Source organism: Pseudomonas sp. PI1 (genome assembly GCF_000812405.1).
GTDB lineage: Bacteria > Pseudomonadota > Gammaproteobacteria > Pseudomonadales > Pseudomonadaceae > Pseudomonas > Pseudomonas citronellolis.
This window is the reverse complement of record NZ_JWMC01000063.1, coordinates 1-55,766: the sequence shown is the minus strand read 5'-3', so window position 1 is coordinate 55,766 and position 55,766 is coordinate 1. Positions and strand designations below refer to the sequence as shown.

Genomic DNA, 55,766 nt, shown 5'->3' with positions numbered 1-55,766 from the left:
CCCATGGACAGGCGCATGCCCTTGAACCTGGCCCCGCGCGAGGTGCCCAGCGCGGCCAGGGTGGCGATGGCGGTGGCGATCATGCTGGCGCACACGGCGATCAGCAGGCTGTTGCCGGCGGCGCTGCGCAGCGCCTGGTTGGCGAAGGCGGCGCGGTACCAGTCGAGGCTGAAGCCGGTCCACACGGTGGCGGACTGGTTGGCGTTGAACGAGTAGACCACCAGCACCACGATGGGCGCGTACAGGTAGAGGTAGAACAGCAGGCTGAAGCCGCCGAAGCCGGGGAAGTCCTGCACGCCGAGACGGCGCTTGCGCAACAGACTCAGCATCACACACCTCCCCGGGCGACGCGCAGGCGCTCGGCGCGCATCGCGTAGAAGGTCAGGGCGAGCATCACCGCCGCCATCAGCACCAGCGACAGGGCGGCGCCGAAGGGCCAGTTACGGGCATCGGCGAACTGCCGGAAGATCAGGTTGCCGAGCATCATCTTGGTGCCGCCGCCGAGCAGTTCCGGGGCGATCATCGCGCCCAGGCAAGGCACGAAGGTGAGGATGGCGCCGGCCAGGATGCCCGGCCGGGCGATCGGCAGCACCACCTTGCGCAGGGTGCGCAGGCGCCCGGCGTAGAGGTCCTGGGCGGCTTCCAGCAGACGCATGTCCATCTTCTCCAGGGTCGAGTAGATCGGCAGCACCACGAAGGGCGCGTAGGTGTAGACCAGGCCCAGCAGCACCGCGCCGTCGTTGTACAGCAGCGGCAGCGGCTGGTGGATCAGGCCCAGGCCCATGAGGCCGTTGTTGATCGCCCCGGTGCCGCGCAGCAGCAGGATCCAGGCATAGGTGCGGATCAGCAGGTTGGCCCAGAACGGCACGGTGATCAGGAAGATCAGCAGGCCGCGGCGCCGCGCCGGCTGCATGGCCAGCCAGACCGCCACCGGGAAGCCCACCAGCAGGGTGATGACGGTGGTGGCGGCGGCGATGCCCAGCGAGCGCAGGGCGATGACCAGGTAGGAGTCGGCGAAGGCCAGGCTGTCGTCCAGCTGGCGCTCGAACAGCAGCGAGACGTAGGCGTCGCTGCTGAACACGTGATTGACGCCGCCATAGGGGTTGGCCTGCATCAGCGAGTAGGCGGCGACGATGAGGATCGGCACCACCAGGAACAGGCCGATCGCCAGCAGCGCCGGCGACACGCCGAGCAGGCCGGCCAGGGCCCGGCGCCGCTCCAGGGCGTTGCCGGGGCGTACGGTGAGAGTGGTCATGGCGGGTTCCTCGGCTCAGTCCAGCAGCACGCTGGCGCTGTCGCGGTCGAACTGCAGGCCCAGGCGCTCGCCGGCGGCGAAGCGCTGGCTCTGCCCGGCGCTGTTGGGCGTGCGCACGCGCAGGCGGGTGCCGTCGGCGAGCTGCACCTGGTACTGCAGGTCGGTGCCCAGGTAGACCTGTTCGGCCAGGGTGCAGGGCGTGGCATCCGGGGTGTCGGCGCCGACCAGGCGCAGGCGCTCGGGGCGGATCGACAGGGTCACCTCGGCACCTTCGCGCAGGCCTTCGCGGCCCGCCGCGCGCAGCGTCTGGCCGCCGGGGATGCGGAACAGCGCCTGCTCGCCGGCCAGCTCGGCGACCTGCGCCGGGAGGAAGTTGGTCTCGCCGATGAAGTCGGCGACGAAGCGGTTGCGCGGCTGTTCGTAGATGTCCGTCGGCCGGCCGACCTGCTGCACCTCGCCATTGGCCAGCACGGCGATGCGGTCGGACATGGTCAGGGCTTCTTCCTGGTCATGGGTGACGAAGATGAAGGTGATCCCGGTCTTGGCCTGGATCGTCTTGAGTTCTTCGCGCATGGCCTGGCGCAGCTTCAGGTCCAGGGCCGAGAGCGGCTCGTCGAGCAGCAGCACCTTGGGGTGCGGGGCCAACGCGCGGGCCAGGGCCACGCGTTGCTGCTGGCCGCCGGAGAGCTGCGTCGGGCGGCGCTCGGCGAAGCGCTCCATCTGCACCAGGGCGAGCATCTCGCGCACCCGCTCGGCGACGGCCACCTTGCCCAGGCGCTGGCCCATGGGGTGCGACTCCAGGCCGAAGGCCAGGTTCTGCGCGATAGTCATGTGCGGGAACAGCGCGTAGTGCTGGAACACGGTGTTGACCGGGCGATCGTAGGGCGCGCGGTCGGCGATGTTCTCGCCGTAGAGGAGGATTTCCCCAGCGGTGGGGAACTCGAAGCCGGCGATCATCCGCAGCAGGGTGGTCTTGCCGCAGCCGGAGGGGCCCAGCAGGGTGAAGAATTCGTTGTCGCGGATGTCCAGGTCGACGCTCTTCAGCGCTACCGGGCCGCTGTCGGGGTCGCCGTAGACCTTGCGCACCGAACGGATGGAGACGGCGGCCGTCTGCAGGCTGTGCAGGGCACTCATGGATGTACCTCCGGTTCCCTCCCCCGCTGGCGCGGTGCGCGCGGAGGCTTGTATTTGTTGTGGCAGGAATGGGGAAAGCGCTGCAGCGTGTGCCGGTGACCGGCTGGTTTTGTGGTGAGGCTGCTGGGGTCGAGTGTGGCCAGATTGCGGTTGAGCAAAAAGCTCAATTTTCTTACATTCGATATTAAATAATTTAACAACGCACGAGGCTCACCCTCATGTCACTCCCCCGCTTGCCGCCGCTCAACGCCGTGCGCGCCTTCGAAGCGGCCGCGCGCCTGGGCAGCTACGTCGCCGCCTCCAGGGCGCTGCACGTCACCCAGCCGGCCATCGGCCGCCACGTGCGCCTGCTGGAGGACTGGCTGGGCGTGCAGCTGCTGGAACGCACGCCGCGCGGGGTCAGCCTGACGCCGGCCGGGCAGCGCTACTACGCGAAGATATCCACAGCGCTGCAGCAGATCGCCGAGGCCAGCCGCGAACTGGTGCCCGGCGGCTCGGCGCGCTGGCTGAAGATCCTGGTGGTGCCGGCCTTCGCCAAGCGCTGGTTGATGCCGCATCTGGAAACCCTGCGCCAGCAGCGCCCGGGGCTGAAGGTAGCGATCGAACCGAACCCGACCTTCACCGAGGTGGACGGCAACAGCGCCGACCTGGGCATCGCCTACGGCATGCCCGGCCAGTACCCGCAGAGCCAGGCCACGCTGCTGCACCCGCAGGTATTCCCGGTGTGCTCGCCGGCCTACCTCGCCGCCCATGGTCCGCTGGACAGCGCCGAGGAGCTGGTGCGCCACGATCTGATCCACGTCCACGACGGCGAATGGTGGAACGCCTGGTTCGCCGCCAACCAGTTGGACATCCGCGTCAGCCCCGACGTGCTCTACGTCAGCAACGACCACGCGCTGTCCATGGCCGAGGCCGGCGCCGGCATCGCCCTGGCCAACGACGTGCTGGTGCGCAAGGAGCTGGAATCCGGCGCGCTGGTGCGGCCGCTGCCTAACCAGGTGCGCCTGGAGAGCTACCAACTGCTGATCCCGCCGGGGCCGAGCAGCGCCGATATCGAGTGGTTCGGCGATTGGCTGGCGCAAACCCTTGCCGCGGAGTTTCCTTCGGCGTTGCCGTAGGTTGGGTTGAGCGAAACGATACCGGAGCAACCGTCTTGCCGACTGCGCCGGGGCGCTCTTCGTAGGATGGGTTGAGCCTGCGAAACCCATGTTGCCGTGGCGATGGGTATCGCTTCGCTCAACGCCATCCTACGACGGTATTTCCCTGAAGGCCGCGCCGAGGTGTTTTTGTAGGAGCGGAGCTTCTCCGCGATAGCCGTAATCTCCGGCGCGATTCGCGGATGAGATCCTACGGGTTGCCCCAGCACCGTGCCCCCTGTAGGAGCGCGCCCTGCGCGCGAATCGCGGGCAGGGCCCGCTCCTACAGGGGTGTGTCTTAATCCCGTGGCGCGTAGGCGAAGACGTCGGCGCGCATCTGGTGGGCGTCCATGCCGGCGGCCACCAGGGCGTCGAGGGTGGCGTAGACCATCGCCGGCGAGCCGCTGGCGTAAACGGTCAGGCTGCCCAGGTCGGGGAAGTCCTCGCACACCGCCTCGTGCAGCAGGCCGCAGCGGCCCTGCCAGCCGCACAGGTCGCTGACCACCTTGTGCAGGTGCAGGTTGGCCAGGCCCTTCCATTCGTCCCAGTGCGGCAGCGCGTAGAAGTCCTCGGGCCGGCGCACGCCCCAGTACAGGTGCACCGGGTGGGCGAAGCCCTGGGCGCGGCAGTGCTCGATCAGGCTGTGCATCTGCGCCATGCCGGTGCCGGCGGCGATCAGCACCAGCGGGCCCTCGGGCAGCTCGGCCAGGTGGGCGTCGCCGAAGGGCAGCTGCACGCGGGCGATACGTTCGCGCTGCAGTTGCCCGAGCAGTTCGATGGCGCTGTTCTCCCGCGCCAGGATGTGCAGCTCCAGGTCGCGCCCCTCGTGGGGCGCCGAGGCCAGGGAGAAGGCCGAGTCGTTGCCGTCCTCGCGCTCGATCAGCAGGTATTGCCCGGCGTGGTAGCGCGGCGGCTTGCCGGCCGGGGCGCGCAGGCGCACGCGCCAGACGTCGCCGCCCACCGCTTCGCACAGCGTCAATTGGCAGGCCAGCTTGCGCAGCGGCAGCTCGCCCGGGGCGAGCACGCCGTCCCAGTGCAGCACGCAGTCTTCCAGGGGCTCGGCCAGGCAGGTGAAGAGTTCGCCATGGTCGCGCACCTCGCCGTCCTGGCGCACGCTGCCTTCCACCAGCAGCGCGGCGCAGACGTGGCAGTTGCCGTTGCGGCAGCTCTGCGGGCAGTCGTAGCCCAGGCGCCGCGCGCCGTCGAGAATGCGTTCGCCGGGGCGCAGTTCAAGCTGGGCGCCGGAGGGTTGCAAGGTCACTCTCAAATGATCGATCTCTTTTTTCTATAGCTTGGAGAGCTGGAAGCTGGAAGCTGGAAGCTGGAAGCTGGAAGTAAAAACCGCTTCCAGCTTCCAGCTTCCAGCTCAATCTATCCCCAGACTGGCCCACAGCTCATCGACGCGACGGCTCACCGCCTCGTCCTTGACGATGGCGCGGCCCCATTCGCGGCTGGTCTCGCCGGGCCACTTGTGGGTGGCGTCCAGGCCCATCTTCGAGCCCAGGCCGGAGATCGGCGAGGCGAAGTCGAGGTAGTCGATCGGCGTGTTGTCGATCATCACCGTGTCGCGCTTGGGGTCCATGCGCGTGGTTATCGCCCAGATCACGTCGTTCCAGTCCCGCGCGTTGATGTCATCGTCCGTGACTATGACGAACTTGGTGTACATGAACTGTCGCAGGAACGACCACACGCCCAGCATGACGCGCTTGGCGTGGCCGGGGTACTGCTTCTTCATGGTCACCACCGCCATGCGGTACGAGCAGCCCTCGGGCGGCAGGTAGAAGTCGGTGATCTCGGGGAACTGCTTCTGCAGGATGGGCACGAAGACTTCGTTCAGCGCCACCCCGAGGATCGCCGGCTCGTCCGGCGGGCGGCCGGTGTAGGTGCTGTGGTAGATCGGCTTCTGGCGGCGGGTGATGCGCTCGACGGTGAACACCGGGAAGCGGTCCACCTCGTTGTAGTAGCCGGTGTGGTCGCCGTAGGGGCCTTCGTCGGCCATCTCGCCGGGGTGGATCACCCCTTCCAGGACGATCTCGGCGCTGGCCGGCACCTGCAGGTCGCTGCCGATGCACTTCACCAGTTCGGTGCGGTGGCCGCGCAGCAGCCCGGCGAAGGCGTATTCGGAGAGGGTGTCGGGCACCGGCGTCACGGCGCCGAGGATGGTCGCCGGGTCCGCGCCCAGGGCCACCGCCACCGGGTAGGGCTGGTCCGGGTGCTTCTGGCACCACTCGCGGTAGTCCAGGGCGCCGCCGCGGTGGCTGAGCCAGCGCATGATGACCTTGTTGCGGCCGATCACCTGCTGGCGGTAGATGCCCAGGTTCTGCCGCTCCTTGTTCGGCCCGCGGGTGACGGTCAGGCCCCAGGTGATCAGCGGCGCGACGTCGCCGGGCCAGCAGGTCTGCACCGGCAGCCTGCCCAGGTCGACCGCCTCGCCCTCTTCGATGACTTCCTGGCAGGGCGCGTCCTTGAGCACCTTGGGCGCCATGCTGATGACCTTCCTGAAGATCGGCAGCTTGCTCCAGGCGTCCTTCAGGCCCTTGGGCGGCTCCGGCTCCTTGAGGAAGGCCAGCAGCTTGCCGATCTCGCGCAGTTCGGAGACGTCTTCGGCGCCCATGCCCAGGGCCACGCGCTCGGGGGTGCCGAACAGGTTGCCGAGCACGGGCACGTCGAAGCCGGTGGGTTTCTCGAACAGCAGGGCCGGGCCCTTGGCCCGCAGGGTGCGGTCGCACACCTCGGTCATTTCCAGCACCGGGGACACCGGCACCTGGATGCGCTTGAGCTGGCCGCGCGGCTCCAGGGCGGCGATGAACTCGCGCAGGTCGCGATACTGCATGGAAGTCTCGATGGCGTAGGCGAAGATGCGACAGTTTAGCCTTTAACACCACTTCGCAGAAACACGAAGGCCGGGTTTCCCCGGCCTCGTGGCTTGCAGCGATCAACCAGCGGCGCTTACTTGCTGCGCTTCATCGAGTCGAAGAACTCGTCGTTGGTCTTGGTCTGCTTGAGCTTGTCCAGCAGGAACTCGACGGCGGCGATCTCGTCCATCGGGTGCAGGATCTTGCGCAGGATCCACATGCGCTGCAGCTCTTCCTCGCCGGTCAGCAGCTCTTCGCGGCGGGTGCCCGAGCGGTTGATGTTGATCGCCGGGAACACGCGCTTCTCGGAGATGCGGCGGTCGAGGATGAGTTCCGAGTTGCCGGTACCCTTGAATTCCTCATAGATCACCTCGTCCATCTTCGAGCCGGTCTCGATCAGCGCGGTGGCGAGGATGGTCAGCGAACCGCCTTCCTCGATGTTGCGCGCGGCGCCGAAGAAGCGCTTGGGCTTCTCCAGGGCGTGGGCGTCGACACCACCGGTGAGCACCTTGCCGGAGCTGGGGATCACGGTATTGTAGGCACGCGCCAGGCGGGTGATGGAGTCGAGCAGGATGATCACGTCCTTCTTGTGCTCGACCAGGCGCTTGGCCTTCTCGATCACCATCTCGGCGACCTGCACGTGGCGGGTCGGCGGTTCGTCGAAGGTGGAGGCGACCACTTCGCCGCGCACGGTGCGCTGCATCTCGGTCACTTCTTCCGGGCGCTCGTCGATCAGCAGGACGATCAGGTGGCACTCGGGATTGTTGCGGGCGATGTTGGCCGCGATGTTCTGCAGCATGATGGTCTTGCCGGCTTTCGGCGGTGCGACGATCAGGCCGCGCTGGCCCTTGCCGATCGGCGAGCAGAGGTCGATCACCCGGCCGGTGAGGTCCTCGGTGGAGCCGTTGCCGGCTTCCATGGTCAGGCGCTTGGTCGGGAACAGCGGGGTCAGGTTCTCGAACAGGATCTTGTTCTTCGCGTTCTCCGGACGATCGAAGTTGATCGAGTCGACCTTGAGCAGGGCGAAGTAGCGCTCACCTTCCTTCGGCGGGCGAATCTTGCCGACGATGGTGTCCCCGGTGCGCAGGTTGAAGCGGCGGATCTGGCTGGGCGAGACGTAGATGTCGTCCGGGCCGGCCAGGTACGAGGAGTCGGCGGAGCGCAGGAAGCCGAAGCCGTCCTGGAGAATCTCCAGCACGCCGTCACCGGAGATTTCCTCGCCGCTCTTCGCGTGCTTCTTCAGCAGCGCGAAGATGATGTCCTGCTTGCGCGAACGGGCCATGTTTTCCAGGCCCATGGCATCGGACATTTCCAGCAATTCGGTAATCGGCTTTTGCTTGAGTTCGGTCAGATTCATAAGAAGGAGGTGTTAGATAGATATGAGGAAAGGGGAAACAAGCATGTGAGCTCGTTAATGCCGTGCCGCAGAGTGACGACAGGATCGCTTGGAAATTCGAATAGGAAGTGCGTCGGCGACGGCTTGCAGGGGACAACGTAAAACAACGTTGCAGGCCCGAATGTAACACCCGCGCCAAGGGGCGTCTAGGGGACGGAATGAAAAAAGCCCCGCGTCGCGCGGGGCTTTTCCGGGGGCTGTCTCGATTCAGATGTTGCTGTCGAGGAAGGCCGCCAGTTGCGACTTGGACAGGGCGCCGACCTTGGTGGCCTCGACGTTGCCGCCCTTGAACAGCATCAGCGTCGGGATACCGCGCACGCCGTACTTCGGCGGGGTTTCCTGGTTCTCGTCGATGTTCAGCTTGCAGACTTTCAGCTTGCCCTGATAGTCCTTGGCGATCTCGTCCAGTACCGGCGCGATCATCTTGCACGGACCGCACCACTCGGCCCAGTAGTCCACCAGCACAGGACCATCGGCCTTCAGCACGTCCTGCTCGAAGCTGGCATCGGTAACGCTGACGATATGTTCGCTCATGAAATCTCTCCGTGGGAATCGGATGCGAAAAAAAGTGGGCCCATCATAGCCCGCCTTGGCCGCCTTCCGAAAGGCGCAGGCGATTGAGTGTCGCTATCGCCGGCCCCGGCGAAACCGATCGAAGGCCCGGCGTTCGTTGGCACCGGAGGGCTATCGTGGCAGGATGGCGGGGTTAACAAACGGACCTTCGCACCATGCCCCATACCCCCGCCAAGACCTTCCCGCTGATCGCCGCCCTGGACCTGGGTTCCAACAGCTTCCACATGGTCTTGGCCAAGGCCGATCATGGCGAGATCCGCATCCTCGAGCGGCTCGGCGAGAAGGTCCAGCTGGCCGCCGGCATCGGCGAGGACCGCCTGCTCAACGAAGAGGCCATGCAGCGCGGCCTGGACTGCCTGCGGCGCTTCGCCCAGCTGATCAACGGCATGCCGCCGGGCTCGGTGCGGGTGGTCGGCACCAACGCCCTGCGCGAGGCGCGCAACCGCAACGAATTCACCCGCCGCGCCGAGGAAATCCTCGGCCACCCGGTGGAAGTCATCTCCGGCCGCGAGGAAGCGCGCCTGATCTACCTGGGCGTCTCGCACACCCTGCCGGACACCACCGGGCGCCGCCTGGTGGCCGACATCGGCGGCGGCAGCACCGAGTTCATCATCGGCCAGCGCTTCGAGTCGCAGCTGCGCGAGAGCCTGCAGATGGGCTGCGTCAGCTACACCCAGCGCTACTTCAAGGACGGCAAGATCACCCCGGCCCGCTACGCCCAGGCCTACACCTCGGCGCGCCTGGAGCTGATGGGCATCGAGAACAGCCTGCGCCGCCTGGGTTGGGACGAGGCCCTCGGCGCTTCCGGCACCATCCGCGCGGTGGGCCTGGCGATCCAGGCCGGCGGCCACGGCAACGGCGAGATCAACCCCGACGGCCTGGCCTGGCTCAAGCGCAAGGTGCTCAAGCTGGGCGACGTGGACAAGCTCGACCTGGACGGCATCAAGCCGGACCGCCGGCCGATCTTCCCGGCCGGCCTGGCCATCGTCGAAGCGCTGTTCGACGCGCTGGAACTCAAGCAGATGCAGCACTCCGAAGGCGCCCTGCGCGAAGGCGTGCTCTACGACCTGCTCGGCCGTCATCACCATGAAGACGTGCGCGAGCGCACCATCAGCGCGCTGATCGAGCGCTACCACGTCGACCTCGACCAGGCCGCCCGCGTCGAGGCCAAGGCCCTCCAGGCGCTGGAGCAGGTGGCCGAGCCCTGGAGCCTGCAGGACGACTGGCACCGCGAACTGCTCGGCTGGGCCGCGCGCACTCACGAGCTGGGCCTGGACATCGCCCACTACCACTACCACAAGCACGGCGCCTACCTGATCGAGCACTCGGACCTGGCCGGCTTCTCCCGCGAGGACCAGCAGGTGCTGGCGCTGCTGGTGCGCGGCCACCGCCGCAACATCCCGGCGGACAAGTTCGCCGAGCTGGGCGACGAGGGCGACAAGCTGATCCGCCTGTGCATCGTGCTGCGCTTCGCCATCCTCTTCCACCACATCCGCGGCACCCAGGAAATGCCGGACGTCACCCTCAAGGTGGGTTCGAAGAGCCTGGAAGTGCGCTTCCCCAAGGGCTGGCTGGAAGCCAACCCGCTGACCCTGGCCGACTTCGAGCAGGAAGCCGGCTGGCTGCAGCGCGTGGGGTACCAGCTGAGCGTGAGCTGAGGGAGCCAACTGCGCCGAGGCGCTCTTCGTAGGATGGGTTGAGCCTGCGAAACCCATGCGGTGCTTGGTGATGGGTATCGCTTCGCTCAACCCATCCTACGACAGCCACGGTCCCACCATTCCCCTGTAGGAGCGCGCCCTGCGCGCGAATCGCGGGCAGGGCCCGCTCCTACAAGAAGCTGTGCCAACCTCGACCGTAGGAGCGGAGCTTCTCCGCGATAGCCGGAACCCCCGGCGCGATTCGCGGATGAGATCCGCTCCTACGCGGCCCCACCCACGCCATTCCCCTGTAGGAGCGCGCCCTGCGCGCGAATCGCGGGCAGGGCCCGCTACAAGAAGCCGCACCAACCTCGACCGTAGGAGCGGAGCTTCTCCGCGATAGCCGCAACCCCCGGCGCGGTTCGCGGATGAGATCCGCTCCTACGCTGCCCCATCCACGCCATTCCCGTGTAGGAGCGCGCCCAGCGCGCGAATCGCGGGCAGGGCCCGCTCCTACAAGAAGCCGTGCCAACCTGGACCGTAGGAGCGGAGCTTCTCCGCGATAGCCGCAACCTCCGGCGCGGTTCGCGGATGAGATCCGCTCCTACGCTGCCCCACCCACGCCATTCCCCTGTAGGAGCGATGAGCCCATGAAAAAGCCCCGGCGCTTGCGCGGCGGGGCTTTCGGGACCAGGGCGGCTCAGCGTCCGTTGATCACCGGCGTGCACAGGCGCTCCAGCAGCATGGCCTGGGCGTTGCGCGGGTTCTGGTTGCCGGTGGGGTTCAGGCGCTGGTAGCTGCCGTCGGCCTGCAGCACCCAGGCCTGGGTGTTGTCGGCCAGGTACAGTTCCAGCTCCTTCTTCACCCGCTGCACCAGCTTCTTGCCTTCCACCGGGAAGCAGGTCTCCACGCGCATGTCGAGGTTGCGCTCCATCCAGTCGGCGCTGGAGAGGTAGAGCTTCTCGTCGCCGCCGTTGAGGAAGTAGTAGATGCGGCTGTGTTCGAGGAAGCGGCCGATGATCGAGCGCACCTGGATGTTGTGCGACACCCCCGGCACGCCCGGGCGCAGGCAGCACATGCCGCGCACCACCAGGTCGATCTTCACCCCCGCCTGGCTGGCCTTGTACAGCGCGCGGATGACCTTCGGGTCGGTCAGCGAGTTGACCTTGGCCATGATGTGCGCCGGCTTGCCTTCGGCGGCCTGGGCCGCCTCGCGGTTGATCATCTCCAGCAGGTTCTTCTTCAGCGTGAAGGGCGCGTGCAGCAGCTTCTTCATGCGCAGCGTCTTGCCCATGCCGATCAGCTGGTTGAACAGCTTGTGCAGGTCCTCGCACAGCGCCACGTCGGCGGTGAGCAGGCTGTAGTCGGTGTACAGGCGGGCGTTGCCGGCGTGGTAGTTGCCGGTGCCCAGGTGCGCGTAGCGGCGCAGCTCGCCATCCTCGCGGCGGAGGATGAGCATCATCTTGGCGTGGGTCTTGAAGCCGACCACGCCGTAGATCACCACCGCGCCGGCCTGCTGCAGGCGGCTGGCCAGCTGCAGGTTGGATTCCTCGTCGAAGCGCGCGCGCAGCTCGATCACCGCGGTGACCTCCTTGCCGTTGCGCGCCGCCTCCACCAGGGCGTCGACGATTTCCGAGTTGGCCCCGGAGCGGTACAGGGTCTGCTTGATGGCCAGCACGTTCGGGTCCTTGGCGGCCTGGCGCAGCAGGTCAACCACCGGGGTGAAGGATTCGAAGGGGTGCATCAGCAGCACGTCCAGCTTGGCCAGCACGCCGAACATGTTCTCCTTCTTCTGCAGCAGCTTCGGAATGGTCGGGGTGAACGGCGGGTACTGCAGCTCCGGATGGCTGGCCAGGCCGGTGACGCTGAACAGGCGGGTCAGGTTGACCGGGCCGCTGACCTTGTACAGCTCGCTCTCGGCCAGGCCGAACTGCTTGAGCAGGTAGTTGGACAGGTGCGCCGGGCAGGTGTCCACCACCTCCAGGCGCACGGCGTCGCCGTAGCGCCGCGAGAACAGCTCGCCGCGCAGCGCGCGGGCCAGGTCCTCGACGTCTTCGGCGTCCACCGAGAGGTCGGCGTTACGCGTCAGGCGGAACTGGTAGCAGCCCTTGACCTTCATGCCGGAGAACAGGTCGTCGGCGTGGGCGTGGATCATCGAGGAGAGGAACACGTAGTTGTCGCCCTCCCCGGCCACGTCCTCGGGCAGGCGGATGATCCGCGGCAGCGAGCGCGGCGCCGGGATGATCGCAAGGCCGGAGTCGCGGCCGAAGGCGTCCATCCCCTCCAGCTCGACCACGAAGTTCAGGCTCTTGTTCACCAGCAGCGGGAACGGGTGGGTCGGGTCGAGGCCGATGGGGGTGATGATCGGGGCGATCTCGTCGCGGAAGAAGCGCCGCACCCAAGCCTTGATCTTCGGCGTCCAGTAGCGCCGGCGGATGAAGCGCACGCCGTGCTTGGCCAGCTCCGGCAGCAGGATGTCGTTGAGGATGGCGTACTGGCGGCCGACCTGCTCGTGCACCTGCTCGCTGATCCGCGCCAGGGCCTGGTGCGGCAGCAGGCCGTCGGCGCCGGCCTGCTCGCGGGCGAAGGTGATCTGCTTCTTCAGGCCGGCGACGCGGATCTCGAAGAACTCGTCGAGGTTGCTGGAGAAGATCAGCAGGAACTTCAGGCGTTCGAGCAGCGGGTAGGACTCGTCCAGCGCCTGCTCCAGCACGCGGATGTTGAACTGCAGCTGCGACAGCTCGCGATGAATGTAGAGGGCGCTGTCGTCGACGTTCACCGCCACCGCCGGGGCGGCGGGCGCCTCCACGGGGGGTTCGGCGACCACGGGGACCTCGACGGTCTCCAGGGTCTCGCTGACAGTCACTTCGGTTTCGATCAGGTCGGTAGCGTTCTGGCCTTCGGTATTCATCGCAAGTCTCGTCGCGGGGGCGTCAGCGCCCCCTTTTCAGTTGTTCTGCCGCACGTTTGGCGAAGTAGGTCAGGATGCCATCGGCGCCGGCGCGCTTGAAGGCCAGCAGCGATTCGAGAATCACCGCCTCGCTGAGCCAGCCATTCTCGATGGCCGCCATGTGCATCGCGTATTCGCCGCTGACCTGGTAGACGAAGGTCGGCGCGCGGAATTCGTCCTTGGCCCGGCGGACGATGTCCAGGTAGGGCATGCCCGGCTTGACCATGATCATGTCGGCGCCTTCGGCGAGGTCGGCGGCGATCTCGTGCAGCGCCTCGTCGCTGTTGCCCGGGTCCATCTGGTAGGTGGCCTTGCTGCCCTTGCCGAGGTTGGCGGCGGAGCCGACCGCGTCGCGGAACGGGCCGTAGTAGGCGCTGGCGTACTTGGCCGAGTAGGCCATGATCCGGGTGTTGATGTGCCCGGTGGATTCCAGCGCCTCGCGGATGGCGCCGATGCGGCCGTCCATCATGTCCGAGGGAGCCACCACCTGGGCGCCGGCCTCGGCGTGGGACAGCGCCTGCTTGACCAGTACGTCCACCGACTCGTCGTTCATCACGTAGCCGTTCTCGTCGAGGATGCCGTCCTGGCCATGGATGGTGAACGGGTCCAGGGCCACGTCGGTGATGATGCCCAGCTCCGGGAAGCGCTCGCGCAGGGCGCGGGTGGCGCGCTGGGCGATGCCCTCGGGGTTGTAGGCCTCGGCGCCATCGAGGGACTTCTTCTCCAGCGGCGTGACCGGGAACAGCGCCAGCGCCGGGATGCCCAGCTCCACCAGTTGCTCGGCTTCCTCCAGCAGCAGGTCGATGGACAGGCGCTCGACGCCCGGCATCGAGGCGATGGCCTCGCGCTGGTTCTTGCCGTCGAGGACGAACACCGGAAGGATGAGGTCGTCGACGCTCAGCACGTTCTCGCGCACCAGGCGACGGGAGAACTCGTCGCGGCGGTTGCGGCGCAGGCGGGTGAAGGGGAAGGCGCGTTCGGCGGAAATGAAGCTCACGGCGTACTCCAGGGCCCTGACGACAGGCACAGTGTGACAGTTATAGTCGGGGATTATGACCGATTGGTAACAAGGGGTAACAGTGACCCGGGGTCGCGGCAACCGGTCGCAGGGAGCCGAAACCGCAGCATACGACCAAAGTAGGCGGTCCGGGCCATGCAAAGGCCAGCAAGCCGCCAGCAGGTGCCTTCCCCCCGGACGACAACCGCGTTAGGCTGCGCGTTCATTTTGCTGCGTTGCCTCGATAATGCTCCAACAATTCCTGCAGGATTTCGGCTATGTGGCCCTGTTCCTCGGCACCTTCTTCGAGGGCGAGACCATTCTGGTGCTGGCCGGCTTCCTTGCCTTCCGCGGCTACATGCAGCTCGAATACGTGATCGCCGTGGCCTTCCTCGGCAGCTACGCGGGCGACCAGCTCTGGTACTTCCTCGGCCGCCGCCACGGGCGCAAGCTGCTGGCGCGCAAGCCGCGCTGGCAGAAGCTCGGCGACCGCGCCCTGGAGCACGTGCGGCGGCGCCCGGACCTGTGGGTGCTGAGCTTCCGCTTCGTCTACGGCCTGCGCACCGTGATGCCGGTGGCCATCGGCCTGTCCGGCTACCCGCCGGGCCGCTACCTGCTGCTCAACGGCCTGGGCGCCATCGTCTGGGCCAGCGCGCTCGGCTCGGCGGCGTACTACTTCGGCAGCGTGCTCGAAGGCGTGCTGGGCAACATCAAGAAGTACGAACTCATGGTCCTCGGCGGCCTGCTCGCCATCGGCCTGCTGCTGTGGCTGCACCGGCGCATCAAGAACAGCCGCAACGGCAACTGATCAGGCCGGCTGCGCCTGCCGCCCCTCGTGGCGCAGGCCCCACAACGCAAGCAGGCTGAGGGCGGCATGGGCGCCCAGCAGCGCCAACGCCCATCCCGGCAGCGCCAGGCCGGCCGCTGCGGCGGTGATTGCCACCCAGGGCAGGTTCAGCAATAGGCGCAGCCCTTCCAGCCGCAGCGCCCAGGCGCGGTTCTCCAGCCAGGCGCCGATGACGAACAGGCCGCAGGCCATCCACGCCCAGCCCAGCAGCAGCGCCGGCAGCGGCCAGCCCTCCCCCAGCCCCAGCAGCAAAGTGCCGCCGATCACGTAGCCGGCGAACTGCACGGTGGCGTACCACTGCCGGCCGCGGGACAGCGGCACCTCGAACTTGCGGAAGGTGGCCAGGTCGGTCTTCTGCAGCGGGTAGCGCGCCGCCACGTCGGCCGGGCGCCAGCCGGTGCGCATGAACCAGATGCGCAGCTTGTCCCACCAACTGCCCGCCCGCCGCGCGTCGTTCCACAGCGCGGCGTAGACCTGCAGGTTGGCCCACAGCGGGTTCCAGCTGGCCAGCGGCACGGTCACGCCGAACACCACCGGTTCCTCGTCCAGCTCTTCCTGGAAGGTGCTGAACAGGCGGTCCCAGAGGATGAACACGCCACCATAGTTACGGTCCATGTAGACAGGGTTCTGCGCATGGTGCACCCGGTGGTTCGACGGGCTGACGAAGAACCATTCGAACCAGCCGAGCTTGGGAATGTGCCGGGTGTGCACCCAGAACTGGTAGAGCAGGTTCAGCGCCGCCACGCTGACGAACACCAGCGGCGGCACCCCGGCCACGGCCATCGGCAGGTAGAAGATCCAGCCGAAGAGGAAGCCCGTGCTGGTCTGCCGCAGCGCCGTGCTGAGGTTGTACTCCTCGCTCTGGTGGTGCACCGCGTGGGCCGCCCAGAGGATGCTGCGCTCGTGGCCCAGGCGGTGGTTCCAGTAGTAGCAGAAGTCGTAGAAGACGAAGGCGAACACCCAGACCCAGGCGCTTTGCGCGGACAGCTCGAAGAGCGCCAGGTGCTGCCAGGCGAACACGTAGGTGACCAGGCCGATGCCCTTGGTCAGCAGGCCGCTGGTGGTGGACAGCACCCCGGCGCTGAGGCTGTTCAGGGCGTCGCTCAGGCGATAGGTGGAGGTGCCGCGCCAGCGGTCGGCCAGCAGCTCCAGCGCGATCAGCAGGAAGAAGAACGGCACCGCGAAGAGGATGTAGTTCATGGCGCGACCGAATCGTTATGCTTATGGATACCGATCCTAGTCCTCTGGCGCCCGGCTACAACGGCCGCCGGTGACAACCCGGCCGGCATATGGCGACAGCCACGTCGCCACCTCCGGCCAACCCCGAACCAGGAGTACCTGCATGCACAAGAAAGTTGCCGTCATCCTCTCCGGCTGCGGCGTCTACGACGGCGCCGAGATCCACGAAAGCGTGATCACCCTGCTGCGCCTGTCCCAGCGCGGCGCGCAGGTGCAGTGCTTCGCCCCGGACATCGCCCAGCACCACGTGGTCAACCACCTCACCGGCGAGGAAATGCCGGAGAGCCGCAACGTGCTGGTGGAATCCGCGCGCATCGCCCGCGGCCAGATCAAGGACGTGCGCGAGGCGAAGGTCGAGGACTTCGACGCGCTCATCGTCCCCGGCGGCTTCGGCGCGGCGAAGAACCTGTGCAACTTCGCCTTCGAGGGCGACCAGTGCGAGGTCGAGTCGGACGTGCTGGCCCTGGCCAAGGCCTTCGCCGCCGCGCACAAGCCGGTGGGCCTGATCTGCATCGCCCCGGCCATGGCCGAGCGCATCTACGGCCCGGGCATCGAATGCACCATCGGCTGCGACGCCGACACCGCCGCCGCCCTCACCCGCATGGGCGCCAAGCACGTCGACTGCCCGGTGGACGAGATAGTCGAGGACAGCCGCCACAAGCTGGTGACCACCCCGGCCTACATGCTGGCGCAGAACATCGCCGAGGCGGCCAGCGGGATCAACAAGTTGGTGGATCGGGTGTTGGAGTTGGCGTAAGGCAGGGCTGGAGGCTGGAGGCTGGAGGCTGGAGGCTGGAGGTCGTGCGGCTTCTAGCTTTCAGCTTCAAGCTTCCAGCGTCTCTTTTAGCTTCTGCTCAACCGCGTCAATAACCGATCCAGCGCATTGGCGAAAGCCTGTCGATCCTTGTCGCCATAAGGCGCCTGGCCGCCGCCCATCTGCCCCTGGTCGCGCAGGTCGGTCATCAGGTTGCGCAGCGCCAGGCGCTCGCCCATGTTCTTCGCGTCGAACTCGCGGCCGCGCGGGTCCAGGGCGTCCACGCCCTTCTTCACCAGGCGGTCGGCCAGCGGCACGTCGCTGCAGATCACCAGATCGCCCGGCTCGGCCTGCTCCACCAGGTAGTCGTCGGCGGCGTCCATGCCGCTGGGCACCACCACCAGGCTGATGCAGGCGAACGGCGGCTTGGCCACCGGCTGGCCGGCGACCATCACCACTTCCAGCTTGCGCTTCAGGGCGAACTTCGCCACCAGTTCCTTCGCCGCGCGCGGGCAGGCGTCGGCATCGATCCAGATACGCATCGGACTCGTTTCCCGAAAATGACGACGGCCAGTATCGCACTGGCCGTCGGGGTTTGCCGCGTGCCGCCTCAGGGCAGCGCCGCAGCCTTGCGTTTCTCCGCCAGCAGGCTGCGCCCGTAGAGCACGGCCACCGCCAGCAGCGCCAGGGCCTGGGCCGATAGCGAGTAGGCGTCGGCCTTGATGCCCAGCCAGTCGAAGTCGAAGAAGGGCACCGGGCGGGTGCCGATCACCCCGGCTTCCTGCAGGGCCACCACGCCGTGCCCGGCGAACACCACCGAGAGCGCGCAGAGCAGCGCGGCGTTGACGGTGAAGAACAGCTTCAGCGGCAGTTTCGCCGAGCCGCGCAGGATCACCCAGGCCAGGCCGATCAGCAGCACCACCGCGCAGCCGGCGCCGGCGATGACCGCGCTGTGCCCGGCCGGGCCGGCCTGCAGCCAGAGGGTTTCGTAGAACAGGATGACCTCGAACAGCTCGCGGTACACCGAGAAGAACGCCAGCACGGCGAAGCCGAAGCGCCCGCCGCCGCCCACCAGGCTGCTGCGGATGTAGTCCTGCCAGGCCGCGGCGTGGCGGCGGTCGTGCATCCACACGCCGAGCCAGAGCACCATCACGCAGGCGAACAGCGAGGTGAAGCCCTCCATCAGCTCGCGCTGGGCGCCGCCGATGTCGATCACGTAGGCCGCCAGCGCCCAGGTGGCGAAGCCGGCGACGAAGGCCAGGCCCCAGCCGACGTGCACGCCGCGGGTGGCGGCTTCCTGCCCGGTATTGCGCAGGAAGGCGAGGATGGCGGCGAGCACCAGGATGGCTTCCACGCCCTCGCGCAGCAGGATCAGCAGGGCCGAGACGAAGCTGATGGTGCTGCTCAGGGAGTCGCCGCTGAGCGCCTTGGCGGCTTCGCCAAGCTTGCCCTTGGCGCGCTCCAGCTGCTGCGCCACCTGGGCTTCGGGCAGGCCGTCGCGCAGCGTCTGGCGGTAGGCCATGAGTTCTTTCTCGGTGGCCTTGCGCAGGGTGGCGTCGACGTTGTCCAGCGAGCTTTCCACCAGTTCGAAACCTTCCAGATAGGCGGCGACCGAGAGGTCGTAGGCCTGGTCGTGGTCGCCCTGGCGGTAGATGGCGAAGCTCTTGTCGAGGGTCGCGGCGGTGTAGTCGATCAGCTGCGCCGGGCCGCGGTGCTCCAGCGGCGGATGGGCGCGCAGGGCGCGGAAGCTCTGCGCGGCGGCGTCGCCGTCGCGGGCGGCCACTTCGGCCGGGGTCTGGGTGGCCAGGCTCGCCAGCGGGTAGGCGTGGGCGCCGTCGGGCTGGGCCTCGGCGGCGCTCAGGCCCGCCACGTAGGCGGCCAGGTCCCAGCGCTGGCGCTCGTCCAACTGGTCGGCGAAGGCCGGCATGTCGGTGCCGGCGACGCCCAGGCCGATCACCGTGCGCAGGTCGTAGAGGCTCAGTTGGTCCAGGCGCGCGCGGGCCGTGAGGTCGGCCGGCGACGGCTGCAGGCCGATGCCCGCCGGGCCGTCGCCCTTGCCGGCGTCGCCGTGGCAGATCGAGCACTGCTGGGCGTAGAGCGGTGCGCCGCGGGCCGGGTCGGGGGTGATGGCGGGGGTCTGCACCACCTGGTAGACATCCGCCAGGCGCGCTTCCAGGTGACGCGCCTGCTGCGCCACCAGGGCGCCGGGCTGGCGCTGCTCGATGGCGCGGCGCAGGCCGGCCACCTCGCGCTCCAGGTCGGCCCGCTCGGGGCGCGCCGGCAGGGCCAGCAGCAGCGCCTGCAGCTGGCCGGCGAACTCCAGTTGCTCCTTGTATTCGGTGGCGTCGAGCACCTGCCCGGCGCTCACCGTCGGCGGGTAGTCCGCGGCCAGGTAGCTCAGCAGGTGCAGGGCCTGGGAGGGGTCGACCGGAACGTCGGCCAGGGCCGTGAGGCTGGCGCCGCAAAGCAGCGGCAGCAGCCAGATGAGAAGCTTTGGAAGGCGCATGGCGGAAGGCGAATGAGAATGGAGGGCGCCAATACTACTCCGCCACCATTCGGGCGCCTAGGCGGCGCCCGTCGGCTTCACACCGGGGCGCGGCGAACGGTGGCCAGCAGCGCGGCGGCGCCGAGGAACAGGCTGGCGAAGGTGCGGTTCATCAGCCGCTGCTGGCGCGGCGAGCGCAGCGCGCGCAGCACCCGCGCGGCCAGCCCGGTGTAGCCGGCCATGACGATCAGGTCGACGCAGATCATGGTGGCGCCCATTATCACGTACTGCATCGCCATCGGCCGGTGCGGGTCGACGAACTGCGGCAGCACGGCGAGCATGAAGATCACCGCCTTGGGGTTGCTGGCGTTGACCAGGAAGCCGCGCAGCACCAGGCTCAGCGGGCGGCCGATGGGGCGCTCGGCGTCGGCCTGCATCACCTGCGGGGCGGCGCTCCACTGGCGCCAGGCGAGGTAGGCCAGGTAGACCACGCCGAACCACTTGATCACGCTGAAGGCCAGCGCCGAGGTGGCCAGCAGCGCGCCGACGCCGGCGGCGACCACGGCGATCTGCAGAGCCAGACCGATCTGCAGGCCCAGGGCGTTCCAGTAGCCGCGCCAAAAGCCGTACTGCAGGCCGCAGGACATCGAGGCGATGGCCCCGGCGCCGGGCGACAGGCTGATCACCCAGCAGGCGATGAGGAAGGCGAACCAGGTACTGGCGAGCATGGTGGACCTCGTGGCGAAAAATCTTGTTACGGGTAGCCAGTGTGCCCGAGTCGCGCGTTGCCGTGTAGGGGATGCCCCGTAGGATGGGTTGAGCGAAGCGATACCCATCGCCGTGACTCCGGCGCCCCCCTGTAGGAGCGCGCCCTGCGCGCGAATCGCGGGCAGGGCCCGCTCCTACAGGTGTGGAGGAAGCCCGGCGCGGGGCATGCCGATCAGCTCGGCAGGTCCTTGCGCAGCTTCACCGGCTCTTCGCCGCGCTTGCGCGCCAGGGCGCCGCGCAGGCGGATGTTCAGCGCTTCCACCGCCAGCGAGAAGGCCATGGCGAAGTAGACGTAGCCCTTGGGCACGTGGACCTCGAAGGCCTCGGCCACCAGCACGGTGCCGACCACGATGAGGAACGACAGCGCCAGCATCTTCAGCGACGGGTGCTTGTCGATGAAGTCGCTGATGGTGCCGGCGGCGAGCATCATCACGCCGACCGAGATGACGATGGCGGCGATCATCACCGGCACGTTCTGCACCAGGCCCACGGCGGTGATCACCGAGTCCAGGGAGAAGATGATGTCGATGATCGCGATCTGGATGATCACCGCCATGAAGCCGCGGCTCTTGGCGCTGCCCTGCCCGCCTTCCTCGGCGCCTTCCAGGCTGTGGTAGATCTCCATGGTGCTCTTGAACAGCAGGAACAGGCCGCCGAAGAACAGGATCAGGTCGCGCCCGGAAACGCCCTGGCCGAACACCTCGAAGAGGTCGGCGGTCAGGCGCATCACCCAGGTGATCGACAGCAGCAGGAGAATCCGCGTGCCCATCGCCAGCGCCAGGCCGAAGAACCGCGCCTTGGGCTGCTGTGCCGCCGGCAGGCGGCTGACCAGGATGGAGATGAAGATGATGTTGTCGATGCCCAGGACGATCTCCAGGGCGGTCAGGGTCAGAAAGGCGACCCAGATTTCAGGGCTAGCGAGCCATTCCATAGTGCGTGGGTATCCGTGTGGGAACAGGGGTTGTGGTTGTTATCTTCCGCTGCTCAGCCCGGGCCCTTTCCAGCGCCGGATGGCCTTCTGGAAGAACAGGCTGTTGGGCACCTGCAGCAGGGCGCTGGTGCCGTCCTCGAAGGTTTCCTCGAGGGTGGTGTAGAGCAGGTTGATGGCGCTGACGCGGCCCTTCACGCCGGGCTTGTCGGCCGACTCGATGACCTCCACCAGGTCGCCCAGGCGGAACGGCCCGACGGTGAAGATCAGCAGCGCGCAGAACAGGTTGGAAAGCACGCTCCAGATGGCGAAGAAGGCCACCGCGGCGACCGCGACGAAGCCGGTCAGCGCGGTCCACAGCACCTGGGCGGAAACCCCCAGGCGCTCCAGCACCATCATCAGCGCCGAGCCCATGATCAGCCAGCGCAGGCCGCCGCGCAGCGGCAGCAGCAGTTCGTGGGGGATCGGGTAGCGCTGCGCCAGGCGGTTCAGCCCGCGCGCCACCATGCGCTGCAGCACCCAGGCCAGCAGCAGGATGAGGACGATCTGCAGGCCGCGCAGCAATGGATCGCTCCAGGCGACGAGCAGCGGCAGGTCTTCCATCACTCGGCTCCTTCGAGCTGGGCCTGGAGGTTCTCCAGGGTTTCCAGGGCCACCAGCCAGGCTTCCTCGACCTCGGCCTCGCGGGCTTTCAGGCTCGCCTGCCGGGCCAGCAGGTCACGCAGTTCGTCCTTGCGCGCGTTCTCGTAGAGGGCGCTGTCGCCGAGCTTTTCCTCCAGCGCGGCGAGCTTGTCGTGGATGCCGCCCAGCTCCTTCTCCAGCTTGTCCGCCTCGCGCTTGTGCGGCGCCAGCTGCTGGCGCAACGCGGCGGCGGCCTGGCGCTGGGCGCGCTTGTCGGTCTTCTCGACAGACGCTGCGCCGGCATTGGCGACCGGCGCCTGGCGCGCGCGGAAGTCCACCAGCCAGCGGGCATAGTCGTCGAGGTCGCCGTCGAAGTCCTGCACGCGGCCGTCGGCCACCAGCAGGAACTGGTCGGTGGTGCTCTTGAGCAGGTGACGGTCGTGGGACACCACCACCACCGCCCCGGAGAACTCCTGCAGGGCCATGGTCAGGGCCAGGCGCATCTCCAGGTCGAGGTGGTTGGTCGGTTCGTCGAGCAGCAGCAGGTTGGGCTTCTGCCAGGCGATCAGCGCCAGCGCCAGGCGCGCTTTCTCGCCGCCGGAGAAATTCAGCACCGGCTCGTCGCAGCGCGCGCCGCGGAAGTCGAAGCCGCCGAGGAAGTCGCGCAGGGTCTGCTCGCGCTCGCCCGGGGCGATGCGCTGCAGGTGCAGCAGCGGGCTGGCCTTGGCGTCCAGCGAGTCGAGCTGGTGCTGGGCGAAGTAGCCGATGGCGAGGTTCTCGCCGCGCGCCAGGTGCCCGGCCAGCAGCGGCAAGTCGCCGGAAAGGGTCTTGATCAGGGTCGACTTGCCGGCGCCGTTGGGGCCCAGCAGGCCGATGCGCGCGCCGGGTACCAGTTGCAGCTTGACCTTCTCCAGCACCGTCTTCTCGCCGTAGCCCAGGCGCGCCTCGGACAGGTCCAGCAGCGGGCTGGAAATCTTGTCCGACTCGCGGAAGACGAAGTCGAACGGCGAGTCGACGTGGGCCGGGGCCAGCTCCTCCAGGCGTTCCAGGGCCTTGATGCGGCTCTGCGCCTGGCGCGCCTTGGTGGCCTGGGCGCGGAAGCGGGCGATGTACTTTTCCATGTGGGCGCGCTGCGCCTGCTGCTTCTCGTAGGCCTGCTGCTGTTGCGCCAGGCGCTCGGCGCGGGTGCGCTCGAAGGCCGAGTAGCCGCCGCGGTAGAGCGTCAGCTTGCGCTGCTCCAGATGCGCCACGTGGTCGACCACGGCGTCGAGGAAGTCGCGGTCGTGGGAGATCAGGATCAACGTGCCCGGGTAGCCCTTCAGCCACTCTTCCAGCCAGAGGATGGCGTCGAGGTCGAGGTGGTTGGTGGGTTCGTCGAGCAGCAGCAGTTCGGACGGGCACATCAGCGCCTGGGCCAGGTTCAGGCGCATCCGCCAGCCGCCGGAGAAGTCGCCGACACGGCGCTCCATCTGCTCGGCGCTGAAGCCCAGGCCGGCCAGCAGCTTGCGCGCCCGCGCGTCGGCGGTGTAGCCGTCGGCGTTGTCCAGCTCGGTGTGCAGGCGCGCCACGGCGGCGCCGTCATGGGCGTTCTCGGCGGCGGCCAGCTGCGCCTGGATCTCGCGCAGACGCACATCGCCGTCGAGGACGTAGTCCACGGCCTGGCGCTCGAGGGTGTCCACCTCCTGGCGCATGTGCGCGATGCGCCAGTCGGCGGGGATCCGGCAGTCGCCGGCGTCCTGGCCGAGTTGGCCGCGCAGCAGGGCGAACAGGCTCGATTTGCCGGCGCCGTTGGCGCCGATCAGGCCGACTTTCTGGCCGGCATGCAAGGTCAGTTCGGCACCTTCCAGCAAGCGCTGGGGGCCACGCTGTAGCGTAAGATTTTGGAGTCGAATCATGGCGGCGGAGTTTATCAGCTTCGCCGCGCAACCGCTGTGGGAGCCCTATGACAGAAGATATCTGGTCGTTCGCCCTCGACCTCTACGCGCAGCCGGGCGTCGAGGCGGCCTGCCTGGAGTTGCAGGAAGCCGGCACCGACGTCTGCCTGCTGCTGGCCGGGGCCTGGTTCGCAGCCCGTGGCCGGGCCTGCTCCGAACAACGCCTGGACACCCTGGCGAAGGCCTCCGCCAACTGGCAACGCGAGGTGGTGAAGCCGCTGCGGATGCTGCGCCAACAGTGGAAGGCGGGGGCGCAGGACGACGCCCATCTGGAAGAACTACGGGAAACCCTGAAAACGCTGGAGCTGCGCGCCGAACGCCTGCAACTGGAGCGGCTGGCGGAAGCGGGACGGGACTGGACGGAAGCGGGAAGGGACGAACTGGACGCCTGGCTGCAGGGCTGCGCCGGCGAAGCGGGGAAGGCACGCCGCGGTGCGCTGCAACAGCTGCGCACCGCGGCGGCTTCGCGAGCGGCGTCTTAGGAAGCGCTGCTCGGAGTGGCGGCCGGAGCGCTCGGCGCTACCGGAGCCGGTGCGGCGCTGGCGACCGGAGCGGTCGACGCGGCCGGGGCAGCGGGAGCAGCCGGGGTAGCGGCCGGAGCTGCAGGCTTGGCGGCGACGGCGGGCTTGGCCGCGGGTTTCGCAGCGGCGGGCTTGGCGGCCGGTTTGGCAGCAGGCTTCGCAGCGGTGGGCTTGGCAGCCGGTTTGGCGGCAGGCTTCGCAGCAGCGGGCTTGGCAGCGGGCTTCGCAGCGGCAGGCTTGGCAGCCGGTTTGGCAGCAGGCTTCGCAGCAGCGGACTTGGCAGCCGGTTTGGCGGCGGGCTTCGCGGCAGCAGCTTTGGCAGCCGGCTTGGCGGCAGGCTTCGCAGCAGCAGCCTTGGCAGCCGGCTTGGCGGCAGGCTTCGCAGCAGCAGCTTTGGCAGCCGGCTTGGCGGTGGGCTTCGCGGCAGCAGCCTTGGCAGCCGGTTTAGCGGCGGGCTTCGCAGCAGCAGTTTTAGCAGCCGGCTTGGCGGCGGGCTTCGCAGCGGCAGCTTTGGCAGCCGGCTTGGCGGCGGGCTTCGCAGCAGCAGCCTTGGCAGCCGGTTTAGCGGCGGGCTTCGCGGCAGCAGCCTTGGCAGCCGGCTTGGCGGCAACGGCCTTGGCGGCCGGTTTGGCGGCAGGCTTGGCAGCGGCAGCCTTGACCACCGGCTTGGCGGCGACAGGCTTGGCGGCGGCAACCGGCTTGCGGGTGGCCAGCGACTTGCCGACCGCTTCCTTCACCTTGCTCACGCCCTGGGCCAGCTTCAGGCTTTCCTGGACGTCACGCTTGAGGTTGGCGATGTAGGCGCGGGTTTCCGCCTGACGGCCCTTCAGTGTTTCCAGCACCTCTTCCAGCTCTGCGATGCCGGCCTTGGCCTTGGCTTGTGCCTTGGCCTTCCCGGACTTGCCTGCTTCCTGCAGTTTGGTGCGTGCCTTGTGCAGTTTGTCCTGCGCTTTGGCACGTTGCTTTTCCAGCTTGGCGTGCAGTTTCTCGGAGTCCACCAGGGCCTGCTTGCAAGCGGTCTCCAGGTGCTCGATCAGACTGTGGGAAAGTTGCTGCAGCAGATGCAAAGGGGTGGTGACAGGTTTCTTGTTGGCCGACATGACGTGCCTCCTGGCGTACGTGGTTGCGCCCATACTAGACCCGCGCAGGCCCTCTCGCCAACGCCCCCATAAAGCTGAAACCCGCGCCAGGCACAATCTGCAGCCGTTTTTCCACAGGCCGGACAGCAGCCCGCGGGCACGCCATCTCCAGCGACACCCTCGCCAACGACGCCACAGACTGCCGCCACGAGGCCGTCAGGCGGAACTTTCCGAATGGCTGTAAGCCTCGTAGTACGCGGCTTTCAGCCACCTCGACGAGGTTTTCGCGGGCATGAAAAAAGGGCGCGTCCGCAAGGACCGCGCCCCTTTTCCCGCCCGCCAGAATCAGGCGGTGACCGTGCGCTGTTCGTGGGCGTTGTGCAGCACCTCGATCAGGCAATCTTCCAGTTCGAAACGCTCGTGAAGCTGTTGGCACAGCAGCTTCAACTCGTTGGTGAGGCAGGTGCCTTCGCGGCAATCGCCGTTGTCGCAGCGATCGGTGAAGTTCAATGCGGACGCGGTGATGGCTTCCAGGCGCGGGTAGATCTGCTTGGCCAGTTCCAGGCCGCGCGCATCGCCGAAGGCCTTGGCCTCGTCCATCAGCTGTTCGTAGACCTCGAAGTGGCCGGCGGAGACGTAGTCGACCAGGCGCTGGCAGAAGTTCTCCAGCCCCTCGCCATTGACGGCGGGCGCCTGGGGTCCGGATAGCGAATCGAAGGCCTGGATGAGTTCCTGGCGGTCACGCAACCAGCGGTCGATCAGTTGGTGGACGCCTCCCCAACGTTCCTGGGCATTGCGGCAGCTCTCGAGCATCTTGTCCTCGCTTCCCTCGGCCTGTCCCGGCGGTTCCGCGGCGGGACAGTTCTCTGTCGAATGCGGGCACTCGCCGGCGTTCTACCGCTCTGATGGCGGAATCCCGGCGATGCGGAAGACCAGAGTATGCCCGCGGGATGTCCGCTTCAAGACACCTTTCGCGGGAAAATTCATACGAGCGTTTAATCGGCAGCCCGCGACGGCGCTGGCTTCGCGCCGTAGGACAGTTCTGCCGCCGCGCGGCGATCAGCCGCGGCGCAGAAACTGGAAGACGGCGAACAGGGCGAAGCCGACGAAGGCCAGCAGGCTCCACTCCGGGATGCTCAGGCTGAGCAGCGTCCAGGTCACCTCGGCGCAGTCGGCCGAGCCGTGGAACATGGTCCAGAGGATGTCCGCGTAGGGCATGGTCTGCATCATGTAGTCCAGCGGCGGCAGGCAGGACGGCAGTTGGTCCGGCGGCAGGGTCTGCAGCCAGATCTGCCGGCCGGCGGTGCCGGCCCCGCCCAGCGAGCAGAGCAGCACCAGCACCGAGTAGACGCGCCGGCCGCGGCCATGCAGCGCGGCGATCAGCGAGAACAGCCCGGCGCCGGCGAAGAAGATGCGCTGCACGATGCACAGCGGGCAGGGTTCCAGGCCGACGACGTACTGCAGGTAGAAACCGGCGCCGAGCATGGCGGCGCAGGCGAGGAAGGCGAGGAAGAACAGGGAACGCGGGCTGGCCAGGTTCATGGCGGCTCCAGTGGCACGGCATTTTCGGAAAGGCCGCTACGGTAGAGGAAATTCCGCGGGCCTTTCAAGGCGGCGGGCTAGACTGGGCCGGACAGCCATCAGGGAATTCCTACCATGCGTCGACAGCTGATCCTACTCGCCGCGCTGCTGTTCGTCCCCCTCCCCGGTGCATTCGCCGCCTCGGTCGTGGAGCGGCTCAAGGTGCCCGAAGGGTTCCGCATCGAGGTGCTCAGCGACCAGCTGCCCAACGCCCGCGCCATGGCCCTGGGCAGCGAGGGCACGCTCTTCGTCGGCAGTCGCGAGGCCGGCAAGGTGTACGCCCTGCGCCCCGGCGAACAGCGCCCGCGGGTGATCGCCAGCGGCCTGAAGATGCCCAGCGGCGTGGCCTTCCACCAGGGCGATCTGTACGTCTCGGCTGTCAGCCGCCTCTACGTGCTGCGCGACATCGAGACGCACCTGGATGCGCCGCCAAAACCCGAGGAACTGCCGCCGCAGTTCCCCGGCGAGACGCACCACGGCTGGAAGTTCATCGCCTTCGGCCCCGACGGCAAGCTCTACGTGCCGGTGGGCGCGCCCTGCAACATCTGCCGCCCGGACCGCGAGCGCTACGCCAACCTGCAACGCATGCAGCCGGACGGCAGCCAGCGCGAGGTGGTGGCCTATGGCGTGCGCAACACCGTGGGCTTCGACTGGGACGCCCAGGGCCGGCTGTGGTTCACCGACAACGGCCGCGACCTGCTCGGCGACGACCAGCCCGACGACGAGCTGAACCGCGTGGGCAAGGCCGGCGACGACTTCGGCTACCCGGACTGCCATGCCGGGCGCATCGCCGACCCGGAGTTCGCCCAGCGCCCCTGCTCGGCCTTCGTCGCGCCGGTGGCCGGCCTCGGTGCCCACGTGGCGGCGCTGGGCATGCGTTTCTACAGCGGCGAGCAGTTCCCCGCCGAGTACCGCGGCAACGTCTTCATCGCCGAGCATGGCTCGTGGAACCGCAGCCGCAAGGTCGGCTACCGGGTGGTGCGCGTCGAGCTGAACGCGGACGGCTCGCTGAAACGCCAGAGCCTGTTCGCCGAGGGCTGGCTGCAACCCGGCGAGGAAGTGCTGGGGCGCCCCGCCGACGTGCTGGTGGCCGCGGACGGGTCGCTGCTGGTGAGCGACGACATGGCCGGGGCGATCTACCGCATCCGCTACGTCGGCAAGCAGGCTGGCAAGTAGGCGGCAGCTGTCAGCCCAAACGAAAGCGGCGCCCGAGGGCGCCGCGTTTCATCCGAACCGTCTTACGCTTTCGCAGGCAACTGGACTGCACTGCCTACGGGCGCGCCGAACAGACCCAGGCCTTCCTGGAACAGCCTGTTGCTGCGCTCGGTTTCCCCCAGGTGCGCCAGCAGCCGCGCCAGCTCGGCACAGGTCTCGGCGCTGTGCTGGCGGGCCAGGCTGGCCTCCAGGTAGTCGCGGGCCTTGCCCCAGAGCTTGTCGGCCAGGCACAGGCGGCCCAAGGACAAGAGCAGGACGGGGTCGTCGGGATACTTCTTCAGCCAGGCCTCGGCGTTCTGCAGCTGGCGCGCCGGGTCGCTGCCGCGGGCCTTGCCGTAGAGCAGCATCAGGCGTTCGTCGTAGCCTTCCTTGAGGGCCTGGCGCAGGACCTTCTCCGCCTCCTCGGGCGCGCCCAGGCGCAGCAGCTGCTGGGCATAGGCGGCGACCAGCAGCGGCTGGGCGCGCAGGTTGGCGGGCAGGTTCTGCCAGGTCTGGGTGAGCGGCTGCAGGGCCGTCTCGCCCTGCCCCACGCCCTGCTCGCCGGCGGCTTCCAGGGCGGCGATCCAGGCGCGGCGCTCCAGGTCGCTGAGCTGGGCGTTCTCCAGCACGCGCTCCTTGCGCAGTTCCGGCAGCAGGGCCAGCAACGGGCGCCAGTCCTGCAGGCTGACGTAGAGCTGCTGGAGCAGGCGCAGCACCGTGGGGTGGCGCGGGTGTTCCTCGTGCAGCTTCACCAGTACCGCGCGGGCCGGTTCGAAGGCGCCACGGTTGATCAGCAGTTGCGCGCGCGTCAGGCCCACGGCCAGCTCCGTGCCGGGCTGGCGTTCCAGGGCGCGGTCGAGCAACTGGTCGCACTCGTCGAAGCGCCCCAGCTCGTTGGCCGCGCGGGCCGCGCCCAGGTAGCTGGACAGGCTGTGCTGGTTCAGTTCGGCGGCGCGCCGCAGGTGGCGCAGGGCCGGGGCCCAGTGGCCTTCGGCGAGGTCGCGCTGGCCGTGTTCCTCGGCCATTTCGGCGCGGCGGCGGCGGTTGAAGCGCGACCAGGGGTTGACCACCCGCCCGGACACGCCGACCAGGCGCAATACCAGGCGCACCGCCAGGTACAGCAGCCAGACCAGCGCCAGCAGGGCGAGGAAGGTCCACAGGCTGGATTCGTAGCGGAAGCTCTTGTAGGCGATCAGCACGTAGCCCGACTGCTCGGCGATGGCCAGGCCGACCAGGGTGGCGGCCACCACCAGGGCCAGGACCAGCAGGTAGACGCGGCTCATTGGCTACCCTCCGCCTGGGGCGCGGCGGGCGCCTGCTGCTGGTCGAGGGCGGCCTGGTCGCGGCGCACCACGTAGGCCTGCAGGGCGCCCAGCGCCGGGGTCAGGTCGGGCACCTGCACGGCCACCGGCTGCTGCGCCAGCTCGTCGATGCGCAGGCCCAGGGCGCGGCTGTCGGCGAGGTCGGCGTTGAAGAAGTCGCCGAGGATCTGCCGGGCCTGCTTCAGGGCCTGTTGGTAGACTTCCTGGCGCCCGTTGAGCGCGGCCCACTGCGCCTGCTCCAGGGCCAGGCTCAGGGCCAGGCGCACGCGCGTCAGCTGTTGCCCGGAGAGCAGCGGGCGCACGTCCTGGCCGGCGTTGAAGTCGATGCGCACGTAGCGCGAGATGCGTTCCCACCACTGGTCCAGGGTGCTGCTGCCGTCGCCCCAGGCGGTGGTCGAGGCCTTGCCCGGGCCTTCCTTGAAGCTCGGCTCCAGCGGTTGCAGCTGGGCGGCCTGCTCGCGCAGCGCGCCGAGCTGCAGGAACAGCCCGGTGCGGTCCGGCTGCGGCAGGCTGCGCAGGGCTTCGAGGCTCTTGGCCAGTTGCGCGCGGGCGGCGAAGGCGCCGGGGTCGTTCTGCGCGCGGAGGATGTCGTCGGCGCCCTGCACCAGTTGGGTGGCGCTGTCGATGTCCTGCAGCGCGGAAAGGCGCAGCGAGGCGAGGCGCATCAGGTGCTCGGCCTCGGCCAGGCGCCACTGCTGGCGGCTCTGCCCGAGGACCTGCTTGAACTGCTGGGCCAGGTGCTGCTGGTCGCCCTGCAGCTCGACCACCAGGCGCCGGCGGGCCTCCAGCTCGTCGGCGCTGGGCAGCGCGTCCAGGCGCTTGTCCAGCGCGCTGTTGTGGTTGAGCAGGCTCTGCGCCTCGCCGCGGGCCTCTTCCAGCTGCTGCGCGCGGGCCTGGTCGCGGGCCTGCAGTTGCTGCGTCTGCCACAGCCCCCAGCCACCGACGCCGAGGCCGGCGACGCCGACCAGCAGGGCGAGCAGGGCCAGGCCGTTGCCGGACCGGGCCGGAGCGGGCGGGGTCGGCTCGACGGGGGTATCTTGCGGGGTGTCTTGGGGAGTGACGGCTTCGCTCACAGGTCCATCCTTCGCTCGGAAATTATTCTTCGTCGGCGCCCCTGAGCGCCTCCAGCAGGGCCGCGGCATTCGCCCCGCGGCAATCGATCACGTGTCGCGCACCGGCTTCCCGGGCCAGTTCGGCGACCCGCGGGCTGGGCACGAACAAGGGTAGCCCGGCCAGCCGCGGCCAGTCCTCCCCGGCCACGCGCAGCAGGTGCTCCAGGCCCTGGCCGCTGCTCACCACCAGGCCGTTCAGTGCTTCGTCGCGCACCCGCCGCGCCAGCTCGCCCGCCGGGTAGTCCGGCAGCACGCGACGGTAGAGTTCCAGATAATCCACCGCCACGCCTTGGCCGCGCAGGCGCTCGGCGAGGAATTCCCGGCCACCTTCGCCACGCAGGATCAGCGCCCGCGGCCCGGGCACCTGCAGGGCGCGGGCCAGTGCCGGCAGGGCCAGCAGCGCTTCGCTGTCGTCGCCGTTCTCCGGGTGGTGCACACGCAGGCCGTAGTCATCGAGGATAGCCGCAGTGGCCGCGCCGACCGCGAACCAGTCCTGGCGCGCCGGCGGTTGCGGCCAGTAGCGATCGATGCGCTCCAGGCCCAGGCGCGCGGCGGGCTTGCTGACCACCACCACGGCGCAGTAGCGGTCCAGGTCGAGCAGCAGGCTGCGTTGCTCGGGGGTTTCTTCCAGCGGCTCGATGGCCAGCAGCGGCAGGCTGGCGCTGGCCACGCCGTGCTCGGCGAGGCTGGCGGCCAGGGCCGCGCACTCGTCCTGCGGCCGCGTCAGCAGCAGGCGCCAGTGGCTCACTGCGGGCCGGCCTCGCCATAGACGGCGGCGAGGATGTCGGCCGCGCCTTGTTCCAGCAGTTCTTCGGCGACCTTCACGCCCAGCGCCTCGGCCTCGGCCAGGGGCGCGCGGGCTTCGGCGCGCAGCAGTTGCGTGCCGTCGGGCTGGCCGACCAGGCCGCGCAGCCACAGCTGCTCGCCCTCGCGCACGGCGTAGCAGGCGATGGGCACCTGGCAGCCGCCGTTGAGGCGTTTGTTCAGCGCACGCTCGGCGGTCACCCGCCGCGCGGTGTCGGCGTGGTGCAGCGGCGCCAGCAGCGCGTGGATCTCGCTATCGGCGCTGCGGCATTCGATGCCCACGGCGCCCTGGCCGCCGGCCGGCAGGCTGTCCTCGACGCCGATGCTGGAGCGGATGCGCGCCTCGAAGCCGAGGCGGATCAGGCCGGCGGCGGCGAGGATGATGGCGTCGTATTCGCCGGCGTCGAGCTTGGCCAGGCGGGTGTTGACGTTGCCGCGCAGGAAGCGGATCTGCAGGTCCGGGCGGCTGGCCAGCAGCTGCGCCTGGCGGCGCAGGCTGGAGGTGCCGACCACACTGCCGGCGGGCAGCTCGGCGAGGCTGGCGTAGGTGTTGGAGACGAAGGCGTCGCGCGGGTCCTCGCGCTCGCAGATACAGTACAGGCCCAGGCCCTCGGGGAAGTCCATGGGCACGTCCTTCATGGAGTGCACGGCGATGTCGGCCGCGCCTTCCAGCAAGGCGGTCTCCAGCTCCTTGACGAACAGGCCCTTGCCGCCGATCTTCGCCAGCGGCGCGTCGAGCAGCTTGTCGCCGCGGCTGGTCATCGGCAGCAAGCTCACGCGCAGGCCGGGATGGGCCTGCTCCAGGCGGGTCTTGACGTACTCGGCCTGCCACAGGGCCAAAGCGCTCTGACGGGTGGCGATTCGGATTTCGCGGGACGACATGGGCAATTCCGGACAAAGGACTGCCGGGGATGATAACAGGCTTCGGCGCCCAGGCTTTCCCCCCTGCGACGCCAAAGCAGGCTTTCGGACCATCCCTGGGATTGCGCTTCGCCAGCGAACCCTATCCGGCCTCTCGCAGGAGCGAGCTTGCTCGCGAACAAACGCGGTGCCATGCGGTTCGCGAGCAAGCTCGCTCCTACGAAAAGCGCCTCGGCGCGCCTGCCGCCCTCAAAGGTTGTGCATCAAGCGGCGCACGCCGGCGACGTGGCGCCGGCTCACGGTCAGGGCGTCGCCGTCCAGGCCCTTGAGGTAAAGCTGAAAATGCCCCAGCGGGGTGCGCTGCAGGCGCTCGATGCGCTCGCGCGAGACCAGGGCGTTGCGGTGGATGCGCACGAAGCGCTCGCCGAACTCGTCCTCCAGCGCCTTCAGCGGCTCGTCCAGCAGCACCTCGCCGCCGTCGTGGCGCAGGGTCACGTACTTGTGGTCGGCAATGAAGAAGATCACGTCCTCCAGGGGGATCAGCTCGATGCCCTTGCGCGTCCGCGCGCTGATGTGGCTGCGCGGGCCGGGGCCGCCGGCGGCCGGCGGCCTGGTCAGCGCCGCCAGTTGGATGCGGTTGGGCCTGGAGGCTTTCTTCAGGGCCTCGGCCAGGTCCTCGGCGCGCACCGGCTTGACCAGGTAGCCGACCGCGCTGACCTGGAAGGCCTCCAGGGCGAATTCATCGTGGGCGGTGCAGAAGATCACCGCCGGGGGGGCTTCGCGCTCGCACAGCTTGGCGGCGACCTGGAGCCCGTCCAGGCCGGGCATGCGGATATCCAGCAGGACGATATCCGGCTTCAGGCTGTCGATCAGCGCCAGCGCTTCTTCGCCGTTGCTGGCGGAGGGTTCGAGGACGCGGTAGCCGTCCAGTTGCCCCACCAGTCGGGCCAGGCGCTCGCGCGCCAGGGGTTCGTCATCGACGATCAGGACATTCATAAGCTCAGGCTTCCTGCATGAGACGCGCACATGGATAGCGTAGACAGGTGTAGTGCCGTCCGTCACGGCGTTCGACGCTGAGACTCGCTTTTGGCCCGAAAAGTGCCGCAATTCGCGCTGCGATATTCTGCAGCGCCTGCTTGGTCCCCTTCGTGGGCAGCGTCTGCGTCGACTCGTCGTAAGGGTTGCTCACGCACAGCTGGAACACACCGTCACGATAGTCCGCCTCAACCTTCACCAGGCCGCCTTCGATGCGCGGCTGGATACCGTAGATCAATGAATTCTCCAACAGTGGCTGCAGGGTCAGCTGCGGGATGGGCACGCCGTCGGGCACGCCGCTCACCTGCCAATCCAGTTGCAGCCGGTCGCCCAGGCGATACTGCTCTATGGAAAGATAGCGCCTGGCCAACTCCAGTTCCTCCCCCCAGGAAATTAAAGTCCCCGGCTTGGCCAGGCTGGCGCGGAACAGGTCCGACAGGTTCAGCACCGCCTGTTCGGCCTTGCCCGGGTCCAGCTCGATCAGGCTGGCGATGCTGTTCAGGCTGTTGAACAGGAAGTGCGGACGGATGCGCGCCTGCAACGACTCGATGCGCGCGCGCAGCTCGGCCTGTTCCTGCCTGCGCCATTGGCTCTGCAGATAAAAGTAGCGTAGCAACAAGGCCGACATGATGAGGGCGATCAACGCATGGCGCAGGTACAGGTTGACCTCGCCCTTGATCGACAGCGGCCCGCCCAGGGCGTAGTAGTCGGCCACCGCGGTGCAGCCGAGGGTCAGCAGCACCACCAGCAGGCAGCTGGCCAGCCCCGCGCCCCACGCCGGCCAGCGCGCCAGCAGCGGCCGCAGACGGCACAGCAGGCCGGCCGAGAGCAGCACTATCCACTGCACGAACAGCGAGGCCAGGGCCAGGCGCACCCAGTTGAAGCTGGGCGTCATCGGCTCGGCCAGCACCAGTACCAGCACCAGCAGCTCGGCCAGCAGGACCAGGCTGAACAGCGCTTCGCTCTGGCACAGTTCGGGAATGAAGAAATCGTCTTGGGTTGCCGGCTGGTCGCCGGTCTTGGCTTGGTTTGGCATCGACGAAGTTTCCGCAAGCCTCCACGCCTCGGCAAGCGGCTCGTAGCCTGCCGGGCGAATTCGAGCACCGAAATGTCGACTGCGCCGCGCCCGGGCGGGGCGCCCTTGTCCTTCCCCCCGCCACACCCGTCGCAGCACACGCCGTTTTTGACCTTCAGCCTGCTATTATCGTCGGACTTTGCCCTTCCTGCAGGCAGCGAACGCGCCTGCCCGTTTCCGCGAGAGAGATCCATGAGCGTAGAGAAGACCAACCAGTCCTGGGGCGGCCGCTTCAGCGAGCCCGTCGACGCCTTCGTCGCCCGCTTCACCGCCTCCGTCGACTTCGACAAGCGCCTCTACCGCCACGACATCATGGGTTCCATCGCCCACGCCACCATGCTGGCCAAGGCCGGCGTGCTGACCGACGCCGAGCGCGACGCCATCATCGACGGCCTGAAGCAGATCCAGGCCGAAATCGAGGCCGGCAGCTTCGACTGGCGCGTCGACCTGGAAGACGTGCACATGAACATTGAGGCGCGCCTGACCGACCGCATCGGCATCACCGGCAAGAAGCTGCACACCGGCCGTTCGCGCAACGACCAGGTGGCCACCGACATCCGCCTGTGGCTGCGCGACGAGATCGACCTGATCCTCGCCGAGATCACCCGCCTGCAGCAGGGCCTGCTGGGCCTGGCCGACGCGGAAGCCGACACCATCATGCCCGGCTTCACCCACCTGCAGACCGCCCAGCCGGTGACCTTCGGCCACCACCTGCTGGCCTGGTTCGAGATGCTCAGCCGCGACTACGAGCGCCTGGTGGACTGCCGCAAGCGCGTCAACCGCATGCCCCTGGGCAGCGCCGCGCTGGCCGGCACCACCTACCCTATCCAGCGGGAAATCACCTGCGAACTGCTGGGATTCGAAGCGATCTCCGGCAATTCGCTGGACGGCGTGTCCGACCGTGACTTCGCCATCGAATTCTGCGCCGCCGCCTCCCTGGCGATGATGCACCTGTCGCGCTTCTCCGAAGAGCTGGTGCTGTGGACCAGCGCGCAGTTCCAGTTCATCGACCTGCCCGACCGCTTCTGCACCGGCTCCTCGATCATGCCGCAGAAGAAGAACCCCGACGTGCCGGAACTGGTGCGCGGCAAGTCCGGCCGCGTGTTCGGCCACCTCACCGGCCTGCTGACGCTGATGAAGGGCCAGCCGCTGGCGTACAACAAGGACAACCAGGAAGACAAGGAGCCGCTGTTCGACGCCGCCGACACCCTGCGCGACAGCCTGCGCGCCTTCGCCGACATGGTCCCGGCGATCAAGCCCAAGCGCGAGATCATGCGCGAGGCGGCCCGCCGCGGCTTCTCCACCGCCACCGACCTCGCCGACTACCTGGTGCGCAAGGGCCTGCCCTTCCGCGACTGCCACGAGATCGTCGGCCACGCGGTGAAATACGGCGTGGACAGCGGCAAGGACCTGGCCGAGATGAGCCTGGAAGAACTGCGCAAGTTCAGCGACCAGATCGACGACGACGTCTTCGCCGTGCTGACCCTGGAAGGCTCGGTGAACGCCCGCGACCACATCGGCGGCACCGCCCCCGCCCAGGTCCGCGCCGCCGTGGCGCGCGGCCGGGAGCTGCTGGCCAAGCGTTGAGGCGTTGGCGCGTCAGCCACAAAGGAACGCCGCTTCCCTTCACGGGAAGCGGCGTTTTTTATTGTCTGCGTGCGGTCCAGGCCTGGCTGTGAACGGTAGGAGCGGGCCCTGCCCGCGAATCGCGCGCAGGGCGCGCTCCTACAGGGGAATGGCGCAGGTGGGGCAGCGTAGGACCGCGAAACGCGCCGGAACGTCCGGCTATCGCGGAAAAGTTCCTACGTTCCAGGAAGCACGGCTTTTCGTAGGACGGTGTTGAGCGAAGCGATACCCATCACCACGGCAGCATGGGTTTCGCAGGCTCAACCCATCCTACGAAAAGCGCTTCGGCGCAGCCGGCAAGACAGCCGCTCCCACCACAACCGGCGGGCACGGCTTCTCGTGCAGCCGGAAAACGGCTGATCCTACGAAGCGCTTGGCTCCTCGGCGTCACAGAACTTCTGCAGCAACTGCAATTCCACCGGCCCCAGCCCAAGCATCCGCAGCGCCTTCTCTTCCTTCAACTGCCCAGCCTGGGACGCCGGCAAGCGCGCCGCCCTGGCCGCCAGGTTGAGGATCAGCGCCTTGCGCGAGAACACCCCGCTGCCCATGCCGTAGCACGCGGCGACCAGCCCGCGCAGCTCCAGCGGCAGGCGCCAGCGCGCGCGCAGCGTGGAGCCGAAACTGGCGCCGAAGGCCTTGAGGCTGTCGTCGATCTCCTGGTCTTCCAGCGCCCCGCCGCGCCGGCACCACTCTTCCAAGGTACGCAGCACCGCGAGGTCGCCCAGGCAATGCAGCAGGCCCGCGGTGTAGCAGCGTGGCGCGTCGACGTCGAGGCTCTCGGCCAGGGCCTCGGCGGCATCCGCGGTGCGCTGGGAAAGCGCCCAGAACGCCGCGGCGCGCTCCTTCAGGCGCGGCTCCACAAGCTGTGCGGCGCGTTCCAGGCTGAGCCCCAGGACCAGGTTGCAGGCCTGGGCCAGGCCGAGGCGGGCCAGCGCCTGGGCGAGGGTCAGGCAGGGCATGCCGACGTGCCGCGCGGCGCTGTTGGCCGCGGCGATCAGGCAGGCGGTGATCTGCGGGTCGCGGCCGAATTCTTCCTCCAACTGCTCCAGGCTGACGCCCTCGGTGTTCAGGCAACGGCTCGCCGACTCGCCGACCTCCGCCAGCAGGGGCGCGCCCTCGGCGGCATCGCGGGCCTCGGCGAGAAAGTCGGCCAGGCTGCCGGTGGGCTCCCGGGGCACGGCGCAGCTGACTTCCTGCCCAGGCTCCAGCAGCAGGCTGCGCAGGCGCTGGCGCAGGTCCTCGGCATTGAACGGCTTGACCAGGTAGGCGCTGGGCGCCAGCGGCAGCACCGCGCGCACGCTGGCCCCATCGGCCTTGGCGCTGATCAGGATGAAGTCCGGCGCATTTGCCCCGCGGCGGCTGCGGCGCAGGTGGCGGAGCAGGTCGATGCCGTCGGTGCCGGCCAGTTCCTGCTCGGCCAGCACCAGGGCGAAGGCGCGCAAGCGGCAGGCATCGATGGCCTGGTCACCGTCCTCGCAGTATTCGATGGCCGCGTCGCAACGCACGCTCAGCACCAGTTGCCCAAGCAGTTCGCGGTTCCAGGGGTCGGCGGCGGCAACCAGAACGGTCGGCGCGGCGCTGAGTGCTGTCATGGAGATCCTCTCGCAGATGCGCGCGCACCTTAACCGAGTCGCAAGGCGCCTGCCAGAGGGCAGCCCGGACGACATCGCGCGCAGGACAGGATAGCTGATGCGGCGCCGCTCTCCGATACGACCAAGGGGGTAGATGCGTCACGGCGCCGCAGCCGGAGCGGAACCCCGGAAAAAGAAAAGGCCCGCTTGCGCGGGCCTCTTCCAGTACTGCCGAACGAGCCGATCAGGCCAGTTCGTCGAAGCACTCGGCCAGGATGGCCAGGCCTTGCTTCAGCTGGGCGTCCGGGATGGTTACCGGCATCAGGAAGCGGATCACGTTGTAGTAGGTGCCGCAGGAGAGCAGGATCAGGCCCTTCTCGCGAGCACGCACGACGATCTTGCTGACCAGCTCGGCCGCCGGCTTGTTCACGTCGCCGCCTTCGAACAGCTCGATGGCGACCATCGAACCCAGGCCACGGACGTCGCCGATCACCTTGTGCTTGGCCTGGATCTCGCGCAGGCCGGCCTTCAGGGTTTCGCCAACGGCTTGCGAACGCTCCAGCAGTTTCTCTTCGTCGAACACCTTCAGCACGGCCAGGGCCGCGGCGCAGGCGATCGGGCTGCCGGCGTAGGTGCCGCCCAGGCCACCGGGGGCGATGGCGTCCATGATCTCGGCCTTGCCGACGACGCCGGAGATCGGGAAGCCGCCGCCGACGGACTTGGCGAAGGTGGTCAGGTCCGGGACGATGCCCAGTTGCTCGGTGGCGAAGAAGGTGCCGGTACGGCCAGCGCCGGTCTGCACTTCGTCGGCGATCAGCAGGATGCCATGCTCGTCGCACAGGGCGCGCAGGCGCTGCATGAACGGCTTGGAGTTGACGTAGAAGCCACCCTCGCCCTGTACCGGCTCGATGATGATGGCGGCGATGTCACGCGGCTGGGCGTCGTTCTTGAAGATGCGCTCGATGCTGGCGATCGACTCGTCTTCGCTGATGCCGTGCAGTTCGCACGGAGCCAGGGCGCGGAAGATGCCGCCCGGCATCAGGCCCATGCCGGCGGAGTACGGAACCACCTTGCCGGTCAGGCCCAGGGTCATCATGGTGCGGCCGTGGTAGGCGCCGGTGAAGGCGATCACGCCGGCGCGGCCGGTGGCGGCACGGGCGATCTTCACGGCGTTCTCGACCGCTTCGGAGCCGGAGGTGACCAGCAGGGTCTTCTTCGGGAAGTTGCCCGGCACGCGCTTGGCGATCTCTTCGGCCAGCTCGATGTAGGGCTCGTAGGCCAGCACCTGGAAGCAGGTGTGGGACAGCTTGGTCAGTTGCTCCTGAACGGCGGCGACCACTTTCGGGTGCAGGTGGCCGGTGTTCAGAACGGCAATGCCGCCGGCGAAGTCGATGTACTCGCGGCCTTCGACGTCCCACACGGTGGCGTTCTCGGCGCGCTCGGCGACGACCGGGTGGATCTGGCCCACGCCGCGCGGAACGGCGGCCTGGCGGCGTTGCAGCAGGGATTCGTTGGTTTTGCTCATAGCTTCCTCAGTGGCCGCTCATCGGTCGGCCGGGTCAAAGGATGAAGACGGGGAGAAGCCACTCGCGACAGCATACGATGATCGACTGTCGCGGCACTTGCGGCCCGCCGGGTGGGTTGTCCGGTGCCACCACCGGAAAACGCCGGCGCGGGGGTGGCTGCCGGCTCTTGCCTGCCACCCCCGCGCCCACGGGAAATCAGATGCCGCCCAGGCAGAGGTACTTGACCTCGAGGTAGTCCTCGATGCCGTACTTTGAACCTTCGCGGCCCAGGCCGGAGGCCTTGATGCCGCCGAACGGCGCGACCTCGTTGGAGATCAGGCCGGTGTTGATGCCCACCATACCGTACTCCAGGGCCTCGGCCACGCGGAACACGCGGCCCAGGTCGCGGGCGTAGAAGTAGGAGGCCAGGCCGAACTCGGTGTCGTTGGACATGGCGATCACGTCGGCCTCGTCCTTGAAGCGGAACACCGGGGCCAGCGGGCCGAAGGTCTCGTCCTTGGAAACGAGCGCGTTCTTCGGCACGTCGACCAGGATGGTCGGCTCGAAGAAGGTGCCGCCCAGGGCGTGCGGCTTGCCGCCGGCAACGACCTTGGCGCCCTTGCCCACGGCGTCGGCGATGTGTTCTTCGACCTTGGCCACGGCCTTGGAATCGATCAGCGGGCCGGTGGTCACGCCGCTCTCCAGGCCGTTGCCGATGTTCAGCTTGGCCACGGCGGCCTTCAGCTTCTCGACGAAGGCGTCGTACACGCCGTCCTGCACGTACAGGCGGTTGGCGCAGACGCAGGTCTGGCCGTTGTTGCGGTATTTGGAGATCAGCGCGCCTTCGACGGCGGCATCCAGGTCGGCGTCGTCGAAGACGATGAAGGGTGCGTTGCCGCCCAGCTCCAGGGACACCTTCTTGATGTCCTTGGCGCATTCGGCCATCAGCTGGCGACCGATTTCGGTGGAACCGGTGAAGGTCAGCTTGCGCACGATCGGATTGCTGGTCAGCTCGCCGCCGACTTCGCCGGCACTGCCGGTTACGACGCTGAACACGCCTTTCGGAATGCCGGCGCGCTCGGCCAGCTCAGCCAGGGCCAGGGCGGAATACGGAGTCTGCGAAGCGGGCTTGAGGACCATGGTGCAGCCGGCGGCCAGGGCCGGGCCGGCCTTGCGGGTGATCATCGCCGAGGGGAAGTTCCACGGAGTGATGGCCGCGGTGACGCCGATCGGCTGCTTGATGACGATGATGCGCTTGTCCGGCTGGTGGCCGGGGATGGTGTCGCCATAGATGCGCTTGGCTTCTTCGCCGAACCATTCGAGGAAGGAGGCGGCATAGGCGATCTCGCCCTTGGCCTCGGCCAGCGGCTTGCCCTGCTCGATGGTCATCAGGCGGGCCAGGTCGTCCTGGTTCTCGATCATCAGCTCGAACCAGCGGCGCAGCTTGTTGGCGCGCTCCTTGGCGGTCAGCGCGCGCCAGGCCGGCAGGGCCTTGTCGGCGGCCTCGATGGCGCGGCGGGTTTCGGCGGCGCCCATCTTCGGCACGCTGCCGATGATCTCGTTGGTGGCCGGGTTGTTGACCTTGATGGTCTGACCGCTGTCGGCGTCCACCCAGGAACCGTCGATGTAGGCCTGTTGGCGGAACAGCTTGGCATCATTGAGTTGCATGACCAGTCTCCTTCGAGGAAAGCCATAAGCAGCGGGTCTACCTCGACTACCCCGCCTGCTCTTGTTGTCCGGGAAGCATTGGAGGGGCGCTCGCCCCACCCGTTCCATCGTCCCGCCGCGCCGCCCGCCAGGGGACGGCACCGGCGCTAGCGCAGGGTCGCCGATCGTCGCGCACGGGCGCGCGAAAACGGACCACGGCAGTAGCCGTAGCCGGTCGGATCAACCGGGAGGTCCATGGACGGGATACGCTGCGGAAACGCCACCACTGCAGGAATCGGCTGCTGCACGGCATCGCGCGCATTCGCCAGGCAGTACGGAGGTCGGTCATCCCACTGGCACGAGGCCGGGTACTGTGACGCCAATTCCCCTGTCTCCTGTTGTTGTGGTGGGCGTTTGAAATGTCAAACGCATCCTAGGGCCCCATCCCCCAAAGGGCAAGGGGTCGTTCAAAAAAACCAACGAAAGTACATGCCACCCGGCGCCTCCAGGCCAGCCCCGGCCGACGGGCGGCAGACCGATTTCGAATTAACCCGGGCCACGCCCGAACGATGGACGCAAGCCGATCAGATGCGTATGATTGCCGCCTGCCGCGCCAGCCGCGGCCATGCGCATCCGTAGCTCAGCTGGATAGAGTACTGCCCTCCGAAGGCAGGGGTCGTGGGTTCGAATCCCGCCGGATGCGCCATCCATATAAAAGGCCCAGGTGAAAACCTGGGCCTTTTTCGTTTCCCGCCGCCTCCCATGCGATCAGAACGGCCCCGAGTCCAATGGGGTTCAGTGCTATGCGGGCTTCATGCCATCGCGGGTGCCGGAACCGACATTGGCAAGGCTACCCTCTGCCTTCCTGCCGCATGCAGATAGCCAAACCCGCCTGAAACCACTCTTCCCAGCGCCTGTAAAATTTTGTCTATTCAGACGCCGCTATTTCAAATAATGTTGGTCCAATTCAAAAATCTCTAGCCAGGAGCACCGAATGGAAAGCCAATTCATCGGCTATGCCTTTCTGGTCGAGACACTGAAGCTGAAGGTCTTCCCGATCCAGCGTCCGGCGGCGATCAGGCCTGTCACGCGGATCGAGCCGCTGGGCCGCGAACTCGCCGTACCGCAACGCCTTGCCCCACCGGCAGGCGACTGCTGCGCCCATGTCCTGTTCGCGTTGAAGCACGAGGGGGTCAACCTGGGCGTGCTAGCTCAGGCATTGCCACTGATCCCTGCTGCCACCATGCTGGCGGAACTCCGCAAGGCCCCGAGCGGCGCCTATATCCGCAAGGCCTGCTTCCTCTGGGAGGCTTTCAGCGGAACCCGGCTGCCCCATGACGGGAGCCCGAAGGGGGCAGCGACCCCGCTGTTCGACCCGGCCCGCTACATCACCGGCCCTGCCCGGCGCGATGCCCGTTGGCGGGTGGATTTCAACGGCCTCGGCACCCTCCGTTATTGCGCTACGGTCGAGCGGACAGCCAAGATCGAGGCGCTATTGGCACTGGACATCCTCGGCAAGTCACGTGAGTTCATCGGCTCGCTGCCCGTAGGAATGATGGACAGGGCCCTGAGCTGGGCCTACCTGCACGAAACCCACGACTCCTTCGCCATCGAACGCGAAGCCCCCAGCGCGGACAAGGCCGAGCGCTTCGTCCAGCTGCTGCGGCAGGCCCATGAGCGCCAGCCGCTGACCGAGGACTACCTGGTCGCGCTGCAGAACAGCACGATCAGCAATCCCTTCGATCGTGCGGTCGCCTTCCGCCACGAACAGAACCACCTGAACAACGGCCTGCGCGGCGCAGCAGGTGTGACCTATGTTCCCCCACCTCCCGAGCTATGCCGGGAACTGATGGACGAGCTGATGCAGTTCGCCAACGAAGCGCCCCTGCAGATCGATCCACTGGTCGCCGCCGGCATCACCTCGTTCGGCTTCGTCTTCCTGCACCCGTTCATGGATGGCAACGGACGCCTGTCCCGCTTCCTGATCCATCAGGCGCTTTGCCGAAGCGGCGCCATGAGCCACGGCCTGCTGCTGCCCGTCTCCGTGGCGATGAAGCGCGAGGAACAGCATTATCTCGAGGCCCTGCAAAGCTTCTCGCGCCCGGCACGCGAATTCTGGCGGGTGCTGTGGCTCGATGCGAACGACCTGAGCTTCGAGTTCACAGGGAATGAGGGGATCTATCGCTACTGGGACGCTACCGAGGGCGTGGCCTTCACGCTGGAGATGGCCAGGCAGGCGCTGGAAGTCGAGTTGCATGAAGAAACCGAGTTTCTCCAAGCCTACGACCAGATATTCAAGGCCGTCGACGCACGCTTCGATGTCCGTGGCAGCGACCTGGCGCAACTGGTGATGATGTGCCTGAGCAACAACGGCATCGTCTCACGCAATCGCCGCAAGCAGTTCCAGTACAGCGTCCCGGAAGAAGTGTTCGACTTTATCGAGGAGCGTGCACGGGAGGTGCTGGCTGAGCAGACAGCCAGTCTGAGAGCCAGCTAGCCTGCCGAACACTCGCCAGGCAGCGCTGAATTAGAGAGAAGCGAGAACCGGAGCGCGCCTGATTGCTCGAAGTGAACGAAAGGCTCACTGCCCCATGATCTGCCGATAGCGGCGCTGGTATTCCTCGTAGCTCAGGCCTGTTTCCGTATTGAGCTTGTTGAGCTGCTGTTGCTGCCACTGGTCCTTGTTCAGCGAGCCACTGGCCTGGCTGGATGCGGCAGGTGCCTGCAGCGGAGCCACCTGGCTGACCTGGGCATCCAGATTGCCGATGCATTGGTACTTGATGACCACCTGCCCGGCCGCACAATTGCCCCAGCCATCCCACTGATTGCAATTCTGCGTCTTGCCGCCGAACGCTTCCGCATCCCGATAGCCCCACACCGCACATTTGCGCTGGGCAAGCCCCTGCGCCTGGTCCATGTTGATCACAGGCTGCTCGAACTGGCGGAAGTCATAGGCCATGTCGACCGTCCCGTCGGCACGGCTGCCGCCGGTAGCGTAGAAGTTCTTCTTGACGGCACATCCACTGCTTGCAGCAATGGCCAGTACGAGGATGGCGAGGGAAAGCGGGCGCATGGCGACCTCCTTGTCATAGTTGGCAGCATTCTGCCACCACCTCGAATCCCCCGTCATCCCGCTTGCCGATTCGAGCCCCGCTCCGAGCATCCCTTCTTTCCAGCGGCCCCTCCTCAACCATCCGTCGCCAGACCCCACCGCCTTTGCCACCCTGCCTCTTGCACTTCCAATATTATGGTATACCATCAGACCAAATCGCACAGAGACACCCAAGGAGTGCCCATGAGCTTCGAAATCCGCAAGATCGTCAGCTACGTCGAGGAAACCTTCATCGAGGGCGGCAAGGCTGCCGAGAAACCGGTATCCATGGCCGGGCTGGCCGTGGTGATCAAGAACCCCTGGGCGGGCCGCGGCTTCGTCGAGGACCTCAAGCCGGAGATCAAGGCCAACTGTTCCGAGCTGGGCGCGCTGATGGTCGAACGCCTGACCGCGCTGATCGGTGGCGCCGACAAGATCGAGGCCTATGGCAAGGCCGCCGTGGTCGGCGCCGATGGCGAGATCGAGCATGCCTCGGCGGTGATCCACACCCTGCGCTTCGGCAACCACTACCGCAAGGCGGTGGACGCCAAGAGCTACCTGAGCTTCACCAACAAGCGCGGCGGCCCGGGCACCTCGATCCAGGTCCCGATGATGCACAAGGACGACGAAGGCCTGCGTTCGCACTACATCACCCTGGAGATGCAGATCGAGGACGCGCCGCGCGCCGACGAGATCATCGTGGTCCTGGGCGCCGCCGACGGCGGCCGCCTGCACCCGCGCATCGGCAACCGCTACATCGACCTGGAAGAGCTGGCCGCCGAGCAGGCCCAGTGATCCCGCGGCCAGTGCAGGAGCGTTCCATGATTCGGCTCACCGCTGAACACACACCGGCCGGCACCAGTTACCTGGCGACCGGCCAGGGCCAGCCCGTGGTACTGATCCACGGCGTGGGCCTGAACAAGGAAATGTGGGGCGGGCAGATCGTCGGCCTGGCCCCGCACTACCGGGTCATCGCCTACGACATGCTCGGCCACGGCGCCAGCCCGCGCCCCGAAGCGGGCACCGGGCTGGTCGGCTACGCCGCGCAGCTGCGCGAGTTGCTCGACCACCTGCAGATCCCGCAGGCCACGGTCATCGGCTTCTCCATGGGCGGCCTGGTGGCGCGCGCCTTCGCCCTGCACCATCCGCAGCGGCTGCAGGGGCTGGTGATCCTCAACAGTGTGTTCAACCGCAGCGCCGAACAGCGCGCCGGCGTCATCGAGCGCACCCGCCAGGCCGCCGAACACGGTCCCGACGCCAATGCCGAGGCGGCGCTGTCGCGCTGGTTCAGCCGCGAGTACCAGGCCGCCAACCCGGCGCAGATCGCGGCCATCCGCCAGACACTGGCGAGCAACGACCCGCAGGGCTACCTGACCACCTACGAGCTGTTCGCCACCCAGGACATGTACCGCGCCGAGGACCTGGGCAGCATCCAGGCGCCGACCCTGGTCGCCACCGGCGAGCTGGACCCCGGCTCGACCCCGGAGATGGCCCGGCAGCTGGCCGCGCGCATTCCCGGCGCGCAGGTGGCCATACTCGATGAACAGCGCCACATGATGCCGGTGGAGTCGCCGCGCCTGGTCAACCAGGTGCTGCTGGACTTCCTGCACCAGGCCCTGAGCCTGCCGAACCAGACCAAGGGGATAGTCGCATGACACTCGCCCGCTTCCAGATGTGCATCGACGGCCAATGGCTCGATGCGCTCTCCGGCAAGACCTTCGAAAGCCTCGACCCGTCCAGCGCGCAGCCCTGGGCGCTGCTGCCCGACGCCGCCGAGGAAGACGTCGAGCGCGCCGTGCAGGCCGCGCAGAAGGCCTTCGACGACCCGGCCTGGCGCAAGCTCAGCGCCACCGCCCGCGGCAAGCTGCTGCGCCGCCTGGGCGACCTGATCGCCGAGAACAGGGAGCACCTGGCCCAGCTGGAGAGCCGCGACAACGGCAAGCTGATCCGCGAGACCCGCGGCCAGGTCGGCTACCTGCCGGAGTTCTTCCACTACACCGCGGGCCTGGCCGACAAGCTCGAAGGCGGCACCCTGCCGATCGACAAGCCGGACATGTTCGCCTACACCGTGCACGAGCCGCTGGGCGTGGTGGCCGGGATCATCCCCTGGAACAGCCCGCTGTACCTCACCGCGATCAAGCTGGCCCCGGCCCTGGCCGCCGGCAACACCATCGTGCTCAAGCCCTCGGAACACGCCTCGGCGACCATTCTCGAACTGGCCCGCCTGGCCCTGGAGGCCGGCTTCCCGGCCGGCGTGGTCAACGTGGTCACCGGCTTCGGCCCGAGCACCGGCGCGGCCCTGACGCGCCACCCGCTGGTGCGCAAGATCGCCTTCACCGGCGGCGCCGCCACCGCCCGCCACGTGGTGCGCAGCAGCGCGGAGAACTTCGCCAAGCTGTCCCTGGAGCTGGGCGGCAAGTCGCCGAACATCATCTTCGCCGACGCCGACCTGGAGAGCGCCATCAACGGCGTGGTGGCCGGTATCTACGCCGCCACCGGGCAGAGCTGCGTGGCCGGCTCGCGCCTGCTGGTGCAGCGCGAAATCTACGACGAATTCGTCGCCCGCCTGATCGAACGCGCCCAGCGCATCCGCATCGGCAACCCGCAGGAAGACGCCAGCGAGATGGGCCCCATGGCCACCGCGCAGCAACTGGCGGTGGTCGAAGGCCTGGTGGCCGCGGCCCAGGCCGAGGGCGCGCGCCTGCTGATGGGCGGCAAGCGCCCCGACGGCCAGGGCGAAGGCTGGTACTACGAGCCGACGCTGTTCGCCTGCGACAGCCACTCCATGCGCATCATGCAGGAGGAAGTGTTCGGCCCGGTGGCCTCGGTCATCCCCTTCGACGACGAGGCCGAGGCGCTGGCCCTGGCCAACGACTCGCAGTACGGCCTGGCCGCCGGCATCTGGACCCGCGACCTGGGCCGCGCCCACCGCCTGGCGCGCGACGTGCGCTCGGGGATCATCTGGGTCAACACCTACCGCGCGGTCTCGGCCATGGCGCCGATCGGCGGCTTCCACCAGAGCGGCTACGGCCGCGAGAGCGGCATCGACTCGGTGCTGGCCTACACCGAACTGAAGACGGTGTGGATCAACCTCTCGCAGGCGCCCATGCCCGACCCCTTCGTGATGCGTTGAGGAACAGACCATGATCGAACCCGGAATCTACAAGGAAGTCATGGGCTCCTTCCCCTCGGGGGTGACCGTGGTCACCACCCTGGACGCCGAGGGCGGCATCGTCGGCATCACCGCCAGCGCCTTCAGCGCGCTGTCCATCGAACCGGCGCTGGTGCTGTTCTGCCCCAACTACGCCTCGGACACCTACCCGATCCTGCGCGACAGCAAGCAGTTCGCCATCCACCTGCTGTGCGCCGACCAGCAGGCCGAGGCCTACGCCTTCGCCGGTAAGGGCAAGGACAAGGCCAAGGGCATCGACTGGCACCTGAGCGAGCTGGGCAACCCGCTGCTGGCCAAGGCCACGGCGATCATCGAGTGCGAGCTGTGGCGCGAGTACGACGGCGGCGACCACGCCATCATCGTCGGCGCGGTGAAGAACCTGATCCTGCCTGAAAAGGAGGTGACGCCCATGGTCTACCACCGCGGCAAGCTCGGCGCCCTGCCGCAGTTGGCCTGATCGTCCCGTCCTCGTGGGAGCGAGCAAGCTCGCTCCCACAGGTACAGGAGAAACACTGACGCAGGATGGCGTTGAGCGAAGCGATACCCATCACCACGGCCGCATGGGTTTCGCAAGCTCGCCCTATCCTGCGAGAAGCATCTCGGAGCAGCCGGCAGACAGTTGCTCCTATATGAAAGAAGGAGCATGCGATGAGCAACGAGAAGTACGACAAGGGCCTGGCGATCCGCACCCAAGTGCTGGGTGAGGCCTACGTGAACAAGTCGCTGGCCGCGGCCGACGACTTCGGCAAGCCGCTGCAGGAGCTGGTCACCGAGTACTGCTGGGGCCACGTCTGGGGCCGCGAGGGTTTGTCGCTGAAAGAACGCAGCATGATAAACTTGGCGATGATTTCGGCCCTCAACCGGCCGCACGAACTGAAGCTGCACATCCGCGGCGCCCTGCGCAACGGGCTCAGCCGCGAGCAGATCCGCGAAATCCTGCTCCAGGTCGGCATCTATTGCGGCATCCCGGCGGCGGTCGACAGCTTCCGCCTGGCCCGCGAGGCCTTCGCCGAGGCCGATGCCGAGACCCAGGGCTAGGCCGCTTCACCCTACGGACAGCCATTACCAGAGCGGACCACATGAAACGCTTGCCCCTCGACGATAGCTTCAAGGTCAACCGCAACCCCGTGACCCTGCGCGAGATTGTGCTGGACAAGCTGCGCGGCGCCATCCTCAACTTCCAGCTGCTGCCCGGCGACCGCCTGGTCGAGCGCGACCTCTGCGACCGCCTGGGCGTCAGCCGCACCTCGGTGCGCGAGGCCCTGCGCCACCTGGAGTCCGAGGGGCTGGTGGAGTTCGCCGACGCCAAGGGCCCGCGGGTGGCCATCATCACCCTGGCAGACGCCTGCGACATCTACGAGCTGCGCTGCGTGCTCGAAGGGATGATCGTCCAGCTGTTCACCCTCAACGCCAAGGCCAAGGACATCCGCGCCCTGGAGCGCGCCCTCGAGGAGAACCGCAAGGCCCTGGAGGAAGGCGACCTGCAGCAGGTGCTGGATTCGGTGCAGGGCTTCTACGACGTGCTGCTGGAAGGCTCGGGCAACCGCATCGCCGCCACCCAGCTGCGCCAGCTGCAGGCGCGCATCAGCTACCTGCGCGCTACCTCGGTGTCCCAGGCCAACCGCCGCGGGGCGAGCAACCAGGAGATGGAGAAGATGGTCGCGGCGATCAAGAGCGGCGACCCGGCGGCCGCGCACCAGGCCTCGGTGGACCACGTGCGCGCAGCGGCCAAGGTGGCGCTGGACTACCTGAAGTCCAAGCAGGAAGAGGGTGGCAAGGTCCGCGAGATCGCCACCCCCATCGTCCTCAAAGAGCCGCGCATAGGTCGCTGACGCCATGCCCGCCCCGCGCTTCTGCCCGCAGTGCGGCGGCGACCGGATGGAGCGCCGCCAGCCGCCGGGGGACACCCACGACCGGCTGCTGTGCGGCGCCTGCGGCTACATCCACTACGAGAACCCCAAGGTCATCGCCGGCTGCATCATCGAGCGCGACGGCTGCTACCTGCTGTGCCAACGCGCCATCCCGCCGCGCCCCGGCACCTGGACGCTGCCGGCCGGTTTCATGGAAAGCGGCGAGACCACCGAGCAGGCGGCCCTGCGCGAGGTCTGGGAAGAGAGCGGCGTGCGCGCCGAAATCCTCTCGCCCTACTCCATCTTCAGCGTGCCGAAGATCAGCGAGGTCTACATCATCTTCCGCGCCCAGGCGCTGGAGATCGCCGACGCCTACGGGCCGGAGACCCTCGACCGGCGCTTCTTCGCGCCCGAGGACATTCCCTGGGAGCAGATCTACTACCCGGCGATCCGGCAGATTCTCGAGCGCTATATCGAGGAGCGGCAGGCGGGGGTGTATGGAATCTATATGGGGAATGACGATAGCGGGAAGATTCATTTCATTCGCTGAGCTTCCTGCGCCGCTTCCTCTTTTGTAGGAGCGAGCTTGCTCGCGAACGGAGTTTCCCGGCAGCACTGGTCTTCAGGCTCAACCTCGTCCCCTCTCCCCAGCCCTCTCCCTGAAGGGAGAGGGGGCTTGTCCGTGCCTGCTTCGAATCTTGTGCTGGCCGGCAACTTCGTATGTGCCGGCGAGCGCCAAGGTTACGCTTGAAGCCGAACGGTCCCCTCTCCCTTCAGGGAGAGGGTTAGGGAGAGGGAGCGGAGCCAACCACAAACACCATAGTCACCGGCTGGCACCGTTCGTGAGCAAGAACTAGACGTCCCCCTCGCTCCTACGAAAACCCCCACCCTCAGGGCTCGACGCCCTCGACAATGATCACCTCCGCCCTCGCCGCCCCCTGCCGCTGCGCCCAGGCCTCCTGGTACTCCTTCGACCGATAGCACGCCACTGCCTGCTCATAGGAATCGAACTCGATCACCACGCTGCGCTGCGGCGTCGGGCGGCCTTCCAGGGCTTCGGAGCGGCCGCCGCGGGCGAGGATGCGGCCGCCGTACAGGGCGAAGGCCGCTGGCGCGCGGCGGGTGTATTGGCTGTACTGCTCGGGGTCTGTGACGTCCACGTGGGCGATCCAGTAGGCCTTCATGGCAACCTCTTGGCGATGGATATTTTGTGTATGATGGTATACCAGAATTTTCTGACTGCCACACCCCGGAGCCGGTCATGCCGTTCAATACCACCGAAGAAATCATCGAGGACTTCCGCCAGGGCCGCATGGTGCTGCTGGTGGACGACGAGGACCGCGAGAACGAGGGCGACCTGCTGCTGGCCGCCGAGTTCTGCTCGCCCGACGCCATCAACTTCATGGCCCGCGAAGCGCGCGGGCTGATCTGCCTGACCCTCACCGAGGAACACTGCCAGCGCCTGGGGCTGGAACAGATGGTGCCGAACAACGGCAGCCCCTACTCCACCGCCTTCACCGTCTCCATCGAGGCGGCCACCGGGGTGACCACCGGCATCTCCGCCGCCGACCGCGCGCGCACCGTGCAAGCCGCCGTGGCGCCAGGCGCCAGCGCCGAGGACATCGTCCAGCCCGGGCATATCTTCCCGCTGCGCGCCCGCGAGGGCGGCGTGCTCACCCGCGCCGGGCACACCGAGGCCGGCTGCGACCTGGCGCGCCTGGCCGGGCTGACGCCGGCGGCGGTGATAGTCGAGGTGATGAACGACGATGGCAGCATGGCCCGCCGCCCCGAGCTGGAAGCTTTCGCCGCGCAGCACGGGATAAAGATCGGCACCATCGCCGATCTCATCCACTACCGCCTGAGCACAGAGCACACCGTGCGGCGCATCGGCGAGCGCGAGCTGCCCACGGTGCACGGCAACTTCCGCCTGGTGACCTTCGAGGACCGCATCGAGGGCGGCGTGCACATGGCCATGATGATGGGCGACATCGACCCCGCCGAGCCGACCCTGGTGCGCGTGCACGTGATCGACCCGCTGCGCGACCTGGTCGGCGCCGAATACGCCGGGCCGCCCAACTGGACGCTGTGGGCAGCCCTGCAACGGGTGGCCGAGGAAGGCCGCGGCGTGGTGGTGGTGCTGGCCAACCACGAGTCGTCCCAGGCGCTGCTGGAGCGCGTGCCGCAGCTCACCCAGCCGAGCCGGCCGTTCACCCGCTCGCAGTCGCGCATCTATTCGGAGATCGGCACCGGCGCGCAGATCCTCCAGGACCTGGGCGTGGGCAAGCTGCGCCACCTCGGCCCGCCGCTGAAATACGCCGGCCTCACCGGCTATGGCCTGGAAGTGGTGGAAAGCCTGCCCTTCGACGACTGGAAGCCGGCAACCGAGGCCTGACCACCGGTCGGCCGATACTGGCCGCCGGCCAGCTCGCCGGCGCCCGGACATGTGGATAAAGGCTAGAAAAATCAGTCGATTGCCGCCATCGGGCGGCAGCCGAAAAGCCGCCAGGGACGGCGCCAAGCGGCAATCCACGGGGCCTGGAACGGGGAGGAGACTTGCAGAAAGTTTGGAATACCATAATATGACATTCCGTAGGCCGACGATTGTTCCGCCGCCCCGAACACGGGCAGCCCGAACAACGCTCCGGACAAGGCCGACCCTGACAGGCCCAGATGGCCACTGCTCCTGATGGGCAGGCACAGACCGCCTGCCCGCGCACAAACACAACAACGAGGGCATGTACATGGTGTTCAAGAAACGTGCAGTCGCGGCGACTCTCGCCGCCATCCTGGGCCTGGCCGGCACCGCCGCCAGCGCCGCCGACGCGATCAGCTTCGTCAGCTGGGGCGGCACCACCCAGGACGCCCAGAAGCAGGCCTGGGCCGAGCCCTTCAGCCAGGCCAGCGGCATCCGCGTGGTGCAGGACGGCCCCACCGACTACGGCAAGCTCAAGGCCATGGTCGAAAGCGGCAACGTGCAGTGGGACGTGGTGGACGTGGAGGCGGACTTCGCCCTGCGCGCCGCCGCCGAAGGCCTGCTGGAGCCGCTGGACTTCAACGTGGTCAAGCGCGAGCGCATCGACCCGCGCTTCGTCTCCGACCACGGCGTCGGCTCCTTCTACTTCTCCTTCGTGCTCGGCTACAACCAGGGCAAGGTCGGCGGCAACGCCCCGCAGGACTGGAGCGCGCTGTTCGACACCAAGACCTACCCGGGCAAGCGCGCGCTGTACAAATGGCCGAGCCCCGGCGTGCTGGAACTGGCCCTGCTGGCCGACGGCGTGCCCGCCGACAAGCTCTACCCGCTGGACCTGGACCGCGCCTTCAAGAAGCTCGACAGCATCAAGAAGGACATCGTCTGGTGGGGCGGCGGCGCCCAGTCCCAGCAACTGCTGGCCTCCGGCGAGGCGACCATGGGGCAGTTCTGGAACGGCCGCATCTACGCCCTGCAACAGGACGGCGCGCCGGTGGGCGTGAGCTGGAAGCAGAACCTGGTCATGGCCGACTTCCTCGTGGTGCCCAAGGGCTCGAAAAACAAGGACGCGGCCATGAAGTTCCTCGCCGAGGCCTCCAGCGCCAAGGGCCAGGCCGACTTCGCCAACCTCACCGCCTACGCCCCGGTGAACCTCGACAGCGTCGGCCAGCTCAAGGGCGACCTCGCCCCCAACCTGCCGACCGCCTACGCTAAGGATCAGATCACCCTCGACTACGCGTACTGGGCCAAGAACGGCCCGGCCATCGCGGCACGGTGGAACGAATGGCTGGTCAAGTGAAAATGACGGCCGTTCCCCACGGCCGCTCCACTCCCGTCGACGGCGCCGCGCGCGCCGCCGACGCGGTGCAAACGAGGTCGCCGATGAAGCCGCAAGGCGTGTCGCCCTGGCGCGGTTCGGCCAAGCTGCTGCCGGCCCTGCTGTTCCTCGGCCTGTTCTTCCTCGCCCCGCTGGTGGGGCTGCTGCTGCGCGGCGTGCTCGAACCCACCCCGGGCCTGGACAACTACGCCCAGCTGTTCGCCAACTCGGCCTACACCCGGGTGCTGTTCAACACCTTCGCGGTCGGCGCGCTGGTCACCCTGATCAGCCTGCTGCTGGGCTTCCCCCTGGCCTGGGCGATCACCCTGGTGCCACGCGGCTGGGGCCGCTGGCTGCTGAACATCGTGCTGCTGTCGATGTGGACCAGCCTGCTCGCCCGCACCTACTCCTGGCTGGTGCTGCTGCAGGCCTCGGGGGTGATCAACAAGGTGCTGATGGCCCTGGGCATCATCGACCAGCCGCTGGAACTGGTGCACAACCTCACCGGCGTGGTGATCGGCATGAGCTACATCATGATCCCGTTCATCGTCCTGCCGCTGCAGGCGACCATGGCGGCCATCGACCCGATGGTGCTGCAGGCCGGCTCGATCTGCGGCGCCAGCCCCTGGAGCAACTTCTTCAAGGTGTTCCTGCCGCTGTGCCGGCCGGGGCTGTTCTCCGGCGGGCTGATGGTGTTCGTCATGTCCCTGGGCTACTACGTCACCCCGGCGCTGCTGGGCGGCGCGCAGAACATGATGCTGCCGGAATTCATCGTCCAGCAGGTGCAGTCCTTCCTCAACTGGGGCCTGGCCAGCGCCGCCGCGGCGTTGCTGATCCTGATCACCCTGGTGCTGTTCTACGTCTACCTGAAAGTGCAGCCGGAATCCCCGGTCGGCGCCAGTAACGCGAGGTAAGCCGCCATGCTGCTCTCCCCCAACGCCATGGGCCCGCGCCTGCGCGGCGGGCTGTACCTCACCACTGGCCTGATCGCCGCCTTCCTGCTGCTGCCGATCGTGTTCATCGTGCTGCTGTCGTTCGGCTCCTCGCAGTGGCTGGTGTTCCCGCCGCCGGGCTGGACGCTGAAGTGGTACGTCCAGTTCTTCGCCAACCCCGAGTGGATGGACGCGGCCCTGGCCAGCCTCAAGGTCGCGGTGCTGACCACCATCTGCGCGGTGGCCCTGGGCCTGCCCACCGCCTTCGCCCTGGTGCGCGGCAAATTCCCCGGCCGCGAGCTGCTCTACGGGCTGTTCACCCTGCCGATGATAGTGCCGCTGGTAATCATCGCCGTGGCGGTGTACGCGCTGTTCCTCAAGCTGGGCTACACCGGCACGCTGTTCGCCTTCGTGGTCAGCCACGTGATAGTCGCCCTGCCCTTCACCATCATCTCGATCATCAACTCGCTGAAGCTGTTCGACCAGTCCACCGAGGATGCCGCGGTGATCTGCGGTGCCTCGCGCCTGCAGGCGGTGTTCAAGGTGACCTTCCCGGCCATCCGCCCGGGCATGGTCGCGGGTGGGCTGTTCGCCTTCCTGGTGTCCTGGGACGAGGTGGTGCTCAGCGTGATGATGGCCAGCCCGACCCTGCAGACCCTGCCGGTGAAGATGTGGACCACCCTGCGCCAGGACCTGACCCCGGTGATCGCCGTCGCCTCGACGCTGCTGATCGGCCTGTCGGTCCTGGTGATGCTCGCCGCCGCGCTGCTGCGCCGGCGCAATGAAGTCAGCGCCTGAGCGCGAGGAGTCAGACAATGAGTGCCGTCATTCAAGAAACCGCGCAGGGCGGGACCCTGGTCAGCCTGCGCAACCTGAACAAGCACTACGGCGACTTCACCGCCGTGGACAACATCAACCTCGACATCCGCGATGGGGAATTCCTCACCTTCCTCGGCTCCAGCGGCTCGGGCAAGAGCACCACGCTGTCGATGCTGGCCGGCTTCGAGACGCCCAGCAGCGGCGAGATCCTGGTGGAAGGCAAGTCGCTGGTGAACGTGCCGCCGCACAAGCGCGACATCGGCATGGTGTTCCAGCGCTATTCGCTGTTCCCGCACCTGTCGGTGCGCGACAACATCGGCTTCCCGCTGGACATCCGCAAGCAGAAGGGCGATGCCCGCGAGCGCCGCGTCGACGCCATGCTCAAGCTGGTGCAGTTGGAGAAATTCGCCCAGCGCCGCCCGGCGCAGCTCTCCGGCGGCCAGCAGCAGCGCGTGGCCATCGCCCGCGCGCTGGTCTACGAACCGCGCATCCTGCTGATGGACGAACCCCTGGGCGCGCTGGACAAGAAGCTGCGCGAAGACCTGCAGGACGAACTGCGCCACCTGCACCGCCGCCTGGGCATCACCATCGTCTACGTCACCCACGACCAGGAAGAGGCCATGCGCCTGTCCCAGCGCATCGCCATCTTCAGCCACGGCAAGATCGTCGGCCTGGGCAGCGGCTACGACCTCTACCAGAACCCGCCGAACACCTTCGTCGCCTCCTTCCTCGGCAACTCCAACTTCCTCCGCGTGCAGGCCCAGGGCAACGCCGCGGCGCGCTTCGAGAGCGCCAGCCTGGCCATCCGCCCCACCGGCGGCCTGCGCGAAGGCCAGGACCTGGTGCTGATGATCCGCCCGGAAAAGGCCCTGGCCCTGAGCGCCGAACAGGCCGCCGCGCAGCCCCTGCAGGCCGGCTGGAACGAACTCGGCGCGACCGTGCAGGAAGTGGTGTTCCTCGGCGAGAGCCAGACCTGCAGCGTGACCACCGTGGGCGGCACCGCGCTGACCCTCAAGGCCCTCTCCGGCGGCCAGCCGCTGCACCCGGGCAGCCCGGTGCGCGTGCGCTGGGCCGCGGCCGACGCCTGCGTCTACAGCCAGTGGAACGAAAGCGACCTGGTGAAGGGCGCGCACTGACCCTTTGAAGTCCCTTGCGCCCCCGGCCGTTGTGGCGGCCGGGGGCCTTTTTTTGCCTGCTCCACTCCCCTGTAGGAGCGCGCCCTGCGCGCGAAATCGCGGGCAGGGCCCGCTTACCTACCTCCCAGCAAATATGACCCCCGTAGGATGGGTTGAGCGAAGCGATACCCATCGTCGTGGCAGCATGGGTTTCGCCAAGGCTCAACCCATCCTACGAAAAGCGCCTCGGTGCAGTCGGCAAGACAGTTGCTCCTACAGATTGCCGGGAGGCACGGCACGCCCCGTAGAAGCGGACCTTGTCCGCGATAGCCGGAACCACCGGCGCGCCTCGCGGATAATCTCCTACGCCACCCCACCCACACCATTCCCTACGCGCGAAATCGCGGGCAGGGCCCGCTCCTACAGATTGCCGGGAGGCACGGCATTCCTCCCCCCCGTAGAAGCAACTGTCTTTCACTGCTGCACGGTACCTGTTCTCCAGCAGGTACCGTCCCTGACCATGGCGTTCAACCGCACGATGAGCACACGCATGCAGGCCA

Annotated in this window: 50 protein-coding genes and 1 tRNA gene (1 of these 51 running past the window's edge); 21 read left to right on the top strand and 30 right to left on the bottom strand. The window is 67.8% G+C overall.

Features of this window, described 5'->3' with window-relative positions; translation table 11 throughout:
• The 3 genes in view from RN02_RS20790 to RN02_RS20780 are tightly spaced (at most 15 nt apart) and all read right to left on the bottom strand, a layout consistent with a single transcriptional unit that may run on beyond the window.
• On the bottom strand, positions 1-329 hold the 5' end (the start) of the coding sequence (locus RN02_RS20790) for an ABC transporter permease (protein WP_043316401.1). It extends 478 nt beyond the left edge of the window; 329 of the gene's 807 nt are visible here — the first part of the coding sequence; it begins with the start codon at positions 327-329; the stop codon falls past the left edge of the window.
• Positions 329-1,255: an ABC transporter permease gene (locus RN02_RS20785; RefSeq protein ID WP_043316398.1), complete on the bottom strand. Its 927-nt coding sequence runs from the start codon at positions 1,253-1,255 to the stop codon at positions 329-331. The genes RN02_RS20790 and RN02_RS20785 overlap by 1 nt, the downstream gene beginning before the upstream one ends.
• Positions 1,256-1,270: 15 nt before the next feature.
• A complete protein-coding gene (locus RN02_RS20780) occupies positions 1,271-2,389 on the bottom strand; it encodes an ABC transporter ATP-binding protein (RefSeq protein WP_043316396.1) in 1,119 nt (372 codons plus the stop codon).
• Between the two features lie 218 nt (positions 2,390-2,607).
• Between RN02_RS20780 and RN02_RS20775 the strand changes: the two genes are divergently transcribed.
• Complete coding sequence (locus RN02_RS20775; RefSeq protein ID WP_043316393.1) at positions 2,608-3,507, top strand: LysR substrate-binding domain-containing protein; 900 nt, start codon at positions 2,608-2,610, stop codon at positions 3,505-3,507.
• Between the two features lie 316 nt (positions 3,508-3,823).
• Here the strand turns inward: RN02_RS20775 and RN02_RS20770 are convergent, their stop codons facing one another.
• The 4 genes from RN02_RS20770 to trxA form a co-directional block, all read right to left on the bottom strand.
• Positions 3,824-4,792, bottom strand: a complete 969-nt coding sequence (locus RN02_RS20770; RefSeq protein WP_043316391.1) for a CDP-6-deoxy-delta-3,4-glucoseen reductase — start codon at positions 4,790-4,792, stop codon at positions 3,824-3,826.
• 99 nt (positions 4,793-4,891) lie between these two features.
• On the bottom strand, positions 4,892-6,358 hold the full coding sequence (ubiD, locus tag RN02_RS20765) for a 4-hydroxy-3-polyprenylbenzoate decarboxylase (protein ID WP_043316389.1): 1,467 nt from the start codon (positions 6,356-6,358) through the stop codon (positions 4,892-4,894).
• A gap of 116 nt (positions 6,359-6,474) precedes the next feature.
• Positions 6,475-7,737 (bottom strand): transcription termination factor Rho, encoded by a 1,263-nt coding sequence (gene rho, locus RN02_RS20760; RefSeq protein ID WP_009615070.1) that lies wholly within the window; start codon positions 7,735-7,737, stop codon positions 6,475-6,477.
• Positions 7,738-7,983: 246 nt separating this feature from the next.
• Positions 7,984-8,310, bottom strand: coding sequence for a thioredoxin TrxA (trxA, locus tag RN02_RS20755; protein WP_009615069.1), 327 nt, complete (start codon positions 8,308-8,310; stop codon positions 7,984-7,986).
• A gap of 194 nt (positions 8,311-8,504) precedes the next feature.
• Here trxA and ppx point away from each other — a divergent pair, with 194 nt between their 5' ends.
• The gene (gene ppx, locus RN02_RS20750; protein ID WP_043316387.1) at positions 8,505-10,007 is read left to right on the top strand and encodes an exopolyphosphatase; all 1,503 of its coding nucleotides are present in this window, start codon (positions 8,505-8,507) and stop codon (positions 10,005-10,007) included.
• Positions 10,008-10,686: 679 nt separating this feature from the next.
• On the opposite strand, the gene ppk1 is transcribed toward ppx, so the two are convergent.
• Both ppk1 and hemB read right to left on the bottom strand, forming a co-directional pair.
• Positions 10,687-12,897: a polyphosphate kinase 1 gene (gene ppk1, locus RN02_RS20745; protein ID WP_009615067.1), complete on the bottom strand. Its 2,211-nt coding sequence runs from the start codon at positions 12,895-12,897 to the stop codon at positions 10,687-10,689.
• Between the two features lie 22 nt (positions 12,898-12,919).
• On the bottom strand, positions 12,920-13,933 hold the full coding sequence (hemB, locus tag RN02_RS20740) for a porphobilinogen synthase (protein WP_043269641.1): 1,014 nt from the start codon (positions 13,931-13,933) through the stop codon (positions 12,920-12,922).
• A 244-nt stretch (positions 13,934-14,177) separates the two neighbouring features.
• On the opposite strand from hemB, the gene RN02_RS20735 reads away from it, so the two are divergent.
• Positions 14,178-14,741 carry a DedA family protein gene (locus RN02_RS20735; RefSeq protein ID WP_099049022.1) on the top strand — a complete coding sequence of 188 codons (564 nt, stop codon included), beginning with the start codon at positions 14,178-14,180 and terminating at the stop codon, positions 14,739-14,741.
• On the opposite strand, the gene RN02_RS20730 is transcribed toward RN02_RS20735, so the two are convergent.
• Positions 14,742-15,980 (bottom strand): sterol desaturase family protein, encoded by a 1,239-nt coding sequence (locus RN02_RS20730; protein WP_043316385.1) that lies wholly within the window; start codon positions 15,978-15,980, stop codon positions 14,742-14,744.
• Positions 15,981-16,122: 142 nt separating this feature from the next.
• Between RN02_RS20730 and elbB the strand changes: the two genes are divergently transcribed.
• Complete coding sequence (gene elbB / locus RN02_RS20725; protein ID WP_043316382.1) at positions 16,123-16,776, top strand: isoprenoid biosynthesis glyoxalase ElbB; 654 nt, start codon at positions 16,123-16,125, stop codon at positions 16,774-16,776.
• Positions 16,777-16,862: 86 nt separating this feature from the next.
• Here elbB and RN02_RS20720 read toward each other — a convergent pair whose 3' ends face one another.
• The 6 genes from RN02_RS20720 to RN02_RS20695 form a co-directional block, all read right to left on the bottom strand.
• Positions 16,863-17,315, bottom strand: a complete 453-nt coding sequence (locus tag RN02_RS20720) for a YaiI/YqxD family protein (protein ID WP_043316380.1) — start codon at positions 17,313-17,315, stop codon at positions 16,863-16,865.
• A 68-nt stretch (positions 17,316-17,383) separates the two neighbouring features.
• Positions 17,384-19,279, bottom strand: coding sequence for a cytochrome c/FTR1 family iron permease (locus RN02_RS20715; RefSeq protein ID WP_043316378.1), 1,896 nt, complete (start codon positions 19,277-19,279; stop codon positions 17,384-17,386).
• A gap of 77 nt (positions 19,280-19,356) precedes the next feature.
• Positions 19,357-19,986, bottom strand: a complete 630-nt coding sequence (locus tag RN02_RS20710; RefSeq protein ID WP_009615056.1) for a LysE family transporter — start codon at positions 19,984-19,986, stop codon at positions 19,357-19,359.
• A 212-nt stretch (positions 19,987-20,198) separates the two neighbouring features.
• Entirely contained in the window at positions 20,199-20,957 is a 759-nt protein-coding gene (locus RN02_RS20705; protein WP_009615055.1) for a TerC family protein, read from the bottom strand.
• A gap of 39 nt (positions 20,958-20,996) precedes the next feature.
• On the bottom strand, positions 20,997-21,557 hold the full coding sequence (locus RN02_RS20700; protein ID WP_043269653.1) for a mechanosensitive ion channel family protein: 561 nt from the start codon (positions 21,555-21,557) through the stop codon (positions 20,997-20,999).
• On the bottom strand, positions 21,557-23,470 hold the full coding sequence (locus RN02_RS20695; protein WP_043316376.1) for an ATP-binding cassette domain-containing protein: 1,914 nt from the start codon (positions 23,468-23,470) through the stop codon (positions 21,557-21,559). The genes RN02_RS20700 and RN02_RS20695 overlap by 1 nt, the downstream gene beginning before the upstream one ends.
• A 47-nt stretch (positions 23,471-23,517) precedes the next feature.
• Here RN02_RS20695 and RN02_RS20690 point away from each other — a divergent pair, with 47 nt between their 5' ends.
• On the top strand, positions 23,518-23,991 hold the full coding sequence (locus RN02_RS20690; protein WP_043316374.1) for a TIGR02444 family protein: 474 nt from the start codon (positions 23,518-23,520) through the stop codon (positions 23,989-23,991).
• On the opposite strand, the gene RN02_RS20685 is transcribed toward RN02_RS20690, so the two are convergent.
• The 3 genes from RN02_RS20685 to RN02_RS20675 form a co-directional block, all read right to left on the bottom strand.
• Complete coding sequence (locus RN02_RS20685; RefSeq protein ID WP_043316372.1) at positions 23,988-25,130, bottom strand: AlgP family protein; 1,143 nt, start codon at positions 25,128-25,130, stop codon at positions 23,988-23,990. The genes RN02_RS20690 and RN02_RS20685 overlap by 4 nt on opposite strands.
• A gap of 324 nt (positions 25,131-25,454) precedes the next feature.
• The gene (locus tag RN02_RS20680) at positions 25,455-25,922 is read right to left on the bottom strand and encodes an Rsd/AlgQ family anti-sigma factor (protein ID WP_009615050.1); all 468 of its coding nucleotides are present in this window, start codon (positions 25,920-25,922) and stop codon (positions 25,455-25,457) included.
• A 246-nt stretch (positions 25,923-26,168) separates the two neighbouring features.
• Positions 26,169-26,651 carry a disulfide bond formation protein B gene (locus RN02_RS20675; RefSeq protein ID WP_009615049.1) on the bottom strand — a complete coding sequence of 161 codons (483 nt, stop codon included), beginning with the start codon at positions 26,649-26,651 and terminating at the stop codon, positions 26,169-26,171.
• 114 nt (positions 26,652-26,765) lie between these two features.
• Here RN02_RS20675 and RN02_RS20670 point away from each other — a divergent pair, with 114 nt between their 5' ends.
• The gene (locus tag RN02_RS20670; RefSeq protein ID WP_052267775.1) at positions 26,766-27,866 is read left to right on the top strand and encodes a PQQ-dependent sugar dehydrogenase; all 1,101 of its coding nucleotides are present in this window, start codon (positions 26,766-26,768) and stop codon (positions 27,864-27,866) included.
• 62 nt (positions 27,867-27,928) lie between these two features.
• Here RN02_RS20670 and RN02_RS20665 read toward each other — a convergent pair whose 3' ends face one another.
• From RN02_RS20665 to RN02_RS20640, 6 genes are all read right to left on the bottom strand, one after another.
• The gene (locus RN02_RS20665; RefSeq protein ID WP_043316367.1) at positions 27,929-29,167 is read right to left on the bottom strand and encodes a heme biosynthesis HemY N-terminal domain-containing protein; all 1,239 of its coding nucleotides are present in this window, start codon (positions 29,165-29,167) and stop codon (positions 27,929-27,931) included.
• The gene (locus tag RN02_RS20660) at positions 29,164-30,279 is read right to left on the bottom strand and encodes a uroporphyrinogen-III C-methyltransferase (protein ID WP_043316365.1); all 1,116 of its coding nucleotides are present in this window, start codon (positions 30,277-30,279) and stop codon (positions 29,164-29,166) included. Before RN02_RS20660 ends, RN02_RS20665 begins: the two co-directional genes overlap by 4 nt.
• Before the next feature lie 22 nt (positions 30,280-30,301).
• Positions 30,302-31,066, bottom strand: a complete 765-nt coding sequence (locus RN02_RS20655; RefSeq protein WP_043316362.1) for a uroporphyrinogen-III synthase — start codon at positions 31,064-31,066, stop codon at positions 30,302-30,304.
• Complete coding sequence (gene hemC / locus RN02_RS20650) at positions 31,063-32,004, bottom strand: hydroxymethylbilane synthase (protein WP_043316360.1); 942 nt, start codon at positions 32,002-32,004, stop codon at positions 31,063-31,065. The genes RN02_RS20655 and hemC overlap by 4 nt, the downstream gene beginning before the upstream one ends.
• A 228-nt stretch (positions 32,005-32,232) precedes the next feature.
• Positions 32,233-32,979: an alginate biosynthesis regulator AlgR gene (gene algR / locus RN02_RS20645; protein WP_009615042.1), complete on the bottom strand. Its 747-nt coding sequence runs from the start codon at positions 32,977-32,979 to the stop codon at positions 32,233-32,235.
• Positions 32,980-32,983: 4 nt separating this feature from the next.
• A complete protein-coding gene (locus RN02_RS20640) occupies positions 32,984-34,054 on the bottom strand; it encodes a sensor histidine kinase (protein ID WP_009615041.1) in 1,071 nt (356 codons plus the stop codon).
• Between the two features lie 231 nt (positions 34,055-34,285).
• Between RN02_RS20640 and argH the strand changes: the two genes are divergently transcribed.
• Positions 34,286-35,680, top strand: coding sequence for an argininosuccinate lyase (gene argH, locus RN02_RS20635; RefSeq protein WP_043316358.1), 1,395 nt, complete (start codon positions 34,286-34,288; stop codon positions 35,678-35,680).
• 401 nt (positions 35,681-36,081) lie between these two features.
• On the opposite strand, the gene RN02_RS20630 is transcribed toward argH, so the two are convergent.
• The 3 genes from RN02_RS20630 to gabD form a co-directional block, all read right to left on the bottom strand.
• Positions 36,082-37,311, bottom strand: a complete 1,230-nt coding sequence (locus tag RN02_RS20630) for an HDOD domain-containing protein (protein WP_009615039.1) — start codon at positions 37,309-37,311, stop codon at positions 36,082-36,084.
• A 223-nt stretch (positions 37,312-37,534) separates the two neighbouring features.
• The gene (gene gabT / locus RN02_RS20625; protein WP_009615038.1) at positions 37,535-38,815 is read right to left on the bottom strand and encodes a 4-aminobutyrate--2-oxoglutarate transaminase; all 1,281 of its coding nucleotides are present in this window, start codon (positions 38,813-38,815) and stop codon (positions 37,535-37,537) included.
• Positions 38,816-39,011: 196 nt separating this feature from the next.
• Entirely contained in the window at positions 39,012-40,463 is a 1,452-nt protein-coding gene (gabD, locus tag RN02_RS20620) for an NADP-dependent succinate-semialdehyde dehydrogenase (protein ID WP_009615037.1), read from the bottom strand.
• Positions 40,464-41,071: 608 nt separating this feature from the next.
• On the opposite strand from gabD, the gene RN02_RS20615 reads away from it, so the two are divergent.
• Positions 41,072-41,148: transfer RNA gene (locus RN02_RS20615), tRNA-Arg, on the top strand.
• A gap of 288 nt (positions 41,149-41,436) precedes the next feature.
• The gene (locus tag RN02_RS20610) at positions 41,437-42,939 is read left to right on the top strand and encodes a Fic family protein (protein WP_043316356.1); all 1,503 of its coding nucleotides are present in this window, start codon (positions 41,437-41,439) and stop codon (positions 42,937-42,939) included.
• 84 nt (positions 42,940-43,023) lie between these two features.
• Here the strand turns inward: RN02_RS20610 and yecR are convergent, their stop codons facing one another.
• A complete protein-coding gene (gene yecR, locus RN02_RS20605) occupies positions 43,024-43,515 on the bottom strand; it encodes a YecR family lipoprotein (protein WP_043316438.1) in 492 nt (163 codons plus the stop codon).
• Between the two features lie 222 nt (positions 43,516-43,737).
• Between yecR and RN02_RS20600 the strand changes: the two genes are divergently transcribed.
• From RN02_RS20600 to RN02_RS20570, 7 genes are all read left to right on the top strand, one after another.
• Positions 43,738-44,328 (top strand): amino acid synthesis family protein, encoded by a 591-nt coding sequence (locus RN02_RS20600; RefSeq protein ID WP_043316353.1) that lies wholly within the window; start codon positions 43,738-43,740, stop codon positions 44,326-44,328.
• Positions 44,329-44,354: 26 nt separating this feature from the next.
• The gene (locus RN02_RS20595) at positions 44,355-45,188 is read left to right on the top strand and encodes an alpha/beta fold hydrolase (RefSeq protein ID WP_043316349.1); all 834 of its coding nucleotides are present in this window, start codon (positions 44,355-44,357) and stop codon (positions 45,186-45,188) included.
• On the top strand, positions 45,185-46,666 hold the full coding sequence (locus RN02_RS20590) for an aldehyde dehydrogenase (RefSeq protein ID WP_043316337.1): 1,482 nt from the start codon (positions 45,185-45,187) through the stop codon (positions 46,664-46,666). Before RN02_RS20595 ends, RN02_RS20590 begins: the two co-directional genes overlap by 4 nt.
• 10 nt (positions 46,667-46,676) lie before the next feature.
• Complete coding sequence (locus tag RN02_RS20585) at positions 46,677-47,162, top strand: flavin reductase family protein (protein ID WP_043316331.1); 486 nt, start codon at positions 46,677-46,679, stop codon at positions 47,160-47,162.
• Between the two features lie 191 nt (positions 47,163-47,353).
• Entirely contained in the window at positions 47,354-47,743 is a 390-nt protein-coding gene (locus tag RN02_RS20580; protein ID WP_009615030.1) for a carboxymuconolactone decarboxylase family protein, read from the top strand.
• Between the two features lie 41 nt (positions 47,744-47,784).
• Positions 47,785-48,537, top strand: a complete 753-nt coding sequence (locus tag RN02_RS20575) for a GntR family transcriptional regulator (RefSeq protein ID WP_043316329.1) — start codon at positions 47,785-47,787, stop codon at positions 48,535-48,537.
• A gap of 4 nt (positions 48,538-48,541) precedes the next feature.
• Positions 48,542-49,105, top strand: coding sequence for an NUDIX hydrolase (locus RN02_RS20570; protein ID WP_043316327.1), 564 nt, complete (start codon positions 48,542-48,544; stop codon positions 49,103-49,105).
• Between the two features lie 340 nt (positions 49,106-49,445).
• Here RN02_RS20570 and RN02_RS20565 read toward each other — a convergent pair whose 3' ends face one another.
• The gene (locus tag RN02_RS20565) at positions 49,446-49,739 is read right to left on the bottom strand and encodes a DUF1330 domain-containing protein (RefSeq protein ID WP_009615027.1); all 294 of its coding nucleotides are present in this window, start codon (positions 49,737-49,739) and stop codon (positions 49,446-49,448) included.
• Between the two features lie 77 nt (positions 49,740-49,816).
• Between RN02_RS20565 and ribBA the strand changes: the two genes are divergently transcribed.
• The 5 genes from ribBA (at position 49,817) to RN02_RS20540 (ending at position 55,227) form a co-directional block, all read left to right on the top strand.
• The gene (gene ribBA, locus RN02_RS20560; RefSeq protein ID WP_043316325.1) at positions 49,817-50,947 is read left to right on the top strand and encodes a bifunctional 3,4-dihydroxy-2-butanone-4-phosphate synthase/GTP cyclohydrolase II; all 1,131 of its coding nucleotides are present in this window, start codon (positions 49,817-49,819) and stop codon (positions 50,945-50,947) included.
• A gap of 349 nt (positions 50,948-51,296) precedes the next feature.
• Positions 51,297-52,322, top strand: coding sequence for an ABC transporter substrate-binding protein (locus tag RN02_RS20555; protein WP_043316436.1), 1,026 nt, complete (start codon positions 51,297-51,299; stop codon positions 52,320-52,322).
• Entirely contained in the window at positions 52,307-53,254 is a 948-nt protein-coding gene (locus RN02_RS20550; RefSeq protein ID WP_116424685.1) for an ABC transporter permease, read from the top strand. Before RN02_RS20555 ends, RN02_RS20550 begins: the two co-directional genes overlap by 16 nt.
• Positions 53,255-53,260: 6 nt before the next feature.
• Positions 53,261-54,070 carry an ABC transporter permease gene (locus tag RN02_RS20545; RefSeq protein ID WP_043316323.1) on the top strand — a complete coding sequence of 270 codons (810 nt, stop codon included), beginning with the start codon at positions 53,261-53,263 and terminating at the stop codon, positions 54,068-54,070.
• 17 nt (positions 54,071-54,087) lie between these two features.
• Positions 54,088-55,227, top strand: coding sequence for an ABC transporter ATP-binding protein (locus tag RN02_RS20540; RefSeq protein ID WP_043316321.1), 1,140 nt, complete (start codon positions 54,088-54,090; stop codon positions 55,225-55,227).
• Positions 55,228-55,766: the final 539 nt, after the last annotated feature.

What these genes read in the sequence shown, in the direction of transcription:
- RN02_RS20575 (WP_043316329.1), top strand. Translation starts at nt 47,785, where the DNA reads ATGAAACGCTTGCCCCTCGACGATAGCTTCAAGGTCAACCGCAACCCC.
- RN02_RS20555 (WP_043316436.1), top strand. Translation starts at nt 51,297, where the DNA reads ATGGTGTTCAAGAAACGTGCAGTCGCGGCGACTCTCGCCGCCATCCTG.
- RN02_RS20610 (WP_043316356.1), top strand. Translation starts at nt 41,437, where the DNA reads ATGGAAAGCCAATTCATCGGCTATGCCTTTCTGGTCGAGACACTGAAG.
- RN02_RS20700 (WP_043269653.1), bottom strand. Translation starts at nt 21,557, where the DNA reads ATGGAAGACCTGCCGCTGCTCGTCGCCTGGAGCGATCCATTGCTGCGC.
- elbB (WP_043316382.1), top strand. Translation starts at nt 16,123, where the DNA reads ATGCACAAGAAAGTTGCCGTCATCCTCTCCGGCTGCGGCGTCTACGAC.
- algR (WP_009615042.1), bottom strand. Translation starts at nt 32,979, where the DNA reads ATGAATGTCCTGATCGTCGATGACGAACCCCTGGCGCGCGAGCGCCTG.
- ribBA (WP_043316325.1), top strand. Translation starts at nt 49,817, where the DNA reads ATGCCGTTCAATACCACCGAAGAAATCATCGAGGACTTCCGCCAGGGC.
- gabD (WP_009615037.1), bottom strand. Translation starts at nt 40,463, where the DNA reads ATGCAACTCAATGATGCCAAGCTGTTCCGCCAACAGGCCTACATCGAC.
- RN02_RS20690 (WP_043316374.1), top strand. Translation starts at nt 23,518, where the DNA reads ATGACAGAAGATATCTGGTCGTTCGCCCTCGACCTCTACGCGCAGCCG.
- RN02_RS20710 (WP_009615056.1), bottom strand. Translation starts at nt 19,986, where the DNA reads ATGCTCGCCAGTACCTGGTTCGCCTTCCTCATCGCCTGCTGGGTGATC.
- RN02_RS20785 (WP_043316398.1), bottom strand. Translation starts at nt 1,255, where the DNA reads ATGACCACTCTCACCGTACGCCCCGGCAACGCCCTGGAGCGGCGCCGG.
- RN02_RS20600 (WP_043316353.1), top strand. Translation starts at nt 43,738, where the DNA reads ATGAGCTTCGAAATCCGCAAGATCGTCAGCTACGTCGAGGAAACCTTC.
- RN02_RS20715 (WP_043316378.1), bottom strand. Translation starts at nt 19,279, where the DNA reads ATGCGCCTTCCAAAGCTTCTCATCTGGCTGCTGCCGCTGCTTTGCGGC.
- RN02_RS20705 (WP_009615055.1), bottom strand. Translation starts at nt 20,957, where the DNA reads ATGGAATGGCTCGCTAGCCCTGAAATCTGGGTCGCCTTTCTGACCCTG.
- rho (WP_009615070.1), bottom strand. Translation starts at nt 7,737, where the DNA reads ATGAATCTGACCGAACTCAAGCAAAAGCCGATTACCGAATTGCTGGAA.
- gabT (WP_009615038.1), bottom strand. Translation starts at nt 38,815, where the DNA reads ATGAGCAAAACCAACGAATCCCTGCTGCAACGCCGCCAGGCCGCCGTT.
- RN02_RS20565 (WP_009615027.1), bottom strand. Translation starts at nt 49,739, where the DNA reads ATGAAGGCCTACTGGATCGCCCACGTGGACGTCACAGACCCCGAGCAG.
- RN02_RS20590 (WP_043316337.1), top strand. Translation starts at nt 45,185, where the DNA reads ATGACACTCGCCCGCTTCCAGATGTGCATCGACGGCCAATGGCTCGAT.
- RN02_RS20780 (WP_043316396.1), bottom strand. Translation starts at nt 2,389, where the DNA reads ATGAGTGCCCTGCACAGCCTGCAGACGGCCGCCGTCTCCATCCGTTCG.
- RN02_RS20630 (WP_009615039.1), bottom strand. Translation starts at nt 37,311, where the DNA reads ATGACAGCACTCAGCGCCGCGCCGACCGTTCTGGTTGCCGCCGCCGAC.
- RN02_RS20685 (WP_043316372.1), bottom strand. Translation starts at nt 25,130, where the DNA reads ATGTCGGCCAACAAGAAACCTGTCACCACCCCTTTGCATCTGCTGCAG.
- argH (WP_043316358.1), top strand. Translation starts at nt 34,286, where the DNA reads ATGAGCGTAGAGAAGACCAACCAGTCCTGGGGCGGCCGCTTCAGCGAG.
- RN02_RS20585 (WP_043316331.1), top strand. Translation starts at nt 46,677, where the DNA reads ATGATCGAACCCGGAATCTACAAGGAAGTCATGGGCTCCTTCCCCTCG.
- RN02_RS20540 (WP_043316321.1), top strand. Translation starts at nt 54,088, where the DNA reads ATGAGTGCCGTCATTCAAGAAACCGCGCAGGGCGGGACCCTGGTCAGC.
- RN02_RS20775 (WP_043316393.1), top strand. Translation starts at nt 2,608, where the DNA reads ATGTCACTCCCCCGCTTGCCGCCGCTCAACGCCGTGCGCGCCTTCGAA.
- ppx (WP_043316387.1), top strand. Translation starts at nt 8,505, where the DNA reads ATGCCCCATACCCCCGCCAAGACCTTCCCGCTGATCGCCGCCCTGGAC.
- RN02_RS20570 (WP_043316327.1), top strand. Translation starts at nt 48,542, where the DNA reads ATGCCCGCCCCGCGCTTCTGCCCGCAGTGCGGCGGCGACCGGATGGAG.
- RN02_RS20545 (WP_043316323.1), top strand. Translation starts at nt 53,261, where the DNA reads ATGCTGCTCTCCCCCAACGCCATGGGCCCGCGCCTGCGCGGCGGGCTG.
- RN02_RS20730 (WP_043316385.1), bottom strand. Translation starts at nt 15,980, where the DNA reads ATGAACTACATCCTCTTCGCGGTGCCGTTCTTCTTCCTGCTGATCGCG.
- ppk1 (WP_009615067.1), bottom strand. Translation starts at nt 12,897, where the DNA reads ATGAATACCGAAGGCCAGAACGCTACCGACCTGATCGAAACCGAAGTG.
- trxA (WP_009615069.1), bottom strand. Translation starts at nt 8,310, where the DNA reads ATGAGCGAACATATCGTCAGCGTTACCGATGCCAGCTTCGAGCAGGAC.
- RN02_RS20640 (WP_009615041.1), bottom strand. Translation starts at nt 34,054, where the DNA reads ATGCCAAACCAAGCCAAGACCGGCGACCAGCCGGCAACCCAAGACGAT.
- hemC (WP_043316360.1), bottom strand. Translation starts at nt 32,004, where the DNA reads ATGTCGTCCCGCGAAATCCGAATCGCCACCCGTCAGAGCGCTTTGGCC.
- RN02_RS20720 (WP_043316380.1), bottom strand. Translation starts at nt 17,315, where the DNA reads ATGCGTATCTGGATCGATGCCGACGCCTGCCCGCGCGCGGCGAAGGAA.
- RN02_RS20675 (WP_009615049.1), bottom strand. Translation starts at nt 26,651, where the DNA reads ATGAACCTGGCCAGCCCGCGTTCCCTGTTCTTCCTCGCCTTCCTCGCC.
- RN02_RS20665 (WP_043316367.1), bottom strand. Translation starts at nt 29,167, where the DNA reads ATGAGCCGCGTCTACCTGCTGGTCCTGGCCCTGGTGGTGGCCGCCACC.
- RN02_RS20550 (WP_116424685.1), top strand. Translation starts at nt 52,307, where the DNA reads ATGGCTGGTCAAGTGAAAATGACGGCCGTTCCCCACGGCCGCTCCACT.
- RN02_RS20670 (WP_052267775.1), top strand. Translation starts at nt 26,766, where the DNA reads ATGCGTCGACAGCTGATCCTACTCGCCGCGCTGCTGTTCGTCCCCCTC.
- RN02_RS20580 (WP_009615030.1), top strand. Translation starts at nt 47,354, where the DNA reads ATGAGCAACGAGAAGTACGACAAGGGCCTGGCGATCCGCACCCAAGTG.
- RN02_RS20595 (WP_043316349.1), top strand. Translation starts at nt 44,355, where the DNA reads ATGATTCGGCTCACCGCTGAACACACACCGGCCGGCACCAGTTACCTG.
- RN02_RS20695 (WP_043316376.1), bottom strand. Translation starts at nt 23,470, where the DNA reads ATGATTCGACTCCAAAATCTTACGCTACAGCGTGGCCCCCAGCGCTTG.
- RN02_RS20680 (WP_009615050.1), bottom strand. Translation starts at nt 25,922, where the DNA reads ATGCTCGAGAGCTGCCGCAATGCCCAGGAACGTTGGGGAGGCGTCCAC.
- ubiD (WP_043316389.1), bottom strand. Translation starts at nt 6,358, where the DNA reads ATGCAGTATCGCGACCTGCGCGAGTTCATCGCCGCCCTGGAGCCGCGC.
- yecR (WP_043316438.1), bottom strand. Translation starts at nt 43,515, where the DNA reads ATGCGCCCGCTTTCCCTCGCCATCCTCGTACTGGCCATTGCTGCAAGC.